At 63.5% G+C, this 56,162-nt stretch carries 54 protein-coding genes (1 of these 54 cut by a window edge); 27 read left to right on the plus strand and 27 right to left on the minus strand.

The features are described 5' to 3' along the window. Positions 1–38: 38 nt before the first annotated feature. The 3 genes from Q7V31_RS07070 (at position 39) to Q7V31_RS07080 (ending at position 2,018) form a co-directional block, all read left to right on the plus strand. Positions 39–1,004, plus strand: coding sequence for a nitronate monooxygenase family protein (locus tag Q7V31_RS07070; RefSeq protein ID WP_304733325.1), 966 nt, complete (start codon positions 39–41; stop codon positions 1,002–1,004). 101 nt (positions 1,005–1,105) lie between these two features. Then, complete coding sequence (locus Q7V31_RS07075) at positions 1,106–1,510, plus strand: TIGR02301 family protein (protein ID WP_304733326.1); 405 nt, start codon at positions 1,106–1,108, stop codon at positions 1,508–1,510. Between the two features lie 211 nt (positions 1,511–1,721). After that, positions 1,722–2,018 carry a hypothetical protein gene (locus Q7V31_RS07080; protein WP_304733327.1) on the plus strand — a complete coding sequence of 99 codons (297 nt, stop codon included), beginning with the start codon at positions 1,722–1,724 and terminating at the stop codon, positions 2,016–2,018. Between the two features lie 70 nt (positions 2,019–2,088). Here the strand turns inward: Q7V31_RS07080 and Q7V31_RS07085 are convergent, their stop codons facing one another. From Q7V31_RS07085 to Q7V31_RS07100, 4 genes are read right to left on the minus strand one after another with little or no spacing between them, the layout of a single operon-like run. Then, the gene (locus Q7V31_RS07085; protein WP_304733328.1) at positions 2,089–3,633 is read right to left on the minus strand and encodes an acetolactate synthase large subunit; all 1,545 of its coding nucleotides are present in this window, start codon (positions 3,631–3,633) and stop codon (positions 2,089–2,091) included. A gap of 40 nt (positions 3,634–3,673) precedes the next feature. Beyond that, on the minus strand, positions 3,674–4,339 hold the full coding sequence (locus Q7V31_RS07090) for a LysE family translocator (protein WP_304733329.1): 666 nt from the start codon (positions 4,337–4,339) through the stop codon (positions 3,674–3,676). 21 nt (positions 4,340–4,360) lie between these two features. Further along, positions 4,361–6,220: an AMP-binding protein gene (locus tag Q7V31_RS07095; protein WP_304733330.1), complete on the minus strand. Its 1,860-nt coding sequence runs from the start codon at positions 6,218–6,220 to the stop codon at positions 4,361–4,363. A gap of 23 nt (positions 6,221–6,243) precedes the next feature. After that, positions 6,244–7,236: an MDR family oxidoreductase gene (locus Q7V31_RS07100; protein WP_304733331.1), complete on the minus strand. Its 993-nt coding sequence runs from the start codon at positions 7,234–7,236 to the stop codon at positions 6,244–6,246. Positions 7,237–7,498: 262 nt separating this feature from the next. On the opposite strand from Q7V31_RS07100, the gene Q7V31_RS07105 reads away from it, so the two are divergent. Continuing rightward, positions 7,499–7,771: an usg protein gene (locus tag Q7V31_RS07105; protein WP_304733333.1), complete on the plus strand. Its 273-nt coding sequence runs from the start codon at positions 7,499–7,501 to the stop codon at positions 7,769–7,771. Between the two features lie 67 nt (positions 7,772–7,838). Here the strand turns inward: Q7V31_RS07105 and Q7V31_RS07110 are convergent, their stop codons facing one another. Further along, positions 7,839–9,533: an ATP-dependent endonuclease gene (locus tag Q7V31_RS07110; RefSeq protein ID WP_304733334.1), complete on the minus strand. Its 1,695-nt coding sequence runs from the start codon at positions 9,531–9,533 to the stop codon at positions 7,839–7,841. Between the two features lie 129 nt (positions 9,534–9,662). Beyond that, the gene (locus Q7V31_RS07115; RefSeq protein ID WP_304733335.1) at positions 9,663–11,000 is read right to left on the minus strand and encodes a dihydroorotase; all 1,338 of its coding nucleotides are present in this window, start codon (positions 10,998–11,000) and stop codon (positions 9,663–9,665) included. Positions 11,001–11,161: 161 nt separating this feature from the next. Here Q7V31_RS07115 and Q7V31_RS07120 point away from each other — a divergent pair, with 161 nt between their 5' ends. The 3 genes from Q7V31_RS07120 (at position 11,162) to Q7V31_RS07130 (ending at position 13,371) form a co-directional block, all read left to right on the plus strand. Beyond that, a complete protein-coding gene (locus tag Q7V31_RS07120) occupies positions 11,162–12,037 on the plus strand; it encodes a folate-binding protein YgfZ (protein ID WP_304733336.1) in 876 nt (291 codons plus the stop codon). Then, on the plus strand, positions 12,027–12,623 hold the full coding sequence (locus tag Q7V31_RS07125; RefSeq protein WP_304733338.1) for a DNA-3-methyladenine glycosylase I: 597 nt from the start codon (positions 12,027–12,029) through the stop codon (positions 12,621–12,623). Before Q7V31_RS07120 ends, Q7V31_RS07125 begins: the two co-directional genes overlap by 11 nt. 292 nt (positions 12,624–12,915) lie before the next feature. Beyond that, positions 12,916–13,371, plus strand: coding sequence for a polymer-forming cytoskeletal protein (locus tag Q7V31_RS07130; RefSeq protein WP_304733339.1), 456 nt, complete (start codon positions 12,916–12,918; stop codon positions 13,369–13,371). A 6-nt stretch (positions 13,372–13,377) separates the two neighbouring features. Here Q7V31_RS07130 and Q7V31_RS07135 read toward each other — a convergent pair whose 3' ends face one another. Then, the gene (locus tag Q7V31_RS07135) at positions 13,378–14,031 is read right to left on the minus strand and encodes a pyridoxamine 5'-phosphate oxidase family protein (RefSeq protein WP_304733340.1); all 654 of its coding nucleotides are present in this window, start codon (positions 14,029–14,031) and stop codon (positions 13,378–13,380) included. A gap of 181 nt (positions 14,032–14,212) precedes the next feature. Between Q7V31_RS07135 and Q7V31_RS07140 the strand changes: the two genes are divergently transcribed. Next, entirely contained in the window at positions 14,213–15,337 is a 1,125-nt protein-coding gene (locus Q7V31_RS07140) for a beta-ketoacyl-ACP synthase III (protein ID WP_304733341.1), read from the plus strand. Positions 15,338–15,346: 9 nt separating this feature from the next. Here Q7V31_RS07140 and Q7V31_RS07145 read toward each other — a convergent pair whose 3' ends face one another. The 4 genes from Q7V31_RS07145 to Q7V31_RS07160 are packed head-to-tail and all read right to left on the minus strand — an operon-like array spanning position 15,347 to position 20,008. Next, positions 15,347–15,718, minus strand: a complete 372-nt coding sequence (locus Q7V31_RS07145; protein WP_304733342.1) for a hypothetical protein — start codon at positions 15,716–15,718, stop codon at positions 15,347–15,349. A gap of 40 nt (positions 15,719–15,758) precedes the next feature. Further along, complete coding sequence (locus tag Q7V31_RS07150; protein WP_304733343.1) at positions 15,759–16,619, minus strand: universal stress protein; 861 nt, start codon at positions 16,617–16,619, stop codon at positions 15,759–15,761. 3 nt (positions 16,620–16,622) lie between these two features. After that, positions 16,623–17,489, minus strand: coding sequence for a hypothetical protein (locus Q7V31_RS07155; protein ID WP_304733344.1), 867 nt, complete (start codon positions 17,487–17,489; stop codon positions 16,623–16,625). Then, positions 17,486–20,008, minus strand: coding sequence for a Lon protease family protein (locus Q7V31_RS07160; protein WP_304733345.1), 2,523 nt, complete (start codon positions 20,006–20,008; stop codon positions 17,486–17,488). Before Q7V31_RS07160 ends, Q7V31_RS07155 begins: the two co-directional genes overlap by 4 nt. Before the next feature lie 216 nt (positions 20,009–20,224). Between Q7V31_RS07160 and Q7V31_RS07165 the strand changes: the two genes are divergently transcribed. From Q7V31_RS07165 to Q7V31_RS07195, 7 genes are all read left to right on the plus strand, one after another. After that, positions 20,225–20,848 carry an HD family hydrolase gene (locus tag Q7V31_RS07165; protein ID WP_304733346.1) on the plus strand — a complete coding sequence of 208 codons (624 nt, stop codon included), beginning with the start codon at positions 20,225–20,227 and terminating at the stop codon, positions 20,846–20,848. 108 nt (positions 20,849–20,956) lie between these two features. Then, the gene (locus Q7V31_RS07170; RefSeq protein ID WP_304733347.1) at positions 20,957–21,475 is read left to right on the plus strand and encodes a tyrosine phosphatase family protein; all 519 of its coding nucleotides are present in this window, start codon (positions 20,957–20,959) and stop codon (positions 21,473–21,475) included. A 59-nt stretch (positions 21,476–21,534) separates the two neighbouring features. Further along, positions 21,535–22,539, plus strand: a complete 1,005-nt coding sequence (locus tag Q7V31_RS07175; RefSeq protein WP_304733954.1) for an NAD regulator — start codon at positions 21,535–21,537, stop codon at positions 22,537–22,539. 233 nt (positions 22,540–22,772) lie between these two features. Next, on the plus strand, positions 22,773–23,843 hold the full coding sequence (gene nadA / locus Q7V31_RS07180; protein WP_370690635.1) for a quinolinate synthase NadA: 1,071 nt from the start codon (positions 22,773–22,775) through the stop codon (positions 23,841–23,843). Between the two features lie 18 nt (positions 23,844–23,861). After that, positions 23,862–25,475 (plus strand): L-aspartate oxidase, encoded by a 1,614-nt coding sequence (locus tag Q7V31_RS07185; RefSeq protein ID WP_304733348.1) that lies wholly within the window; start codon positions 23,862–23,864, stop codon positions 25,473–25,475. Further along, entirely contained in the window at positions 25,472–26,341 is an 870-nt protein-coding gene (nadC, locus tag Q7V31_RS07190; protein WP_304733349.1) for a carboxylating nicotinate-nucleotide diphosphorylase, read from the plus strand. The genes Q7V31_RS07185 and nadC overlap by 4 nt, the downstream gene beginning before the upstream one ends. 80 nt (positions 26,342–26,421) lie before the next feature. After that, positions 26,422–27,243 (plus strand): SDR family oxidoreductase, encoded by an 822-nt coding sequence (locus Q7V31_RS07195; protein ID WP_304733351.1) that lies wholly within the window; start codon positions 26,422–26,424, stop codon positions 27,241–27,243. 3 nt (positions 27,244–27,246) lie between these two features. Here Q7V31_RS07195 and Q7V31_RS07200 read toward each other — a convergent pair whose 3' ends face one another. The 8 genes from Q7V31_RS07200 to Q7V31_RS07235 form a co-directional block, all read right to left on the minus strand. Next, positions 27,247–27,984, minus strand: coding sequence for a cell wall hydrolase (locus tag Q7V31_RS07200; RefSeq protein ID WP_304733352.1), 738 nt, complete (start codon positions 27,982–27,984; stop codon positions 27,247–27,249). A 450-nt stretch (positions 27,985–28,434) separates the two neighbouring features. Then, positions 28,435–31,134 carry a pyruvate, phosphate dikinase gene (gene ppdK / locus Q7V31_RS07205; protein ID WP_304733353.1) on the minus strand — a complete coding sequence of 900 codons (2,700 nt, stop codon included), beginning with the start codon at positions 31,132–31,134 and terminating at the stop codon, positions 28,435–28,437. Positions 31,135–31,168: 34 nt separating this feature from the next. Then, positions 31,169–33,208: a glycine--tRNA ligase subunit beta gene (gene glyS, locus Q7V31_RS07210; protein ID WP_304733354.1), complete on the minus strand. Its 2,040-nt coding sequence runs from the start codon at positions 33,206–33,208 to the stop codon at positions 31,169–31,171. Beyond that, complete coding sequence (locus Q7V31_RS07215) at positions 33,205–34,098, minus strand: glycine--tRNA ligase subunit alpha (protein WP_304733355.1); 894 nt, start codon at positions 34,096–34,098, stop codon at positions 33,205–33,207. The genes glyS and Q7V31_RS07215 overlap by 4 nt, the downstream gene beginning before the upstream one ends. Before the next feature lie 159 nt (positions 34,099–34,257). Further along, complete coding sequence (locus Q7V31_RS07220) at positions 34,258–34,458, minus strand: hypothetical protein (protein ID WP_304733356.1); 201 nt, start codon at positions 34,456–34,458, stop codon at positions 34,258–34,260. 48 nt (positions 34,459–34,506) lie between these two features. Next, positions 34,507–35,418, minus strand: a complete 912-nt coding sequence (locus tag Q7V31_RS07225; protein WP_304733357.1) for a S49 family peptidase — start codon at positions 35,416–35,418, stop codon at positions 34,507–34,509. A gap of 49 nt (positions 35,419–35,467) precedes the next feature. Continuing rightward, complete coding sequence (locus tag Q7V31_RS07230; RefSeq protein ID WP_304733358.1) at positions 35,468–36,259, minus strand: tRNA1(Val) (adenine(37)-N6)-methyltransferase; 792 nt, start codon at positions 36,257–36,259, stop codon at positions 35,468–35,470. Further along, on the minus strand, positions 36,256–36,456 hold the full coding sequence (locus tag Q7V31_RS07235; protein ID WP_304733359.1) for a DUF2007 domain-containing protein: 201 nt from the start codon (positions 36,454–36,456) through the stop codon (positions 36,256–36,258). Before Q7V31_RS07235 ends, Q7V31_RS07230 begins: the two co-directional genes overlap by 4 nt. 126 nt (positions 36,457–36,582) lie before the next feature. On the opposite strand from Q7V31_RS07235, the gene Q7V31_RS07240 reads away from it, so the two are divergent. Next, positions 36,583–37,626 carry a polyprenyl synthetase family protein gene (locus tag Q7V31_RS07240; RefSeq protein WP_370690636.1) on the plus strand — a complete coding sequence of 348 codons (1,044 nt, stop codon included), beginning with the start codon at positions 36,583–36,585 and terminating at the stop codon, positions 37,624–37,626. On the opposite strand, the gene Q7V31_RS07245 is transcribed toward Q7V31_RS07240, so the two are convergent. The 3 genes from Q7V31_RS07245 to Q7V31_RS07255 all read right to left on the minus strand — a co-directional run bounded on the left by Q7V31_RS07245 (position 37,610) and on the right by Q7V31_RS07255 (position 42,052). Then, positions 37,610–38,500, minus strand: a complete 891-nt coding sequence (locus tag Q7V31_RS07245) for a 4-(cytidine 5'-diphospho)-2-C-methyl-D-erythritol kinase (RefSeq protein ID WP_304733360.1) — start codon at positions 38,498–38,500, stop codon at positions 37,610–37,612. The genes Q7V31_RS07240 and Q7V31_RS07245 overlap by 17 nt on opposite strands. A 4-nt stretch (positions 38,501–38,504) precedes the next feature. Continuing rightward, on the minus strand, positions 38,505–40,277 hold the full coding sequence (locus tag Q7V31_RS07250) for a tetratricopeptide repeat protein (RefSeq protein WP_304733361.1): 1,773 nt from the start codon (positions 40,275–40,277) through the stop codon (positions 38,505–38,507). A 107-nt stretch (positions 40,278–40,384) separates the two neighbouring features. After that, a complete protein-coding gene (locus tag Q7V31_RS07255) occupies positions 40,385–42,052 on the minus strand; it encodes an electron transfer flavoprotein-ubiquinone oxidoreductase (RefSeq protein ID WP_304733362.1) in 1,668 nt (555 codons plus the stop codon). Positions 42,053–42,275: 223 nt separating this feature from the next. Here Q7V31_RS07255 and Q7V31_RS07260 point away from each other — a divergent pair, with 223 nt between their 5' ends. From Q7V31_RS07260 to mscL, 4 genes are all read left to right on the plus strand, one after another. Next, positions 42,276–43,151 carry a uracil-DNA glycosylase family protein gene (locus tag Q7V31_RS07260; RefSeq protein WP_304733363.1) on the plus strand — a complete coding sequence of 292 codons (876 nt, stop codon included), beginning with the start codon at positions 42,276–42,278 and terminating at the stop codon, positions 43,149–43,151. A gap of 105 nt (positions 43,152–43,256) precedes the next feature. Then, positions 43,257–45,056, plus strand: coding sequence for a lytic transglycosylase domain-containing protein (locus tag Q7V31_RS07265; protein WP_304733364.1), 1,800 nt, complete (start codon positions 43,257–43,259; stop codon positions 45,054–45,056). Positions 45,057–45,123: 67 nt separating this feature from the next. Then, a complete protein-coding gene (gene moaB / locus Q7V31_RS07270; RefSeq protein ID WP_304733365.1) occupies positions 45,124–45,666 on the plus strand; it encodes a molybdenum cofactor biosynthesis protein B in 543 nt (180 codons plus the stop codon). Positions 45,667–45,758: 92 nt separating this feature from the next. Continuing rightward, a complete protein-coding gene (gene mscL, locus Q7V31_RS07275; RefSeq protein WP_304733366.1) occupies positions 45,759–46,187 on the plus strand; it encodes a large conductance mechanosensitive channel protein MscL in 429 nt (142 codons plus the stop codon). A 276-nt stretch (positions 46,188–46,463) separates the two neighbouring features. On the opposite strand, the gene Q7V31_RS07280 is transcribed toward mscL, so the two are convergent. From Q7V31_RS07280 to Q7V31_RS07295, 4 genes are all read right to left on the minus strand, one after another. Then, positions 46,464–46,709 carry a type II toxin-antitoxin system ParD family antitoxin gene (locus tag Q7V31_RS07280; protein WP_304733367.1) on the minus strand — a complete coding sequence of 82 codons (246 nt, stop codon included), beginning with the start codon at positions 46,707–46,709 and terminating at the stop codon, positions 46,464–46,466. A gap of 75 nt (positions 46,710–46,784) precedes the next feature. Continuing rightward, positions 46,785–47,543 (minus strand): class I SAM-dependent methyltransferase, encoded by a 759-nt coding sequence (locus tag Q7V31_RS07285; protein ID WP_304733368.1) that lies wholly within the window; start codon positions 47,541–47,543, stop codon positions 46,785–46,787. Further along, positions 47,540–48,142, minus strand: coding sequence for a TIGR04282 family arsenosugar biosynthesis glycosyltransferase (locus tag Q7V31_RS07290; RefSeq protein ID WP_304733369.1), 603 nt, complete (start codon positions 48,140–48,142; stop codon positions 47,540–47,542). The genes Q7V31_RS07285 and Q7V31_RS07290 overlap by 4 nt, the downstream gene beginning before the upstream one ends. Positions 48,143–48,383: 241 nt before the next feature. Then, positions 48,384–49,091 carry a TIGR04283 family arsenosugar biosynthesis glycosyltransferase gene (locus Q7V31_RS07295; protein WP_304733370.1) on the minus strand — a complete coding sequence of 236 codons (708 nt, stop codon included), beginning with the start codon at positions 49,089–49,091 and terminating at the stop codon, positions 48,384–48,386. 252 nt (positions 49,092–49,343) lie between these two features. Between Q7V31_RS07295 and Q7V31_RS07300 the strand changes: the two genes are divergently transcribed. From Q7V31_RS07300 to Q7V31_RS07320, 5 genes are all read left to right on the plus strand, one after another. Then, positions 49,344–50,564, plus strand: a complete 1,221-nt coding sequence (locus Q7V31_RS07300) for a PA0069 family radical SAM protein (protein WP_370690637.1) — start codon at positions 49,344–49,346, stop codon at positions 50,562–50,564. A 260-nt stretch (positions 50,565–50,824) separates the two neighbouring features. Next, complete coding sequence (locus Q7V31_RS07305; RefSeq protein WP_304733371.1) at positions 50,825–51,265, plus strand: GxxExxY protein; 441 nt, start codon at positions 50,825–50,827, stop codon at positions 51,263–51,265. Between the two features lie 60 nt (positions 51,266–51,325). Continuing rightward, a complete protein-coding gene (locus tag Q7V31_RS07310) occupies positions 51,326–51,727 on the plus strand; it encodes a VOC family protein (protein WP_304733959.1) in 402 nt (133 codons plus the stop codon). Positions 51,728–51,786: 59 nt separating this feature from the next. After that, the gene (locus Q7V31_RS07315) at positions 51,787–52,407 is read left to right on the plus strand and encodes a ribonuclease HII (RefSeq protein WP_304733373.1); all 621 of its coding nucleotides are present in this window, start codon (positions 51,787–51,789) and stop codon (positions 52,405–52,407) included. A gap of 137 nt (positions 52,408–52,544) precedes the next feature. Continuing rightward, positions 52,545–53,645, plus strand: coding sequence for a site-specific DNA-methyltransferase (locus tag Q7V31_RS07320; RefSeq protein WP_304733374.1), 1,101 nt, complete (start codon positions 52,545–52,547; stop codon positions 53,643–53,645). 77 nt (positions 53,646–53,722) lie between these two features. Here Q7V31_RS07320 and mutY read toward each other — a convergent pair whose 3' ends face one another. After that, a complete protein-coding gene (gene mutY, locus Q7V31_RS07325; protein ID WP_304733376.1) occupies positions 53,723–54,859 on the minus strand; it encodes an A/G-specific adenine glycosylase in 1,137 nt (378 codons plus the stop codon). A 72-nt stretch (positions 54,860–54,931) separates the two neighbouring features. Between mutY and Q7V31_RS07330 the strand changes: the two genes are divergently transcribed. Both Q7V31_RS07330 and Q7V31_RS07335 read left to right on the plus strand, forming a co-directional pair. Beyond that, entirely contained in the window at positions 54,932–55,462 is a 531-nt protein-coding gene (locus tag Q7V31_RS07330) for a DUF721 domain-containing protein (protein WP_304733377.1), read from the plus strand. Between the two features lie 104 nt (positions 55,463–55,566). Further along, positions 55,567–56,162 carry the 5' portion of a DsbA family protein gene (locus tag Q7V31_RS07335; protein WP_304733378.1) on the plus strand. The gene runs 130 nt beyond the window's last position, so 596 of the gene's 726 nt are visible here — the first part of the coding sequence; the start codon lies at positions 55,567–55,569; its stop codon lies off the right edge, out of view.

Consider the following 56,162-nt stretch of genomic DNA (forward strand, 5'->3'; position numbering starts at 1 on the left):
TTCCGTTTCCTGGCGGCCGCGCCACAGGGAGAGACCCCATGTCCATCCGTACGCCGCTTTGCGACCTTCTCGGCATCAAATATCCGATCATGCTGGCCGGCATGGGCGGGGTTTCCTATGCCGAACTTGTCGCCGCCGTTTCGAATGCCGGCGGCTTCGGCACGCTGGGGATGGCCGGGCGACAGCCGGAGCAGATCCGCGAAGAGATGAAGAAGGTCAAGGACCTGACCGACAAGCCGTTCGGCGTCGACCTTCTGGCGGCGGTGCCGGAATCGCTGGAACGCACCGCCGACATCATGATCGAGGAAGGCGCCACCGCCTTCATTTCCGGTCTCGGCGTGCCGACCAACATTCTCGAAAAGCTGCATGGCGCGGGCATGAAGGTGATGAATGTCTGCGGCACGGTCAAACATGCGGTGGCCGGCGAAAAGGCCGGTCTCGACGGCGTGATCGCGCAAGGCACCGAAGGCGGCGGCCATACGGGCAAGGTTGCCGGTATGGCGCTGATCCCGCAGATCGTCGATGCGGTGAAGAGCATTCCGGTGATCGCGGCCGGTTCGATCATCGACGGGCGCGGGCTGGCGGCGGCGCTGGCCTTCGGCGCGCAGGGCGTTTGGATGGGCACGCGCTTCATCGCAGCGAAGGAAAGCCATGCGGGCGACATGTACCGGCAGGTGATTGTGGACGCGAAGGACACCGACACGATCGTCACGCGCTGCTATTCGGGCAAGACGATGCGCGTCTTCAACAATCCCTACGTGCAGGACTGGGAGAGCCGTCCGGCCGAGATCCAGCCCTTCCCGCAACAGGCGATCCTGTCGCATCAGAACAATGTGATGGGCGGCATTGGCGGGCAGATCGAAGGGCTTGAGCGCGACCGCTCCTGCTTTGCGATGGGCCAGGGTGCCGGCGGCATTCACGAGGTGCTGAGCGCGGCCGAAATCGTCGAGAAGACGATGGCGGAAGCGGAGGCCGTGCTCGAGCGGCTGAAGAAATACGCCTGAGCAAACGCCCTGTTTTTCAGGCCCGCTTCCTGCAGCGAATCCGGCGGACCCGCCCGAAAGGCGGGGCCAGGCGCTAATTCCGGCGCGGAACGGGACGTTGCATGTCCAGATTTGGGACAAATCCGACGGCTGAATGGAAGTGCCGGGCCGGCGCGGTGCTGATGGCTGCGCTGTTGGCGCTGCCGCCCCTGCCCGCCGCCGCGCAGACCGTGCCGGCCGAAATGTTCCGGCTGGCCGAGGTGCTGGGCGCCGTTCACCATCTGCGGACCGTTTGCGGTACCCGCGAGGGGCAGCTCTGGCGCAACAAGATGATCGAGATGCTGGGCGCGGTCGGCCCGGGCGACGAAGACCGGCAGAAGCTGATCGCGCGCTTCAATGAGGCCTTTCACAGCACGCGCAGCCGCCATGCGGCCTGCTCGCGCGGCGCGGCGGCACAATCGGACAAGCTGTTCGAGGAAGGGCAGCGCATCGCCCGGGAACTGGCCGTCAAAGGCTATGGCCGGTAGGCCGCCAGCCGCCGCAGACGACAAATCCGGCAACGCGGCAACAGGTCCCGTTGCTAGGCAGGCGTTTCATTCCGCCAGCCATTGTTAACCTGTCTTTCACGAATGGGGAGACATTCGGCGCGGGTGTGTTACAAATGCCCCCGTGTATTCCAACCACGTGAGGCCTGTTTCCGGCGGCAAAAAGCCCCGAAAACAGCCGGATCGAGGACATATGGCCGAAGATTTTCCTGGCGACGCGACCTTCCGTTCTCTCGATGAAGACGGACACGACGTTTCGCCGCTTTCCGAAACCGAGCAGCGCCGGGTCGCGCTCCAGAACATTCTGGACGCGTGGGACGAGGCGCTGGGCGAAGGCGTCGACGCCGATATTCTGGCGACGACGGCGATATTCGCCGCGCTCTCCGACATGGTCGAAGCCTATGGCGAGGAAGCCGTGGCCGACATGGCCGACGGTCTCTCCGACCGTGTGCGGCAAGGCGAATTCACGCTCAACCGGACGATGAATTGAATTATCGCGATGGCGATACGAAAAGGCGGGCCCGAAAGCCCGCCTTTTTTATTGCCGGGCCAATGCCGCCTTACAGCATCACTTCAATCAGGCGCGGGCCCTTCTGCTTCATTGCCGACGCAAAGGCCTCGGCAAATTCCTCCGCCGTTTCGACGCGGACGGATTCCACGCCCATGCCCTGCCCCAGTTGCACCCAGTTCAGTTCCGGATTGTGCAGATCGAGCATCGAGAGCGCCTTCGGTCCCGGATTTTCGGCGCCGACGCGCATCAGCTCGATGTTGAGGATCGCATAGGAGCGGTTGGCGAAAATCACATTGGTCACATCGAGTTTCTCGCGCGCCTGTGTCCAGAGTGCCTGCAGCGTGTACATCGCGCCGCCGTCGCCATGGAGACAAACAACCTTGCGATCGGGACAGGCAACCGCGGCGCCGGTGGCGAGCGGCAGGCCCTGACCGATGGCGCCGCCGGTCAGCGAGAGATGATCGTGCGGCGCAGCGGTTGCCGTCGCGATCGCCGAACCGATGCCCGAGGTTGCCGCTTCGTCGGAGACGATCGCATTGTCGGGCATGTAGTGCGCGATAATGGCGCCGGCCGTGAACTGATCGAGATTGCCTTTTGGCAGATCGGGCTTCTGGAGCGGCGCGACATTGGCCGGGTCCTTCGGCGCACCGATGGCGGAGGCGACCGCTTCAAGCGCGGCGACGCCGTCTTCATGCGGATGCGCCAGATAGAGAATGTCGGCGCTGTCCGGCGTGCACCAGCTCGGCTTGCCCGGATAGGCGAAGAAGGAGACCGGCGGCTTCGAGCCGACGAGAATCAATTGCTCGACGTTCGCCAGCGTCTCGACCATCTGTTCGGCAAAATAGGGAATGCGCTCGATGACGACGCGGCCCGCACCGCGCTGGAGGCGCGGTGTGAAGGTGTCGCACATGATACGCGCGCCGGACGCGGCGGCGATGCGACCGGCGGCGACGAGGCCCTGTTCCTTCAACGCCGCACCGCGCACGAGAATTGCTGTCTTCTTGCCGTTCTTCAGCGCCTTCGCGGCGGCATCGACGGCGGCGGACGAGACCGTGGCCGGCGCCGTCTGGGGCAGCTTCGGCGCGGGATGTTCGGCGTCGAGCCAGGCGGTGTCGGCGGGCAGGATCAGCGTCGCGATCTGACCGGGCGGCTGCATGGCGGCGTGGACGGCGCGGGCGCCATCGGCGGCGACCGTTTTCGGACTGGTGGACGAATGCACCCAGCCGGAGACGGGGCGCGCAAAGCCGACAATGTCGGAGGCCAGCGGCGCGTCATATTGCGCGTGATAGGTGGCATGGTCGCCGACAATGTTGACGATCGGCGTCGAGGCGCGGCGCGCATTGTGGAGATTGGCCAGGCCATTGGCGAGGCCCGGTCCGAGATGCAGGAGCGTGGCGGCCGGCTTCTCGGCCATGCGGCCGTAACCGTCGGCCATGCCGGTGACCGCGCCTTCGAAGAGACCCAGGATCGCGCGCATGCCGTCGACCTTGTCGAGCGCGGCAACGAAGTGCATTTCCGAGGTGCCGGGATTGGAGAAACAGACCTCGACGCCCGATCCCACCAGCGTTCGCACCAGACTTTCCGCACCGTTCATTTGCACTCTCCCTGTATTCGTTTTCCTGCAATCTAGACCATCAGAAGAGATGCGTCACCGCCACGCGGATCAGCACCACGGCGCCAAAGACAACGATCAGCCCGCCCGAGACGCGATTGACCAGCGCGAGCAAGCGGTCGGTCATGCGGTGACGGAACAGGCTGACGAAACCCGAGACACTGGCCCACCAGAGCAGCGAGCCGACGGCAACGGCAACGACGACCGTCGCCGCATGGACATAGTCGTCGCCCGCCGAAGCAAGACCCGCAACGCCGCCAAAAATGGCGAGAAAGCCCAGCATGGTCGCCGGGTTGGTGACCGTCAGCACGAAGGTCGTGGCAAAGACCTTCGCCGTTGCCGCCGCCATGGCCGCCGAGACGTTCGCATTCTCGTTCTCATTGGAGCCTACAGCCGCATGCGGACGCGCAAACCATGTGCGCAAGCCGAGGCCGAGGAGAAAGCAACCGCCGACGATCTGCAGCAGGGTTTCAATCCGGAAAACAAAATCGATCGCCTGGGTGATGCCGAATGCCGCGATGACGGCAAACAATGCGTCGCCGGCCGCCGCCCCGCAACCGGACAGGAAACCATTGATCTGGCCGTAGCGCAGCGTGCGGCGAATGACGATCAGATTGACCGGTCCGATGGGCGCGGCGACCGCCAGTCCGATCGCCACGCCATTTACCACCAGACCGAGATCGATCATTCCAGGTTCCGTTCTCGTTGCTCAGGCAACGACAATGTCGTTGCCCGGCGGATCAGCATAGAGTTTTTCGACCAGCGCGGCGCGGCGGCCGAGCGCCACGGCCTGATTGATATAACCCTTGTCGGTGAGTTCGCCGGCATCGACGCTTGGCGGCTCGGTCATCAGCAACGCGCGGACAACGCGCGTGCTCGATCCGGGGTTGCCCTTGTTGTGGGCGCGCAACCCTTCGGCCAGACGTTCCAGCACCGCCGGATGATGCACAATGTCCTCGACCGCCAGCGCCTGATCGCCGGCAATGTTGCGGCAGGCCGGAATGTTCGGGAAGCCGAGCAGACCGATATATTCGCGATCGAGGCCGGCAACCAGCGCATCGGCCAGCACGCCGTTCGAGGCCGCGACCGCGTCGACGCGCAGCTTGCCGGCGCTGACCCAGGTGCCGGTCGAGAGTTTGAAGTCCTCGGCCACACGGCCATCGAACACAAGCCCTTCCAGCGGATTGTCGGGATTGACGAAGCGGGCGCCGTCGCCGAGGCAATAGAAGCCTTCCGCGTCATAGGCTTCGGCCGTCTTTTCCGGGTTCTTGTAGTAGCCGGGCGTGATGCAGGCACCGCGCACGCGCACTTCCATTTTCTGGCCGACGGGCGCGAGCTTCAATTCAATGCCGGGAAGCGGCAGGCCAAGGAGGCCCATGCGCTCGGTCGGCCAGTGGACGTTGCAGATGGTGGGTGCGGTTTCGGTGGCGCCATAGCCCGACGAAAAGACGATACGCTCGCCGACGGTGCGTATCGCCACACGCTGGACGCGCTCATAGAGATCCTGGCTCAGCGCCGCGCCGCCATAGGCCAGCGAGCGAAGACGCGAGAAAAAGTTTTCCGCCAGGGCCGCGTCGCGTTCCAGTTCGTCGGCCAGCATGGTGTAGGCGGCCGGCACATTGGAATAGGCGGTCGGCGCGATTTCGCGCAGATTGGCCACGGTTTCGGCAAAGCCGCCGGGAACCGGACGGCCGCCGTCGATATAGAGCGTGCCGCCGGCGACCAGCAGGTTGTTGAGGATCGCGTTGCCGCCGAAGCAGTGGTTCCAGGGCAGCCAGTTCAGCAGCACCGGCGGCTCTTCGCCGTCCTGATCGACGGTGACGCTTTTCGGCATCACCGAATTGACGCACATCATCTGCTGCGTCGTGATGACGGCCTTCGGCATGCCGGTGGAGCCGGAGGTGAAGAGATATTTGGCGACCATCTCACCCGACAGCCGCGCATAGCTTTCCTCGACGGCGGCGCCCGGCGCCGTGTCCGTGAGGTCGGCGAATGATGTGCCGCGCGAACCGTCGACCGTCACCAGTTCGACGGTTTCATTGAAATCGGGATTGGCGAGAGCGAGCGCCGCGAGACCGCGGGCGAAAGGCGCGCTCTCCTGCATGAAGATCAGCTTCGGCTGGATGAGATCGACGACGTAACGCAGCTTGTCGAAATCGGAGCTCATGGTGCTGTAGGAGGGCGAAACCGGGGCAACGGGAACGCCGGCCAGGATGGCGCCATAGGTCATCAGCGCGTGTTCGATCGAATTGCCGGAGAGGATCATCACCGGCGTCTGCTGCGTGAAACCGCGATCGAGCAGCGCCTGCGCGATGGCGTTGACCTTGCGGTTCGCATCCGCGTAGGTCAGCAGTTCCCAGCTGCCGAGGCCTTCATTGACGACACGCCGCTTGCCGAGCCAGACGCGGTCTGGCGCTTCGGCCGCCCATTTGCGGATCGGTTCGATCAGATTGGCAGGCGTGGGCCGCAGCGGATGCGGATTGCGCAGGACGATCGAGCCGTCGGCGCGGCGCTCGACCTCGACTTTCGGTTCGACATAGTTGGCGTCGCGAAAGGGCGGGAGATTCATGTCCAAGGCTCTCGCGCTCCCGCTCAGGCGTTGACGTCGATGATGGCGCGGCCCCGTACTTTGCCGGCGATGATTTCTTCGGCAAGACGCGGCACATCGTCGAGCTTCGCGCGGAAGCTCATCGCCTCAAGCTTCTTCATGTCGAGATCCGTGGCGAGGCGTTTGTAAGCCTCGATGCGAATGGCGCGCGGCGCCATGACGCTGTCGATGCCGGCCAGCGTGACGCCGCGCAGGATGAACGGGGCGACGGAGGCCGGCAGGTCCATGCCCTGCGCCAGCCCGCACGCGGCAACCGTGCCGCCATATTTCGTCATCGAAAGCGCATTGGCCAGGGTGTGACTGCCGACAGCATCCACCACGCCCGCCCAGCGCTCCTTGCCGATCGGCTTGCCGGGCGCGGAAAGCTCATTGCGATCGATGATTTCGGCGGCGCCGAGACCTTTCAGGTAATCGGCTTCCGAGGCGCGGCCGGTGGACGCGATGACGCGGTAGCCGAGCTTCGACAGCAGGGCGACGGCGACCGAACCGACGCCGCCGGCGGCACCCGTCACCAGCACGTCACCCTTGGCGGGCGTCACGCCGTTTTTTTCCAGCGCCAGCACGCAGAGCATGGCGGTGTAGCCGGCGGTGCCGATGGCCATGGCCTGTTCGTTGGAAATTGCGTCGGGCAGCTTCACCAGCCAGTCGCCCTTGACGCGGGCCTTCTGCGCATAGCCGCCATTGTGGCCTTCGCCGACGCCGAAGCCGTTGAGCACGACGCGGTCGCCGAGCTTGAATTCGGCATGGGAGGATTTCTCGACCGTGCCGGAAAAGTCGATGCCGGGGATCAGCGGCCAGTTGCGGACGATGGGCGCCTTGCCGGTCAGCGCCAGGCCGTCCTTGTAATTGACCGTCGAATAGTCGACCGCGACCGTGACATCGCCGTCCATCAGATCGGCTTCGGTGAGGGTCACGAATTCGGCCTTCGGACCCGCCTCGGTCTTGGACACGCGGAGGGCGCGGAACTTGTCGGTCATGTGGAGATATCCTTCCCTGAGAACCTGGCAGCTTCTTGCGGGCCGGTTTTGCCGATTTCCAGCCTCTTGCGGCGACAAACGAACCCAAATCGGAGGCCGGGTCAAGCCGCCGCCACGGCGCTGGCACTCACCTGGCATCGCGAGTGACAAGCATATGATTTTATTGAACGAATCGGTTTGTAGGGGATTTGTCAATATCGACGGGTGGAAAATTGCCGCCTAGGATTCTGATGTGATTTGCGTCGTTATCCGGAGGTGTCGCGTGAGACAGGTTTCCGAATTCAAGAAGTTGCTCGACGGCTACCGGCTGGTGACAGCCGAAATTCTCTACCGGATGCCCGACCATCCGAAGCTGCTGCAGAGCTATATCTGGCAGGATCTGGACATGGCGCCGAAATATCCGGTGCTCGGAAAGTTCCTCGATTTCTGGAACCGCGAGCTCGACGGGCCGATCCATTCAGTCACGGTCGGGACAAGGCGGGTGATCCATCCGAGCGAGTTCATCCGGGCGGATTTCGTGGCGACGATTCACTGAGGCTTCGGGCCCGGGTCCACCTAGGATCAATTCACATTGCAATTTATATTCTGAAGGAATGGCTAGGTTAAACACCCAGTCGAGATTCCAACTCTTCAGTCAGCGCAACTATCGGACCAGAACGATGGGCGTTGATCGCCATTCCCGGATTTGCCGCCACCAGCTTCGAAATCTTTTGTTTAACTGAAGATGCCGTTGCGTCGTCCCATCTTCTGCCTTGTTTCTTAAACGCCAACTCCATCCGAGCAGACCACTTACCTTTACCTTTAAAACTAGCCCCCTCCAGAGAGGGTCCAAAATCCGTCTTGATCATCTCAGCGTAAAAGTCGACATCGAAAAGATCCTCAAGCTCGCTCTCCGGCTTACCGAGAGCTGTTGCAAAAATGATATCCGCTACACTTAATATTCCCGACTTAATTGCAACATCAGCTCCCCGTCGCCCCGCTGCATCATCATCCATAAACGCGAGCACATTGCACAGTGCGCTCACATGTAATGATGCGAAATAGGACAGATTAGTACCTCCCCCCAAGTGCTCGACAACCAAAGCACCCGACGCCAAAGCACCCCGACATTTTTGTGATTTACTTCTCAAGATAGCAGTAAGCGACACTTTGTCATCCGATCCCTCCACAAGCAAAACCAGCTCTGCATTTCTCAAATTATCGGAGGCTCGCACGCCAAGAATCTCGCGCAACTGCTCTACGGAGGTTGCGGTCTGCGCCTGATTGTCGGCAACAATAATGTTGCGACTAATATCCGTTCTATCCACAAATAGCGGATTGTGGGTGGTGATAATCACTTGATGAAGCCTTGCAAGGTCGGAAACTACATCTCGAATTTCGTGCATCGCTCCGGGGTGCAAATGCGATTCCGGTTCCTCAATAGCGATTATCAAGTTTCTGCCACTCGAACTTCCATCCGATGCATGTCGCATCAATGCCAATGCCGCGAGACTTTGCACACCATCACCCTTTTGCTCCAAAGGCGTGGCCAAGCCATCATCGACGATAATTTCACAACCTCGGCGAAAGGATCGATTTCCAAAATCGCTCGGTATCTCAACAGATACTGACGTGACGTTCGGAAGAAATTTGACCAACGTGTCTTTGATACTGTCGGAAAGATCTTGCAAAACGGGCTGATGCAGAGCTTCGACCACAGCCATTGCTTGTTTGTAGTCGTCCCTCTCCTGCAATGCGGCCAGTTCGCGTGCTACGAGAGTTTCAACTATATTTTTTGCACTGCTTGCGGTTCTAATTGCTGGAATATGCTCAAAGTTCAATCGATTTGATACGAAGAGAGCGATTGTATCTGACTTTGCAGTTAACGCTTTTCCACCTTTCCCCTTCTTTCTCACCTTGATATCGAATTTATTGTTGCTATCGAGATAAACCGTAAGCGGAAGTGTCTCGTTTAGGTTGCTCCTAACCTCCCTTTTAAAGTCCACAATTTCTTCTGGCGACAAATTGAATTCCAGAGTGATTTCAGTTTTCCCGCTTGGGGAACGCTGCTGTAGATCGACCGGAAAATCTCTTTCCCAATCATACGACGCGAGATTTGATCTAAGAGTTCTTGACCTACTCACCCGGGACACATAGCGAAAGTCTGACAAAATACGCATTCCGGCGGCGAGAGCATTCAGCAAATTAGACTTGCCCTCGTTGTTGGGGCCCACTATTACCGCCTTTTGACCCAAGCTAATTTTGCGAGCATTTTTGATGCTGCGATACGACTTAACCGTAAATGAAACGAGCCTCATACCGCACCCCCAATAGCGTCACACCATGCTTGCCACTCTTACACTTTATTGTGGATCATCAAGAAAAATCCGTCTGCTGATAGAAACAACGAAGACGCTCTTAACAGTCATCCAATAAATACTACACCTTCAGTGATGCGGCAGGTTCTCGACGAAGAGGATCGGCTCGCCGGTGGCCGCGCCCTGCAGCTCATCGTCCCACATGACGCGGCGGCCGCGCACGACGGTGCCGATGGGCCAGCCTTTCACCTTCATGCCGTTATAAGGCGTCCAGCCGCATTTCGAGGCGATCCACTTGTCCTCGATGGTACGCGTCGCGCGCATGTCGACCACGGTGATGTCGGCGTCGTAGCCGACCGCAAGGCGGCCCTTGCGCGCCATGCCAAAAATGCGTTGCGGGCCGGCGGATGTCAGGTCGACGAAACGCTGCAGGCTCAGGCGGCCTTCATTGACGTGATTGAGCATAATGGGCACCAGCGTCTGCACGCCGGGCATGCCGGAAGGCGATTTCGGATAGGTCAGTTCCTTTTCCTCGATGGTATGCGGGGCGTGGTCGGAGCCCAGCACGTCGACGACGCCCGAGGCGATGCCCGCCCATAATCCGTCGCGATGTTCGTGGCCGCGGATCGGCGGGTTCATCTGCGCCAGCGTGCCAAGCGCCTCGTAGCATTCGGGGGCGGCAAGCGTCAGATGCTGCGGCGTCACCTCGACGGTGGCGATGTCCTTGGCGGCCGCAAGGATCGGGATTTCGTCGGCGGTCGAGACATGCAGCACATGGATGCGCTTGCCGGCGTCACGCGCGAGGCGCAGCAGGCGCGTCGTGCAGAGAACGGCGGCCTCGGCGTCGCGCCAGACATGATGCGTGTCGACATGGCCGAGCAGCGCCAGCTCGCGGCGCTCGCGCAGGCGGAACTCGTCTTCGGAATGAACGGCGGCGCGGCGGCGGATCGCCTTCAGCACGCGCAACACGTCCTCGTCCTTCTCGACCAGCAGGTTGCCGGTGGAGGAGCCCATGAAAATCTTGATGCCGCAGCAGCCCGGCTCGCGCTCGATGTCGGCCAGGATGTCGACATTCTCGGTCGTGGCGCCGCCGTAAAAGGCGAAATCGCAATACATGCGGTGGCGGGCGCGGGCGACCTTGTCGGCGAGTGCATCCGGGCTCGTCGTCGGCGGTTTCGTGTTCGGCATTTCGAAGACGGCGGTGACGCCGCCCAGCGCCGCGGCCCGGCCGCCCGATTCGAGGTCTTCCTTGTGTTCGTTGCCGGGCTCGCGCAGATGAACCTGGCTGTCGACGACACCGGGCAGCAGGTGCAGGCCCCGCACATCGACCGTTTCGGCGGCAATGGCGCGGGAGAGGTCGCCAATGGCGGCGATGCGGCCATCCTTGATGGCCAGATCGGCCGTGCCCATGCCATCCTGATTGACGACGGTGCCGCCGCGGAAAACGAGATCGTAGGTCTGGCTCACAGCGGGCTCCTCTCAGGTCTGGGAGCGGCAATGCCGCCACGTGCGGCCGTTCGCGTCTCCTGCGGGTTATAAGTGGCGGGGTGACCGAAGCCAAGCCGGGCGCTTGCGGGCGCGGGCCGGCGGGCCTACATCTTGGGCACCATGAAACGGGGCAAGACGCCATGAATGCGGTGAAGGCCTGTGCGCTGCCAGAACGCGGGGTGCTGAGGGTCCGGGGACCCGAGGCGCGGAGCTTCCTGCAGGGGCTCATCACCAACAATGTCGATCTCGCCCGCGGGAGCCAAGCCGTCTATGCGGCGCTGCTGACGCCGCAGGGCAAGTTCCTGTTCGATTTCTTCCTCTCGGCCGATCCCGACGACAGCGAGGCGTTGTGGCTCGATTGCGACGGCACGCGCGCCGCCGATCTCGTCAAGCGCCTCGGCATGTACAAGCTCCGCGCGAAGGTCGAGATCGAGGATCTGAGCCCGACGCATGGCGTCGCCGTCTATTGGCGCAACGACGGTGCGCCGGTGGCGGCGGAGGGCGCGCGTCTTGCCGACCCGCGTCTTGCCGCAATGGGCGCCCGCGCCATACTGCCCGAAGCCGCGCTTGCGGCGCTCGATGGCAAGGCGGAAGACTGGCATCGTCACCGGATCGGCCTCGGCGTCGGCGATGCCGCCGAAGATTTCGAACCCGACCGTACCTTTCCGCTGGAGGTCAATCTCGATGCCCTTCAGGGCATCGACTTCCACAAGGGCTGCTTTGTGGGACAGGAAGTGACGTCGCGCACCAAGCGGCGCGGCAGCGTGCGCAAACGGCTTCTGCCCTGCAATGTCGAGGGCGACCTGCCGGCATCCGGCACGCCGGTGAAGGCGATCATGCGCGAAGTCGGCACAGTACTTTCCGGCGACGCCGAGACGGCGCGCGTGCTGGCGCTGCTCCGGCTCGACCTCATAAGAGACGCGACGCTCGAAGCGGGTCCGTCGGGCCTTGTGCCCGATATCCCGGACTGGCTGCGGGCCGAGGTCGAAACGGAAGGAGAAGGTAATGGCGAATAAGGCGGAGCGCTGCCCGTGGCCCGGCGAAGATCCGTTTTATGTCGCCTATCACGACGAAGAATGGGGCGTGCCCGAATATGACGACCGGGCGCTCTTTGAAAAGCTGGTGCTGGACGGGTTTCAGGCCGGGCTCTCCTGGATCACGATCCTCAGGAAGCGGGAGAGCTTTCGCGAGGCCTTTGACGGCTTCGCACCCGAACGCATCGTCCGCTACAAACCTGCGAAGATCGAGAAACTTCTCCAGAACCCCGGCATCATCCGCCATCGCGGCAAGATCGAAGCGACGATCGGTAATGCGCGCGCCTGGCTCGACATCATGGAGGAGGATGGCGGTTTCTCGGGCTTCCTGTGGGAGATCGCCGGCGGCGTGCCGAAACAGAACAAATGGAAGCGCATCGGCGATGTGCCGGCCGAAACGCCGATGAGCATCGCCATGTCGAAGGCGCTGAAGGCACGCGGCTTCAAATTCTGCGGACCGACGATCGTCTATGCCTTCGCGCAAGCGGTGGGCATGGTCAACGATCATCTCGTCGGCTGCCCGCGCCACGCCGATTGTTCCGCATTGGCGCACGCTCGAAAGCCGTAATCGATCGTTGCGACGGGCGTTTTTTAGTTTCGACGCCAACATTCTTCCGCCACAATGTCGGCACATGCGGGCCACGTTGCACGAATAGGTTTTCCGCCTTCTCGATCAGCGGAGGGAACTCAACATGTTCAAACGCCCCAAAGGGGTCTCGGAGTCCGATCAGCCGGCGGCGCCCGGCGATCAAAGACACGCGGCGCCATCGCCGAACGCAGGTAGCGAAACAACAGATGACGGCGGCGGCGAAGCCGGAACCCGCGTCTTCACCCCGTCCTATCAAGCGAGGAAACCGACCGTGCGCACGCTCAACACACATGCCGGGCAGCAGCCCACGACACCAGCCGTCCCGGTCGCCAATCTGCATGTCGGCCGCGGTCTCAAGCTCGAGGGCAAGATTCAGTCCTGCGACTCGCTCGTTATCGAGGGCGATGTGCAGGCAACCATCGAGAGTGGAACGCTGACGATCACCGAAACCGGCGAAGTGCGCGGCGACGCGACGGTGGACGAAGCCGAAGTCAATGGCCGGTTCGACGGCTCGCTGGTGGTGCGCAAGTGCCTGACCATCAACGCGACCGGGCGCGTGACCGGCACGGTTCGCTATGGCGAACTCCGCATCGAGCAAGGCGGGCAGATCAGCGGCGAGATTCAGGCCGAAGACGCCAAGCCGGCGTCGCGACCGGCGGTCAAGGCGCCGGAGAGTATCGAGACCCGGGACCTGACCGGCAGCGAACGCGCCGCTTCGATCCGCTGAAGCCGGTCAGGGCACCAGCCACTCCATGGCCGCCACATCCGCCGGCCAACGGATGCGTGCGCGGCGATGGCCGCTGCGACTGAGCACCACCATGTCGGCCTCATCGAAACCGAAACGCAGCAATGCAAAATTGGCGCGCCCTTCTTCCAGCTTGTCGACCGAAGGGATGAGGCCCTCGACTTCGGCGGGCAGGCCGGAGGTCGGTGCCGGACTGATTGAGCCCGGCGCCGTGACGGCCAGATAGGCACGGCGGCTTGGCAGGCCCGCCGCCGCCCATGCATCTTCGGCGGCGGCGCCGGTGAGCGGCACGGCCTGCCCCGCCAGCCGCAGCTGCACATCGCGCCGCGGGTCGTAGAAAAGCATCGACGCACGGGGCTCGCGTTCCAGCTCCGCCACCTTGGCCGAACGGGCATCGGTGAAGAGCTCGAGAATGCGGCCCGGCCGGTCGAAATTACGCAGAATCACTGTTCTGACCGCCGGCGCGCCAGAGGCCGAAACGGTCGCCAGCACCGGTTTACGCAGGGGCGAGCTTGCATCCCCCGCCCCTTCCGCCAAAAGGACAAAGGCCAGCGCAGCCATGTCCTCAAGGGTCAGCCGCCGCAGCGCCTCGCCCTCAAAGGGTGCCGGCACGGCGCGCCCGGACATCGTCTCGTTAGCCATATCCCGTTCCAATCAATCTATTCGGCCGCACAGCAGTGGAAACGTCCGCTGGCCTGCTCTAATTTAGCCCGGCGGTTGGGGGAGAGCCGCATGCTTCTTCGGGGATATCGCCCCCGGGAGGCACACGACAAGGAATATCCGGACTTACCGGCAAAGCAGATCAAGAAGAATCGGGTGGACATTGACCAAAGTCGTCATCAGCGGGACAGGTGTTTTCACACCCTCCCAATCCGTCAGCAACGCTGAACTCGTCGAAACATTCAATACTTATGTGCGCCGTCATAACGAGGCAAACGCCGCCGCCATCGCGCGCGGCGAGATGGAGCCGCTGGCGGAGTCGAGTGTCGAGTTCATCGTCAAGGCATCGGGTATCGAGTCGCGCTATGTGATGGACAAGTCGGGCATCGTCGATCCGGAGGTCATGGCACCGCGGCTCAGGCAGCGTTCCAACGACGAACCGTCGATCCTTGCCGAAATGGCGGTCGATGCGGCGCACAAAGCGATGAAGCGCGCCAACAAGACTGCCGCTGACATCGATGCGGTGATCGTCGCCTGCTCGAATCTCGAACGCCCCTACCCGGCCATTGCCGTCGAGGTTCAGGAACTGCTGGGCGTCGAAGGCTTCGGTTTCGACATGAATGTCGCCTGTTCATCGGCGACCTTCGGCATCCAGGCCGCCTACGACATGCTGCGTTCCGGCTCTGTCGGTTGCGTGCTGATCGTCGATCCCGAAATCTGTTCGGGGCATCTCAATTTCCGCGACCGCGATAGCCACTTCATCTTCGGCGATGTCTGCACCGCGATCATCCTCGAGCGCGAGGAAACCTGCACAGCCAAAGGTGCCTGGGAAGTTCTCGGGACCCGGCTGCTGACGAAATTCTCCAACAATATCCGCAACAATTTCGGCTTCCTCAATCGCGCGACGCCTGAAGGCATCGGGGCGAAGGACAAGCTCTTCGTGCAGGAAGGCCGCAAGGTCTTCAAGGAAGTCGTGCCGATGGTTTCGGCGCTGATCCTCGAACACATGGCGGATGCGGGGCTCGACCCGAAAGACCTGAAGCGGATGTGGCTGCATCAGGCCAACAAGAGCATGAACGACATGATCGGCCGGAAGGTGTTGGGCCGCGATCCGGAACCCGGCGAGCAGCCCAACATCCTGCAGGAATATGCCAATACAAGTTCCGCCGGCTCGATCATCGCCTTCAGCAAGTACAGCGAGGACCTGAAGCCCGGCGATCTCGGCCTGATCTGCAGCTTCGGCGCCGGCTATTCGGCCGGCAACGTGCTTGTGCGCAAGCGCGCCTGAGCCTGAGCCTCAGCCTTTCAATGGCTCCACCGTGACGATGCGGAACGTCTGCATCTCGCCGTCCCGTTCCGCAACGGAGAGATATTCGCCCGACTTGAATTCGTGACGGTCGAGCTTGAAAAAAGGCTCATCGGCTTCCGGCGTCGACAGATCGTAGTCGATCGCCCAGCCGCGGCCGATATGCCGCAGCAGGCCCTTTTCATCAGGCTCGCCCTGCCAGAAGCGGCGCACGACGCATTCCTTGGCATGCTCCTTCCACGCCACAGGATCGAGTTTCATCGACGCATCGAGCGGCACGACGAGGTCGTAGCCATGTGCGGGCGAGCCATTGGGATGGTCTTCGTTGCGGGCGAGTGTCATGTGGACGCGATAAAGTGTCATGGGACTTCCGTTTTTCTTTCTTGCGATTCCGCGGGGATATCTAGTGTGCCATCAGCACCGGGATGGTGGCGTGAGACCTGATGTGCTGCGTCACGCCGCCGATGATGAATTCAAGCAGACGGCTGTGACTATAGCCACCCATGACGAGAAGATCGGCTTTCGATTTCTCGGCCGTTTCGAGCAGCACCTCGCCGGCCGCACGGCCCTGCGCATCGATCAGATGCACATCGGCAACGACACCATGCAGCGCCAGATAGTCGGCGAGCGTCGAGCCGGGGCCGGGATCGAGCTCCTTGTTGCCGATGCAGAGGACGGTGACCTTTCGCGCTTTTTCGAGGAAGGGAATGGCCGCCGTGACGGCGCGCGCGGCTTCCGCGCTCTCGTCCCATCCGATGGCGACCGAGCCGCCGACCGGCGCCCAGGCTTTTTTCGGTGCGATCAGCACCGGACGACCGGCGCTCATCATTGCCGCTTCGAGCGCGGTTCCGCCGGCGATGCCGGTCGCACTTTCGCCGAAGACGATCAGATCGGAGAGGCGGCTATGGGCGGCGACCACCTCATCGCGGCGGCCGGTCACATCGAGGAAGCGAACGGAGGGCAAAGGCGGTTCGGCGCCCTTGCCGACCAGCGGAAGGCCCGCTTTCGCTGCCGCATCCTTCAGCGTCTTGAGGACACGGGCCGAGGCCTCATCGGCGCCTTCGCGCGCCGCCTGCAGCAAATCCTCGATGACCTGACCCGAGACACCGTCGCCAAGATAGGGCAAGGCTTCGGTTGGATCGGGCCGCGCGAACAGCGCCACGATCTGCGCACCGAAATCTCCCGCGATGGAAAGCGCCGTGCCAAGCACCTCGTTGTCCGACGGGCGGCCGGCAAGCGGCACCAGAATTTTTTTCACGGACATGGATCAGTCTCCCTTTTCCGCGGGTGAAGATACCGGGCGCGGTTCGCGCTCGGCACCGAGAAGAAGTATTGGACATCCGGCGGCGGCCGAAAGACGCGCGGCATCCTCGTCGTCGCCGAACCATCCCGCATTGACGATCAGCAAACCCACGCCGGCCGCCCTTGCTGCGGTGGCGATGTCGGCCGGGCTGCGGCCACGGGCGTCAAGGCGACGAAACGGCATACCGATGCGGGCGGCAAGCGTTTCGGCAAAGGCGGTGCAGCTCTCCGCCATGCTCGACCCTTCGTCCACCGACGCGACGCCGCGGCCGGCCATGCCCATCGGCGCAGCAGCAGTTCCAAAGGCGCTTTTCAGACCGACGCCGCGTGCCACCAGCAAGACGTCGGCATGTGCATCCAACGTTGCCGCGCGTACCGTGCGCCCGACCTCGTGCGCAGAAGCTGACGCCGAGCGGATGACCAAAGTGTCGTCGGCATTCGCGCTGGCCGCGATCGAAGATAGCGGGCGGCCGCGCTTCACATCGAAACTCCAGTCGACATGCGCATCGGCAGCGACACGGGCCAGCACGCGGCGCGCGCTTTCGGCCTGGGCGCGCATCGCGCGAAGCATGCGCTCGGGATCCAGTTCGCGCACCTGCCCGGAAAAAGAAACCTCGCACGCAAAGGGGAGACCTGAAAGCGCCAGCAGATTCTCGTCCTCGACGAAAATGCCTTTAAGACGCGCATCCATGGAAGCCGCCAGCCGCGCCGCCATCGACAAAGCTTCACGCGTCAGGAATGAGGTATCGAGCCCGATGACGATTCGCGTGACGTCGGCGTCTTCCGTTTGCGCCGTCGCGTGAGATTGCCGATCGTCGCGGGTGGCCATCATGCCCCCTTCCTGCCGTTGTCGTCGGAACGCTGGGCGAAGCGCCGCTGATTGTCTGCAAAGGCCGCAAGCCGGTCTTCGGTGCGGGCATAGATTGTGCCCGACGGAAAGTTTCCGTCGGGACCGCGCACCCCTGCAGGCGCGCCCATCAGAAGCTCGACGCCTTCCTCGACATGCTCGATAGGATAGATCGCAAACATGCCGCGTTCCACCGCGTCGACGACGTCCTGACGCACCATCAGATGTTTCACATTTGCGGCCGGGATCAGAACGCCCTGGTCGCCGGTCAGGCCACGGCGCATGCAGATGTCAAAAAAGCCTTCAATCTTGTCGTTGACACCGCCGATCGCCTGCACTTCTCCCAACTGGTTGACCGAGCCGGTGACGGCGATGCCTTGGGTAATCGGCGCCTCGGCCAATGCGGAGATCAGCGCATAAAGCTCGGCGGAAGAGGCGCTGTCGCCATCGATGCCGCCATAGGATTGTTCGAAAACGATACTGGCACTCATTGACAGCGGTATTTCCGGCAGAAACTGGCCGGACAGGTAACCCGACAGGATCAGCACACCCTTGGTGTGGATGGGGCCGCCCAGCGCGACCTCGCGCTCGATATCCATGACACGGGCACTACCGAGGCCCATGCGCACGCGCGCCGTGATACGGCTCGGCCGCCCGAAGGAAACGCTGCCCATCGACAACACCGACAGGCCGTTGACCTGGCCGATGCGTTCGCCCTCGGTATCGATCATCACGATGTCACGTGTGATCATTTCAAGGCTGCGTTCGCGCATACGGTCGGCGCGCCCGATTTGCGCATCGATAGCGCTGTCAATGTGGCCGGCGGAGATCGCAATCGCGCCTTCGCTTCGGGCGATATGATCGGCCTCGCGCAAAAGATCGACGATAGGCCGCAGGACGGTGGTGAGCTTTTCTGCATCCTCGGCCATACGCGACGAGCGTTCGATGACCCGGCCGACGCCAGAGCGGTCGAGCGGCAACAGGTTTTCCTCGCGACAGAAACCTGCCAGCAACCGCGCATAAAGCAATTCATTGTCCGGCTCGCGGTCGATCTCATCTTCGAAATCGGCGGCAACCTTGAACAGTTCGCCGAAATCCGGATCGAGCTCACTCAGCATGTAGTAGAGATAGCGATCGCCGAGCAGGACGATCTTGATATCGAGCGGGATTGGATCGGGTTCCAGCGTCACGGTACTGATAAGGCTCAGATATTCGCCGGCGCTTTCAATCACGACCTTGCGGCGGCGCATGGCACGCTTCAAAGCCTCCCAGGCCAGCGGCTCGCGCAACAGCTTCAAGGCATCGATCAACAGGTAGCCGCCATTCGCGCGGTGCAACGAGCCGGATTTGATCAGCATGAAGTCGGTGACCAGCGCGCCCATTTGCGGCATGTGCTCGACGCGGCCGAGCAGATTGGCCATGGTCGGGTGATCTTCATAGAGGATCGGTGCGCCGCCGCCAATATAGCCGCCGGCGTCGGCAAGATCCTGTGCCTTGAGCGACGCCGAACCGTGCTGACGGGCGACCTCGCTGTTTTCGACGACGATGTTGACGTCGTAGCGGCGGAACATGTCTGCCGACGAGAAACCTGCTCCCTGACCCTGCGCCATAGCCTGCATGGCGAGCATCGCCTGCGGCGGCTGGGCCGACGCGTCGGTCCCCGCGAAAAGACCGATGTTCTCGATCAGGTCGCCCTTCACCGCGTCGAGCCAGGTCTTGGCCGGTATTACGCCATCGAAAAAGACACGTAGCTCGCGCATGACGCGCTCCACTTCGCGTTCGGCGACCTCGCGATTGAGCGACTGGATGCGCTGGCGGTGCTCCTTCTGCCAGCCGGGAATATGTTCGATGGTGTCGGCGAGTTCTCTTTGCAGGCCCTGTATGATGTTTTCGATGCGCTTGCGTTCGTCTTCGGGTAGCTTGTTGAATTCCTCGGGTTTCAGCACATTTCCTTCATGCAACGGCGCCAACGCGAAGCCCGCTGGCGTGCGCAACAGCGCAATGCTTTCCGCCTCGGCATGGGTGCGCAGTTCCTCGAAGGCCTGTTCCTGTTTTTCCTGATATTCCTCGTCGATCGACTGACGACGGTTCTGATATTCCTCGCTTTCGATGATCGCCGGCATCGTCGCCTTCAGATCGTCGACCAGTCGGGCCATGCCCTCTTTCAGCGTGTGGCCCGTGCCGGCGCCGAGTTCCAGAGCGACCGGCTTGTGGGGTGTCTCGAAATTGTTGACATAGACCCAATCGGACGGCACGCGCTGGCTCAGCGCCACGCCCGACAGAAAACGGAGCACCGCCTCGTGTTTGCCGGCGCCGTCGGGGCCCAGCACAAAGAGGTTGTAGCCTTGATGGCGGATGCTCGCGCCGAAGCTCAATGCCTCCAGCACCCGCTCCTGACCGACAAGGCCGCCGTGATCCTCCAGCCCGGCCGTGGTCGCAAAGTCAAATTGTGCCAAGTCGCAAGCGCGATAGAGAAGGTCCGCCGGAACGGGATCTACTGCCATACTTCTGTGCTTTTCCCTCACCGCGTCATTTGGTGCCGCCGCGCGGTCATTCCGGAGCATATCCGCACTTGGATCATGGACAAAGCCCCGAGCCGCACAACCGGGCATCGCTGCACGGGGGTGCGGCAGATGCGCCCGGCCCCTACACTCGCCCTTGTCGACAAGGGGAATGGCGCGCCCTAAGTTTCGCCTCCCCTCTCATGACGGCAAGATCGCATGGCCACCTCCCGACACAGGCATGAAAACGACCGGACCGGTGCCGCATCGCGTGCGTGGCAGCGGATGTTGAGCGGCCGCCGGCTCGATCTGCTCGATCCCTCTCCGCTCGACATCGAGATCGAGGACATTGCGCATGGATTGGCGCGTGTTGCGCGGTGGAACGGGCAGACGGACGGCGATCATGCCTTCACCGTCGCCGAGCATTGTGTGCTGGTCGATGACATCTGTGCCCGCTTCCGGCCCGGCTGGCCGGCGAAGTGGCGGCTGGCGGCACTGCTGCACGACGCGCCCGAATATGTGATCGGCGACATGATCAGCCCGTTCAAGGCGGCACTCGGCATCGACTACAAGGCATTCGAACATCGTCTCGCTGCCGCTATTCATATCCGTTTCGGTTTGCCAAAGGACCTGCCACAGAGCGTCGAAGAGCTGATCAAACGCGCCGACAAGGCGTCCGCCTTCCTCGAGGCAACGCAGATCGCCGGCTTTTCCGATGAGGAGGCGGCGCGGATATTCGGGCGGCCGCGCGGCCTCACGCCGATCCCGATTGAGCCCCTGTCGACGAAGAAGGCGCAAGCGCGCTTCCTCGCTCGTTTCCGTCTGCTGACCGACGACAACTGACGGCCTAAACACCCGCGGCGCTTCAATTTAAGCCCGAGTTTGCACAAATCTGTGTTATTCAGTTCCTATGATCGATTCAGGCCGATTTCGTCACGTGGCGAGCTACCGATGATCTATGTCAGTCCCCTCAGCGCCGTCGAAGATGCGATCCAGACGCTGAAGCCGTCGCACCTTGTCAGCTTGCTCGATCCCGAAACCATGATCGGAACACCGCAAGGCATTGCGCCGACGCGACACCTCCGGCTCGCCGTCAACGATATTGCCGAACCACTTCACGATCTCGTGCCGCCGGGCGCGGCGCATGTATCGGCGTTGATCGATTTCGTGCGCGGTTGGGACCAGCAAAGCCCATTGCTGGTTCACTGCTGGGCCGGGATCAGCCGGTCGTCGGCGGCCGCCTTCATCGCGCTCTGCACGCTCAACGAGGGGCATCCCGAGGCCGAACTTGCGCGGCTGATCCGTGCGCGCGGCGCCCATGCGCATCCCAACCGGCTGATGGTGCGTATCGCCGACGAGTTGCTGGCACGGCAAGGCCGCATGTCGGCGGCGGTTGATGCCCTTGGACCGGGCCGCGCCGTCTGGGAAGGCGAGATTTTCTCGGTACCCCTCCGGCCAGGTGCGGATTGACGGCCTCGCATATGGCGAAAACACCGGGCAAAAGCACCACCCAACAAGCCGAAGCAACCATGCACGCCGACAAGGCGGTGGTGATCGGCCTCAATGCGGCCATCGTCACGGTGTCGGACGACCAACCGAAAATCCTTGTGGTGCCGCATGAAGAGACCGACGGCGCCAGCGGCTGGGACGCGCTGCCTTTCGGTCCCTTCAATCCGGTGCGGCACCGGACGCTCGAAATCGGCCTGCGCTCATGGGTGCAGGAACAGACGCAGCTCGAACTCGGTTACGTCGAACAGCTTTATACCTTCGGTGACCGCGGGCGGCATTCGCTTGAAACCGACGCGCCGGGCGAACATGTCGTCTCGGTCGGTTATCTCGCCCTGACACGCGGATATGACGAAACGCTGAAAGGGGCGGCGTGGTGTGACTGGTACCGCTATTTTCCGTGGGAGGACTGGCGCGAGGGCAAGCCGCCGATCATCGACCAGGCGATTGTGCCGCTGTTGCGCGAATGGGCCGGGCGGCAATCGGAGGCGCCGCCCGAAGAACTTGCTCGCGGCAAGCGGCGCGATCGGATGCGGCTCTGCTTCGGCGTCGATGACGTCGCATGGGACGATGAAAAGGCGCTGGAGCGCTATGAACTTCTCTACAGTGCCGGTTTGCTGCTGGAAGCGGCGCGAGACGGCCGCCCCAACGCGCGCGGCCTTACCGGCAAGCATGCGCCCAATCTCGGGCGGCCGATGCAGTTCGACCATCGGCGCATCCTGGCGACCGCCATGAGTCGATTGCGCGCCAAAATAAAATACCGCCCGGTCGCCTTCGAGTTGATGCCACCCAGCTTCACACTGTACGAACTGCAGAAGACGGTTGAAGCATTGCTCGGGCTTCACGTTCACAAACAGAATTTCCGCCGCCTGGTCGAGAATGCCGGGCTGGTGGAACGCACCGGCCGCATGTCAACGCGGACCGGCGGCCGGCCCGCCGAACAGTTTCGCTTCCGCCGCGAGGTACTGAACGAACGTCCCGCGCCCGGGCTCAAACTGGCGCCCTCGCGCAGCCGCGCCAACAGCTGACGGCACGTCTCCGACGCGAGGCGGCCATAAACCTCCCTCTTTCTGCCGAATTTTCGTGCCTCGACGCCGCTCCGAAAGCTGTTGACGTGCCTAATGCTCAGTTGTAGCATAAGTTCAATTGAGAGCCCGGCTTCCTTTCCGGTCCGTTCGCGACATGAAAATGGATGCCGGTGTTTTTGGTACCTTATATATACTCATTATGAGTATATATAAGCAGCAAGATGGAGGCCGACATGGCCCTTGCAGGCGAGATGCAGAAGACAGGCGCGGCGCAACCGGCAGGGCGCGCGTTCAAGCCGCTTGAGATGCCCGAGCTTGAATATACGCCGGGCCTGGCGAAGGAAATGGCGCCACTTTACGAGAAAGTGAAGAAGGTCATTCCGTCGATCGAGTGGCCCTTCTTCGCGCCCTATATCCATGCGATCAACCGCCTCAAGAAAGAGCGCAATGCGGTTGTGCTCGCGCATAACTACCAGACGCCGGAAATCTTCCACGGCGTCGCCGACATCGCCGGCGACAGCCTGCAGCTTGCCAAGGAAGCGGCCAAGGTCGACGCCGATGTGATCGTGCAGTGCGGCGTCCATTTCATGGCCGAGACGTCGAAGCTCCTGAACCCGCACAAAACCGTACTCATTCCGGATGTGAAAGCCGGCTGCTCGCTGGCCGACTCGATCACTGGTGCCGATGTGCGCCTGCTGCGCGAGACCTATCCGGGCGTTCCGGTCGTCACTTACGTCAACACTTCGGCCGAAGTGAAGGCCGAGAGCGACATCTGCTGCACCTCGTCCAACGCGCTGCAGATCGTCGAGAGCTTCGGCACGGACCGCGTGCTCTGCATTCCTGACGAGTTCCTCGCCAAGAACATCGCCAAGCAGACGAAGGTGAAAATCCTCACCTGGAAAGGCCATTGCGAGGTACATGAGCGCTTTACGGCGGAGGAGTTGCGCCAGTATCGCCGCGACGATCCCAACATCGTCATCATCGCGCATCCCGAATGCCCGCCCGAAGTTGTGGCCGAAGCCGACTTCTCCGGCTCGACCTCCGGCATGATCAAGTGGGTGAAGGACAATCAGCCCAAGCGTGTCGTCATGGTGACGGAATGTTCGATGAGCGACAATGTGGCGGTCGAGAACCCCAATGTCGAGTTTGTGCGTCCCTGCAATCTCTGCCCGCACATGAAGCGCATCTCGCTGAAGAACATTCTCGAAAGCCTCGTCTATATGCGTGAAGAAGTGACGGTCGATCCGGCGATTGCGGCGCGGGCGCGCCTTGCGGTCGAGCGGATGATCAATCTCGGCAACTGATCCTTTCGGGAGAGCCAAATGGCTCACGGCAATATTGTCGATGCCGGCGACGTTCTGATCGTCGGCGCGGGGCTTGCGGGCCTCTTCACGGCGCTGAAGCTCGCGCCCCGTCCGGTTACCGTGCTGGCAAGCGCCCCGATCGGCGATGGCGCTTCGAGCGCCTGGGCGCAGGGCGGGATCGCAGCCGCCATCGAGCCGGGCGACACACCGGAGTCCCATGCCGCTGACACGATCGCGGCCGGCGCGGGCACCGTCGACGAAGAGGCCGCTCTTTCGATTGCGCGCGAGGCCGCCATTCGCATCGAGGACCTGCTCAGGCTCGGCGTGCCTTTTGACCGCAATATCGAAGGCAAGCTGGCGGTCGGACGCGAGGCCGCGCACAGCCAGCGCCGCATCGTCCATGTGAAGGGCGACCAGGCGGGCAAGGCGATCATGCAGGCGCTTGTCGCCGCCGTGCGTGCGACGCCCTCGATCCGCGTGATGGAAGGCCTGTCGGCTTATGAGCTCGCCATCGAGGACGGGCGCGCTGTCGGTATTTTCGCGCGGCCGGCCCATGCCGCGACCGCGCCCGTGCCGCTCCTCATCAAGGCGCGGGCGCTGGTGCTGGCGAGCGGCGGGGTCGGCCAGCTTTTCGCCGTGACCACCAATCCGCTGCAGGCGCGGGGCGAAGGCGTTGCCATGGCGGCGCGCGCCGGTGCGCTGATCGCCGATCCCGAATTCGTGCAGTTCCACCCGACCGCGATTGCCGGACAACACGACCCGGCGCCGCTGGTCACAGAGGCGTTGCGCGGCGAAGGCGCGATCCTTGTCGATAGCGCCGGCCGGCGCTTCATGCCCGCAATCCATCATGACGCCGAACTCGGGCCCCGTGACATCGTGGCGCGCGCCATCTTCCGCGAGATCGAGGCGGGGCGCGGCGCCTTTCTCGATACGCGCGTGGCGCTGGGGACACGGTTCCCGGAAGCGTTCCCCACCGTCTACAAGAGTTGTCTCGCGCTTGGCATCGATCCTGTACATCAGCCGATCCCCGTGGCGCCGGCGGCGCATTATCACATGGGCGGCATTCATGTGGATATGCGCGGCCGCAGTAGCATCGAAGGCTTGTGGGCCTGTGGCGAGGTCGCGTGCACGGGCATGCATGGCGCCAACCGGCTTGCCAGCAATTCGCTGCTTGAGGCCATCGTCTTCGGCGCACGGATCGCGACCGATATCGACGGCTCCGTGCCAGGCGCGCGGGCGGGCCGCGAAGTCGCGCCGCCCGTGCTTGCCTCCGCATATGCGCTCGATGCACCGATGGTGGCGCAATTGCGCCAGATCATGACGGCACATGTCGGTGTCGAACGCGACGCGAACGGCCTTGCTTTCGCGCTTGGCGAAATCGCGCGCCTCGAACGCGCAGCGGGCCCTGCCAGCCTTTTCGGCAATATTGCAACCACTGCAAAGCTGATTGCGGCGGCGGCCTTCGCACGCGAGGAAAGCCGCGGCGGGCACTACCGCAGCGACTTCACGCGCACCCGTGCGCCGTGGCGTCACCGGACTTTCATCACGCTGAAGGAGGCCTCGCGCATCGCGGATGCCGCCATTGCCGAAGCGCCTGCCACCGGCGAGATTGCCGCGCAGGCCGGCGCATGAGCCTGCCTCTCGAGCCCCTGTCGGCGCTTCTGATCGAACCGGCGGTGCGCGCGGCACTGGCCGAAGATCTCGGCCGTGCCGGCGATATCACCACCTTGGCAACGGTGCCGGCGGCAGCAAAAGCGCGCGTGCTTCTCAACGCGCGGCAGTCCGGCCGCATCGCGGGGCTCGATTGCGCGCGCATGGCGTTCCGGCTCGTCGAACCGGCACTGAAGGTCGCGGTTTTGAAAGGCGACGGCTCGGATGTCGAGCCGGGCGATAGCATTGCTGCCATCGAGGGGCCGGCGCGCGGTATTCTCACCGCCGAGCGCGTCGCATTGAATTTCCTCGGCCACATGTCGGGCATCGCGACGGCGACGCGCGAGATCGCGCAGGCCATCGAAGGCACGCGTGCGCATGTCTGTTGCACGCGCAAGACGACGCCAGGCCTGCGGATTTTCGAGAAGTACGCCGTGCGCGCCGGCGGCGGCATGAACCATCGCTTCGGGCTCGACGATGCCGTGCTGATCAAGGACAACCATATCGCCATGTCAGGCGGCATCGCCGCCGCGATCCGGCGCGCCAAGGCCGCCAGCGGCCACATGGTCAAGATCGAGATTGAGGTCGATACGCTCGACCAGCTTGATGAGGCGCTGGCGGAGGGCGTCGACGCGGTGCTGCTCGACAACATGATGCCGGCGATGCTTGCCGATGCCGTGCGCCGCATCGGCGGGCGGGCCATCGCCGAAGCATCCGGCCGAATCACCGCCGAAACGGCAGCCGCTATCGCCGCCTCAGGTGTCGATCTGATCTCCTGCGGCTGGATCACCCATTCCGCACCCTGCCTCGATATCGGCCTCGACTTCGATTCCCTTACGGCATCGTAAGCGCTCAACGATCGTCCTTCCCCGCACGCTGAGACTGGACTACGGTCCATAAAATCAGAACAGCATCAGCGGGAAGCATCATGGGACAGGCGAACGGGCGGCAGAGCATTTTCATCACCGGCGCAGCTTCGGGCATGGGGCTCGAAACGGCGCGACTTTTCCATTCGAAAGGCTGGTTCGTCGGCGGCTATGACGTCAACGGCGTCGGCCTCGTTGCCCTCGAAAAGGAACTCAGGCCGGAGAACTGCATCGTCCGCAAACTCGATGTCACCGACAAGGCGGCCTATGACGATGCCGTCGCCGCGTTCGGCGACGTCACCGGCGGCCATATGGACATCCTTTTCAACAATGCCGGCATCGGCAAGGGCGGGTTGTTCGAACAGATGCCGTTCGAGGACATCATGGCCGTCGTGCAGGTCAATTTTGTCGGCGTGCTGAACGGCATTCACACGGCGCTGCCGCTCTTGAAGGCGACGAAGAATTCGCTCTGCTTCACGACCTCGTCCTCCTCCGCCACCTACGGCATGCCGGGCATTGCCGTCTACTCGGCAACCAAACATGCGGTGAAGGGGCTGACCGAAGCGCTCTCGATCGAGTTCCGGCTGATCGGCGTGCGTGCCGCGGATGTGCTGCCGGGACTGATCGACACGCCGATCCTGCCTGAAGGCACGGCCGCGAATGCGCCCAAGGAAGGCATGTTCCGCGCCATACCGCCGGTCGAGGTCGCCAAAGTGGTGTGGGAGGCCTATGGCTCGGACAAGCTGCACTGGTATGTGCCGCCGGAGCTTGTGGAACTCGACAAGATGGCCGGCAATGCACCCGAGCTGGTGCGCGATCAGATTGCCAATTCGGGGCCGCTGGCGCCGCTCCTCAAGGCGATGGAAGAAGCAGCGAAGGGCTGAGCCTTACGAGCGCTTTTCGCGGTTGGGCTTGCTGTAGAAGATGTGACGGCCGATCTTCGCCACTTCGACCATGCTCGACGCCCAATAGGGCTGCACATAGTCGGCGTGGTAGAACATCGCCGGGCCAACATCCGCCTCGTCGAGACGGCCCATCGTCACAAATTCCGCCGTGCGCATCGATTTGGCCCAGGCGCGGCGCTCATTCGGCACCTTGCTGAGCGAACGGTCGCAGGTAAACGAGAACTGGCAGCCCGTGCTGCGGCTGGCGCCCTGATAGACGACGCCGCAAATCGTATCCGGGTAGTTTTTCGAACCGACGCGATTGAGGATCACGCGCGCCACGGCTTGCTGGCCGCGCGCGCTCTCGCCGCGTGCTTCGAAATAGATGCCGACGGCAAGACAACGACGCTCCTCTTCGAGCATGCGCGCTTTCACCTGCAGCAACGGCGTATCGACATCCATCGGACGGCCGTTCGCCGGCAGGATCAGGCTCGCCTGCTGGAACTCGGCATCGAAGAAAAGCGTATCGTCGCTGAAGGCGCCGGCAAGGTCGCGGCCATGAACCGGCGCGAAAGCCAGCATCGGCGCGTCATCGGCACGCGCCTCGATCACGGGCGTGGGGGTCGCCATTGCGTTCAGCACAGTCGCCGAGACGGCGCCAAGGCACACAATACCGAATGCCGAATAGGCAGCCCCGGAAAAGATGTGGCCCAGATCGAGCCAATCGAAGAGTTTACGCATCGTTCTCTAAACCGTCTGCTTTGTTGTTCATTCAGATCCTGGGACTGCGCCCCTCTGATCGGGGGCTTCGATCCGGTTCCTTTTCGGGAACCTTGCAAGATCCACGGACAGCACCGCTATACGTGCCAGAGCCCGATGCCGCTTCGACACCTGGGCAATTTCCTAACGCATTCATCAGCTGACGGGAGGTAACATGCTGATTCAGGGGTCACAATGTCATAGTTGCCACATCGTTAGTGGAAACGCCTATGTCATTGGCTGCAAAAGAGTTTTCAGGTGCGACAAATCGCACCGCAGCATGATTTCCGGTCAGCGTGATTCCATAATCGCGGTAAAGACAGACATTCCACCGCGACTCAATGCTTAACAAAACTGTCGCAATTTCGACACAGTTGTTAATCGTCTGTACACGCTTGAATCCCAAAACGGGATCGTCCGTTTACGGAATTCTCAGGCCGTGCTGCCTTCGCTCCCGGCAGCGGAACCGACATGCAGGGCCGCCTGAGCGGCGGCGAGACGGGCGATCGGCACCCTGTAGGGCGAGCAGGAGACGTAAGTGAGGCCCACTTCCTCGCAAAACCCGATCGAGGCGGGGTCGCCGCCATGCTCGCCGCAAATACCGAGCTTGATGTCGGGGCGGGCAGCCCGCCCCCGCTCGGCGGCGATGCGGACAAGCTCGCCGACGCCATCCCGGTCCAGCGAAACGAAGGGGTCCTGCATCAGGATTTTCTTGCCCAGATAGTCGTTCATGAACTGGGCGGCATCGTCGCGGCTGATGCCATAGGTCGTCTGCGTCAGATCGTTGGTGCCGAAAGAGAAAAATTCGGCGGACTCGGCAATCTCGCGCGCCATCAGCGCCGCGCGCGGCAGCTCGATCATGGTGCCGACATGATAGCGCAGGCTGACGCCCTGCTCCTTCTCGACGTCGGCGGCGACGGCGACGATGCGTGCTTTCAGGAAGTCGAGTTCGGTCTTCATGGCGACCAGCGGCACCATGATTTCGGGGATGACGGCGGCGCCGGTTTCCTTCGCGGCCAGCAACGCGCCTTCGAAGATGGCGCGGGCCTGCATCTCGTAAATCTCCGGATAGGAAATGCCGAGGCGGCAGCCGCGATGGCCGAGCATCGGATTGGCTTCGGCAAGTTCGGCGAGGCGGCGCACCAGCTTGTCGGCGGACATGCCGGTGTCGGCGGCGACCTGCGCGATTTCGGCCTCGCCTTTCGGCAGGAATTCGTGCAGCGGCGGATCGAGCAGGCGGATCGTCACCGGCAGCCCCTGCATGATCTCGAACAATTGCCGGAAGTCGTCGCGCTGCATCGGCAGTATCTTGTCGAGCGGCGCGCGGCGGCCCTTGGCATCGTCGGCCAGAATCATCTGACGCACGGCGACAATGCGGTCCTCGTCGAAGAACATGTGCTCGGTGCGGCACAGACCGATGCCCTCGGCGCCGAATTTGCGCGCCGTCTCGGCATCATGCGGCGTTTCGGCGTTGGTGCGCACTTCCATGCGGCGATATTTGTCGGCCCATCCCATCAGTGTCGCGAAGTCGCCGGAAAGTTCGGGCTGCAGCGTCGGGATCTGGCCCTTGAGTATCTGCCCGGTCGAGCCGTCGACCGTGATGACGTCGCCCTTCTTCACGGTGACGCCCGAGGCGGTGAAGGTTTCGGTCTTGTAGTCGATGCGGATCGTGCCCGCGCCCGAGACGCAAGGCCGGCCCATGCCGCGCGCCACCACAGCCGCGTGGCTCGTCATGCCGCCCCGCGTCGTCAGGATCGCCACGGCCGAGTGCATGCCGTTGATGTCTTCGGGGCTGGTTTCGATACGCACCAGCACCACGCTCTTGCCGATCTGGCGCAGCGACGCCGCCTCCTCCGAGTTGAACACGACCTCGCCCGAGGCCGCGCCGGGCGAAGCCGGCAGCCCGGTCGCCAACACATCGCGCGGCGCATCGGGATCGAGCGTCGGGTGCAGCAGCTGGTCGAGCGATGCCGGGTCGACACGGGCGATCGCTGTCTTCTCGTCGATCAGACCTTCCGCCACCATTTCGACGGCAATCTTCAACGCCGCTTTCGCCGTGCGCTTGCCGGCGCGGGTCTGCAGCATCCAGAGCTTGCCATCCTGCACCGTGAACTCGACATCCTGCATGTCGGTATAGTGATTTTCGAGACGATCGAAGACGGCGGCAAGCTCGACAAAGGCCTTCGGCATCGCCTCTTCCATCGACGGTTTCTTGTCCTTCGCCGCTGCGCGCGCCTCTTTCGTCAGGCTTTGCGGCGTGCGGATACCGGCCACCACATCCTCACCCTGCGCATTGACCAGGAACTCGCCGTAATAGTCCTTTTCACCTGTCGAAGGATTGCGCGTGAAGGCAACGCCTGTCGCCGACGTCTCGCCCATATTGCCAAAGACCATCGCCTGGATGTTGACCGCCGTGCCCCAGCTCTCGGGAATGCTGTGCAAGCGTCGATAGGTTTCGGCGCGGCGATTGCGCCATGAGCCGAAGACCGCCGAGATCGCCCCCCAGAGCTGTTCGTCAACGTCCTGCGGGAAGGGCTTGCCGAGCGCTTCTTTCACGCGCGCCTTGTAGAGCGTGACGATGCCCTTCCAGTCTTCGGCCGAAAGCTCCGTATCGAGACTGAATTCCTGCTCTTCCTTGAAATATTCGAGAATCTCCTCGAAATTGTGATGCTCGACGCCGAGCACGACATCGGAATACATGGCGATGAAGCGGCGATAGCTGTCATAGGCGAAGCGTTCGTCGCCGGACCGCGCGGCAAGACCGGCCGCCGTCTCGTCGTTGAGGCCGAGATTGAGCACCGTGTCCATCATGCCGGGCATCGAGGCGCGCGCGCCCGATCGCACCGAGACCAGCAGCGGGTTTTTCGCGTCGCCGAAGGTTGCGGCCATGACGCGACCGATTTCGGCAACGGCCGTCTCGACCTGTTCCTTCAGGCCGGCCGGAAAGGCGCGGTCGTTTTCATAGAAGGCGGTGCAGACTTCGGTGGTGATGGTGAAACCCGGCGGAACGGGAAGACCGATGTTGGACATTTCGGCCAGATTGGCGCCCTTTCCGCCCAGCAGGTCGCGCAAGTTCGCCCCACCTTCCGCCTTGCCGTCGCCGAAGGAATAGACCCACTTTTTCTCTGTCATCGCACTTGCCTTTGTTGAGGCCTTCGATGAGGGGCTAGCCCTCGACCTTCGAAAAATCCGCGACCTCGTGCAAGGCCGCGCGAATCTGTGCCAGGAGCTTCAGGCGGTTGGCGCGAAGCTTCGAATCGTCCGCATTCACTGTCACGTGTTCGAAAAAGGCATCGACCGGCACACGCAATTTCGCCAGCGCCGACATGGCGGCGGCAAAGTCCTCACGGGCAATCGCATGGCTCGCCTCGGCACGCGCCTCTTCGATACGGTCGAACAGCGCGCGCTCCTCGTCTTGCGCAAAGCACGCCGGATCGGGCAGACCGCCATAAGTCGCCTTGTCCTTCTTTTCCTCGATATTGAGGATGTTGTTGGCGCGCTTGTAGCCCGCCAGAAGGTTCTTGCCGTCCTCAGTGCCGAGAAAATCCGACAGCGCCTCGACGCGCTTGACGATCAGGACGAGATCGTCCTGAACCTGCCCCATCTCATTGAGCGCAAAAACCGCATCGACCAGGTCGTGGCGCGCGCCGCGATCGCGCAGATGGACTTTCATGCGGTCGGCAAAGAAGGAGAGAAGATCCTTTCCCTTTCCTTCGACCAGAGTCAGCAGATTGATGCGGATGCCGCTCTCGAGAATAATCCGGATGACGCCCAGCGCTGCACGACGCAGCGCAAAGGGATCCTTCGAGCCGGTCGGCTTTTCATCGATGGCCCAGAAGCCCCACAGCGTGTCGATCTTGTCTGCAAGTGCGACGACCCTACCCAGCGGCGACGACGGGACATCATCGGAGGGCCCGAGCGGCGCGTAATGTTCAGCAATCGCCTGCGCGATGTCGTCGCCGAGGCCGTCGTTTCGCGCGTAATAGGCGCCCATCAGGCCCTGCAGCTCGGGAAACTCGCCGACCATGCCCGAAGTGAGATCGGCTTTGGCGAGCCGGCCGGCCAGTTCAGCCTTGTTCGGATCGACACCCGGCACCAGCGCCGCCATTTCGCGTGCGAGGTCCGCAATCCGCTCGGCCTTCTGGCGCACGGTACCAAGCTTTGCGTGAAAGACGACGTCTTCGAGTTTCGGCAGACGGCTTTCGAGCGTTGCCTTGCAATCCTGATCCCACAGAAATCGTGCATCGGCGAAGCGGGCACGCAGCACGCGTTCATTGCCGTTGACGATGGCCTTGCCGCCGTCTTCCGCTTCGAGATTGGCGATCACGATGAAGCGGTTGCTGAGCTTGCCCGCCTTGTCGTGGAGCGCGAAATATTTCTGGTTGGCGCGCATGGTCGAGGTCAGCACTTCCTGCGGCACCGACATGAAATCGTCGTCGATACGGCCGATCAGCGGCACCGGCCATTCGACAAGCCCGGCCACTTCATGCAGCAGCGCTTCATCTTCCTTGAGCACCAGCCCTTCGGCTTCCGCCAGCGCTTTCGCGCCGTCATGAATGAAATGTGCGCGCTTGCTCGCGTCGAGAACGACCTTCGCGTCGAGCAGTTTCATCTCGTAATCGGCGAAGTCCTTCACCGCGAATGTGGCCGGGGCCATGAAGCGGTGGCCGCGCGTCATGTTGCCGGAATTGATGCCGTCCACTTCGAACAAAACCGTCTTTCCGCCGAAAATGCAGAGCAGGGAATGCAGCGGCCGCACCCAGCGCAGGCTGCCTGCGCCCCAACGCATCGATTTCGGCCAGGGGAAGGCGCGGATGCCGGCGGGCACAATTTCGGCGATCAACGCGCCCGTGTCGCGGCCCTTTTTTTCGGTGACGGCAACATAGAAAGCGCCCTTCTTGTCTTCCTGTACCGTCGCCTGATCGATCGAGGAGAGACCGGCGGCACGCAAAAAGCCGTCGATTGCCTGTTGTGGCGCACCCACCTTCGGGCCCTTGCGCTCTTCCTTCACGTCGGGCGTCTTGTCCGGCAGCCCATCGATGACGAGCGTCAGACGGCGCGGCGTCGCATAGGCGCGCGCGTTTTTGCCCTCGACACCCGCCTCCTTCAGCGCGTCGGTCACAAGACGCACAAGGTCCTCGCCCGCGCGCTTCTGCATCCGCGCCGGGATTTCCTCGGAGAAGAGTTCGAGAAGCAACTCGCTCATGCCGCGCCCCCGGCCGGCGTTTTCAGCCAGGCTTCGGCGCAGGCTTTCGACAACGCGCGCACGCGGCCGATATAGGCCTGACGTTCGGTGACGGAAATCACGCCGCGCGCATCGAGCAGATTGAAATTGTGGCTGGCCTTGATGACCTGGTCATAGGCCGGCAGCGGCAGCGGCTTGTCGCGTTCCAGCAGCGCCTGACACTCCTTCTCGGCATCCTCGAAATGGCGGAACAGCATTTCGGTGTTTGCCGCTTCGAAGTTGTGCGCCGAGAACTCGACTTCGGCCTGATGGAAGACATCGCCATAGGTGACACGGTCGGCGCCCTTGGCACCGTTGAAGTCGAGTTCGTAGCCGTTGTCGACGCCTTGAATATACATCGCCAGGCGTTCAAGGCCGTAGGTCAGCTCGCCCGAGACCGGATTGCAGTCGAAGCCGCCGACCTGCTGGAAATAGGTGAACTGCGAAACCTCCATGCCGTCGCACCAGACTTCCCAGCCGAGCCCCCAGGCGCCCAGCGTCGGGCTCTCCCAATCGTCCTCGACGAAGCGGATGTCGTGGTTCTTCGCGTCGATGCCGAGCTCCGCCAGGCTTTCGAGATAAAGCTCCTGCAGATTGTCGGGGTTCGGCTTCAGGATTACCTGAAACTGATAATAGTGCTGGAAGCGGTTGGGATTCTCGCCATAGCGGCCGTCGGTCGGGCGGCGCGAGGGTTGCACATAAGCCGCCTTCCAAGGCTTCGGCCCCAGCGCGCGCAGCGTGGTCGCCGGGTGAAACGTGCCCGCGCCCATCGACATGTCATAGGGCTGCAGAATGACGCAGCCCTGACGCGCCCAGAAGGACTGGAGCTTCAGGATCAGGGACTGGAAGGACTGGTCGGGCTTCGCCGTCATTTTGGCCTGTCGCGTGTCGCGCTTTTCGCCCCTTGCGGGCGGCGCGCTCCGCCGCTCAAAGGCGCGCGCAAGTTAGCCGCGCGCCCCCGGAGGGTCAAGCAAACGGACGGGTGCCGCCAGTATGCGACCGGCGGTCAAGTTCCGGGAATCACTCGAAAATCAGATGTCGCGGCGGCTGTGGTCGGGCACATAGGTGCCATCGCCCCGGTCGCGCAGCGTGCCGAGATCGCGCGGTTCGACGCGCGTGCGCGATTGCGTGCGCGCAAAGGCTGCCCGCTGGCGCTCGACCGAGCGCTGCAGCGCCTTGTAGGCAGCGTAGAAGGCCAGAATGAAAACGGCCGCGAAGACGATCTTGGTCATGGGCGAGACCCTCTCGAATCCACCGGGAAACGGCCCCGGCTTTCTGCATTAAAGGCCAAAACGACTCCAAAGGGAACGCTTCTCGGCCGCGGCAATCAGTCCGTCGACCAGCCCCGCCCCCATTTCGGCGGCAAATCCGCCCCCAATGGCGGGAAACGAGGCCCCGAACCGGCTCGCCATGCCGCCGCCGGGACGCCACCAAGGGGCCCGTGAGGCGACCAGGCGCAACTTCACCGTGTCACCATAGAGGCCGCGCATATGGGAGCGCAAATCGGCCAGACCGTCGATCAGGCCGCGCGCCTGCGCGCCCTCACCGGCCCAGAACGCACCGGAGAAAATTTCCGGATCGTCGGTTTTCAGCCGCGCGCCGCGCGCCTTCGTGACCAGCGATTTGAAATTCTCGTGCACTTCTTCCTGCAGCGCCTTGAGGCGCGCCACGTCATCCGGCTTTTCGGGCTGGAAAGGATCGAGCATGGCCTTGCTCTCGCCCGATGTGTGCACACGGCGTTCGACGCCCAGCTTTTCGATCAGCCCGGTAAAGCCGAAGCCGGCCGAGACGACGCCGATCGAACCGATCACGGAGCTTTCATCCGCATATATCTCGTCGGCCGCGCAGGCGATCATGTAGCCGCCCGACGCCGCCACATCCTCGGCGAAGGCATAGACCGGCAGGCTTTTCTCTTTCGCCAGTGCGCGGATGCGCTTGTAGATCAACGAGGATTGCACCGGCGAGCCGCCCGGCGAATTGACGATCAGGGCCACGGCCTTGACGTGTTTCATCGTGAAGGCCGCTTCGAGCGCCGGCGCAACGGCGGCGAGGTTCAGCCCGCCACGAATGGGCTGGGTCGGGCCAATGATGCCGGCAAGCCGCACCACGGCAACGACCGGCTTCGGTGTCCAGTCGGGCGCAACATGCTTGCGAAGAGGCGCGGGGAGAAAAGGCGCAATGAGGTTTTTCATGAAATTCCAGATAGGAACACTTTGCGGCGACAGCAAGGCATGGCGCGGCCTATCCCGGCTGGTCGAGCAGCAATGCCTCGCCGCTGCGCAGGATCGTTTCGGCGCGCTCGGTAAACCGGCCGTCGCGGCCATGCAGCACCAGACCCGGACGGATAACAAGCGGCGCCTTCGAATCGCGCTGGCCACGGATGATGATCCGCGAGGCCGGCTTGCCGGTGGCCGGCCAGAGCGGGAATACCTCGATACCGCCAAGATGCCCTGTCATCGCCGCCAGAAGCTCGGCCAGCGCATCGGCGCGGTGGATGAAGGTGACGGTACCTTTGGGCCGCGCCATGGTGCAGCAGAAGCGCACCCAGTCGTCCAGATCGGAGCCAAGCGTCAGATGCGCCTGCGCCTTGCCTGCATCGGGCGGTGCGGGGCTGTTCACAGGATCGTGATAGGGCGGATTGGCAAAGACATGGTGCCAGCCATTGGGCTCGAGACCCAGCGCCGCAAGGTCGCGCGGTGTGAAACCGATATTGCCTTCGAGAATCGAAACGCGCCCGGCCATGCCGTTGCGCTCGATATTGCGCTCGGCAAGGGCGACAAGTTCGGGCTGCAATTCGAGTCCCGCGACTTCAAGACCCGGCACGCGCGCGGCAAGGCAAAGGCTAGCCGCGCCGACGCCGGCGCCCGCATCCAGCGCCCGTTCACCGTCGCGCGCCGGCACCGAAGCTGCCAGCAGCACCGCGTCGAGCCCGGCGCGGTAACCTTTTTCCGGCTGCAGCAGTTTCAGCCGGTTGCCGAGAAAACCGTCATCCGTGGTGTTCTGTGGAATGTCGTCTGCCGTGCTGCCGCTCATCCTTCCCGCCTCACCTCGTCGAGAATCCGCTGCGCCGCGCCATAGTCCTCGTCGACCACCATGATACGCTGCGGCAGGATGCCGAGCGAGTTTTGCATATGGGCATCCATGCCGAAGCTTTCGATGCCGGCCTCGGAAAGCCGGTATGTCAGATAGGAGATAAAGACCCGGTCTCCCGTTCTGATCAGCTCTTTCATGCCACCTCCGTTGCATGCCGGTCGCGTTGCGACAAATGGCCCCCGGCACTTGCCGCTCTGCGGCTGCCAACCTATGCTCCCTCCTGCGACAGCATATCACATGCAGGCCTTGGAGATTCAGCCTGCATGTCGAATTTTGAGGAGTGGATATTGGGCGTTGTTGTTCCCCTTGAGGAAGAGCGCGGGCGCGATCAGAACGCGGTCAAGCAACTTCAGGCGCTGGTGGCCCGGGACATGGAGGCCGTCAACGAATTCATCCGTGAACGGATGGCATCCGACGTGCCGATGGTGCCCGAACTTGCCAGCCACCTCATCAATTCGGGTGGCAAGCGTCTGCGGCCCATGCTCACCATCGCCGCCTCCCGGATGTGCGGTTACAACGGTGACGACCACATCAAGCTCGCCGCGACCGTCGAATTCATGCACACAGCCACGCTGCTTCACGACGATGTGGTCGACGAGAGCGACATGCGCCGCGGCACCAAGACGGCGCGAATGCTCTGGGGCAACCAGGCGAGCGTTCTCGTCGGCGACTTCCTGCTCGGCCGCGCCTTCAAGCTGATGGTCGAAACAAAGTCGCTCCGGGCCCTTGAAATCCTGTCCAATGCCGCTTCTGTCATCGCCGAGGGTGAGGTCATGCAGCTGGCCGCGGCCAAGGATACCGGCACCACGGAAGATGCCTATCTGCGGGTGATCCAGGCAAAAACAGCTGCGCTTTTTTCGGCCGCCACAGAGGTCGGTGCCGTTATTGCCGGCCGGAACGGCACCGAGGCTGCGGCGCTCGAATCCTACGGGCGCAATCTCGGCATCGCCTTCCAGCTCGTCGACGACGCGCTCGATTATGGCGGCCGCGCGGCATCGCTCGGCAAGAATGTCGGCGACGATTTCCGCGAAGGCAAGATCACGCTGCCTGTCGTGCTCGCCTTCCGGCGCGGGTCGGCGGACGAGCGCGCTTTCTGGCAACGCACGCTGCAGGAGGGCGAGCGGAGCGAGAGCGATCTCGAAAAAGCGATCGATATGATGCAGAAGCACGATGCGCTGGCCGATACGATCCTCCGGGCACGCCATTACGGCGCCATCGCTATCGATGCGCTGGCGATCTTTCCCGAGAGCGACTACCGGCAAGCCCTCACCGATCTGGTCGAGTTCTGCATCAACCGCAATCACTGACGCCGCAGGCAACCACCCACCAGCCCGAATGTGCCCGCGCAACAGCGGCGGCCGCGCTGCGTGCCGCGGCCTCCTGCTCATAGATACCGAAACAGGTTGCGCCTGAGCCCGACATGCGGGCCAGCCGGCAATCCTTGCTGTCGGCGAGCGCGGCCTGTGCCGCGCCGATTTCCGGTGCGAGGCGCGTTGCAGGTGCCTGGAGGTCGTTCGTCTCGCCGGCAAGCCAGCTGGTGAGATCGTCGAGCGAGTCGAACACCGGAACGTCCGGCGCCGCTGGCTCGGTTTCCAGTGCCGGCGCGGCGAGCGCCCGGAACACATCGCCGGTCGGCAGCGCCAGGCCGGGATTGACCAACACCAGATGGAAGTGCGGCAGTGCCGCGAGCCGGGCCAGTTTCGCGCCTGTGCCCCACATCAGGGCCGGACGCGCATCGAGACAGACCGGCACATCGGCGCCGAGCGATGCAGCCATCTCGGTCAGCGCCGCCCGGCCGGGATCGACATCCCAGAGCTGCGTCAACGCGCGCAAGGTCGCCGCAGCATCGGCCGAACCGCCACCGATGCCGGAGGCGACCGGCAGGTTCTTTTCCAGCGTCAGGCGGGCGCCGGCCGTCACGCCGGTCCGTTCCCGCAACAGACGCGCGGCGCGCAACACCAGATTGTCGGGATCGCCGGCCAGCGCCGCTGCAAAGGAACCACGTGTTTCCAGCGTCAGATCGTCAGCCGCTTCGGCGACAATCCGATCGCCGGCTTGTGCAAAGACGACGAGGCTCCGCAATTCGTGGTAGCCGTCGGCGCGGCGTCCGATGATCCGCAGGCTCAGATTGATCTTGGCGGACGCTTTTTCGACGATCTGACGGCTCTCCGCGCCCGGCACCGCGTCAGGATCCCGCAGCGCCCGCGCTGGATTCCTCACGCTCGGCGCTTTCGGCCGCTTCGAGGCCAAGGTCGAGCTTGGTCCGCAGCAACTTGATCCGCTTTTCCTCGGGATTCATCGCCAGAGCGTGATTCCACTGGAAGCGCGCCTCGATTTTTCGACCGACCTTCCAGAAGGCGTCGCCCAGATGTTCGTTGATGGTCGGATCGTCGGGCTGCAACTCAACCGCGCGTTCGAGATATTTGACCGCAAGGTCGTATTCGCCGAGCCGGTAACGCGCCCAGCCGAGGCTGTCGACAATGAAGCCGTCATTCGGACGCCGTTCCACCGCCTTCTCGATCATCGCCAGCGCCTCATCAAGGCGGTGATGCTGTTCGATCCAGGAATAGCCAAGATAGTTCAGCACCAGCGGATGATCGTCGGAGAGTTTCAGCGCCAGCTTCAGGTCCTTTTCGGCCTTCTCCCATTCGCCAAGACGCTCGAAGCAGATGCCGCGCGCATAATAGAGCGTCCAGTCGCGCTCCGACGGCGCACCCGAAAGCGCAATGGCGCGCTCATAAAAGACGACGGCTTCGGCATAGTTTTCCTTGGCGCGGTAAATGTCGCCAATGGCAACCACCGGATCGATGCTGTCGGGCTTCTCGCGTGCGAGACGCTTCAACACCGTGATCGCTTCGGCCTCGCGCTCAAGCCGGTTGAGCGCCATCGCGGTCTGGATCCGTGCGTTCATGTAGAGCGACGACTTGCGGTCGATCTTGCTGTAGGCGTCGATGGCATCTTGCCAGCGCTTGCGGTTCTCATAGGTGCCGGCCAGCAGCGAACGGGCAATATCGAAATCGGGACGCAGGTAAAGCGCCAGATAAAGATAGACATCCGACAGGTCGCTCGACGTGTCCTGCATCAAGGCGCTTCCGAGTCCGTAAAGCGCCTCGGCTGCACCGTCGGCGGCATTGCGCACATGGACCGGCAGCGCCTCGCCGCGCGACAGGCGCGCCAGATGATCGCGCACGAGCGGGTGATCGGGTGCAAAAGCGAGGAAACCTTCCAGTGCCGCGCGTGCCTCATCGGTGCGGCCCTCGCGCTGCAGGAACGTCGCATAGGCCTCGACGACGCGCACGCTGCTGCCGCCGCTGGCGCTCATTGCCTCGGCGAAGGCCGCGTCGGCGCCGGCGGTGTCGCCCAGCAGGTCGAGCATCAAGCCCTGATGATAGGAGCGGAAGAGCGCAAAAGCCGTGCGTCCTTCGAAGGCGCCGATCTTTTCGAGCATCAATTCCTTGTTGCGTTCGCCGGTCGCCGCCCAGGCGGATGTCAGCGTGCCGACAAGGGCCGTGAAGGGTCCCGGCGCCGAGGCCGCGATTTCTTCGCGCGCACCGGCAAAATCGCCGCTCTTCATGTCCGCCAGCGCCAGCGTCAGCCGCGCCATGCGCTGGCCGGGTTCGATCGCGGTCAGGCGCTCGGCCAGCCGGACAGCGCGGTCGACATCGCCGGCCGACAAGGCGGCCATGAAGGCCCGGTCGAGTACCAGCGCATCGTTCGGTTCACCGCGCAGGGCCGCATCGTAATACTCGGCGGCCTTCCGGGGGTCGTTGACCGAGGCCGCATAACGGCCGGCCAGATAGGCGCCATAGGGCGTCTCGCCGCGCTTTGCACCTGTGTTGGCGAACGATCCAAGCGACGCACAGCCGCCCAGCAGCGCCAGCGCCGCGATCAACGCGACGCGCTTCAATGCAGACGGGAGGATCGTTTCGCCGTTCGGCGCGATAGCTGTAACGGCCATAGGGGCCCTGCCTCCGGGAGTGACATGGTCGGCCGCCGCTGCGGCGCCGCCGCCGCCAAGCCTACAGGAGCAGACGCGCCGGATACAGGCGTGTTGGCGGCGCGCGCTCACATATTCGGGTAATTCGGCCCGCCCGCGCCTTCCGGCACGGTCCAGTTGATGTTCTGCGCCGGATCCTTGATGTCGCAGGTTTTGCAGTGGACGCAATTCTGCGCATTGATCTGGAAGCGCGGATTGGCGCCATCGGCGTCGCGGATCACCTCATAGACGCCGGCCGGGCAATAACGCTGCGCCGGTTCGTCGTAATTCGGCAAATTGTAGGCGATCGGAATGGCCGGGTCCTTCAGCTTCAGGTGGACCGGCTGGTCTTCCTCGTGATTGGTCGCCGAGATGAAGACCGAGGAAAGCTTGTCGAAGGAAATCCTGCCGTCAGGCTTCGGATAGACGATCGGCTTGCAGGCGCTCGCCTTCTTCAGCGTCGCGTGGTCGGGCTTCTTGTGCTTCAGCGTGAAGGGCAGGCCGAGACCGAGATTGTTCATCCACATGTCGACCGCACCCAGGCCGATGCCGAAGAAGGTGCCGAGCCGCGACCAGAGCGGCTTGACGTTACGCACGCGCTTCAGGTCCTTGTAGACCGCGCTCGTCTCATAGGCTTGCGTATAGGCCACGAGTTCGTCGGCCTGGCGCCCGTCCTTCACCGCCTCGAAGGCGGCTTCGGCGGCCATGATGCCGGTCAGCATCGCATTGTGGCTGCCCTTGATGCGCGGCACGTTGACGAAACCGGCCGAGCAGCCGATCAGCGCGCCGCCGGGGAAGGTCAGCTTGGGCACCGACTGGAAACCGCCCTCGGTGATGGCGCGCGCGCCATAAGCGATGCGCTTGCCGCCCTCGAAGGTCTCGACGATCGAGGGATGATGCTTGAAGCGCTGGAACTCGTCGAAGGGCGAGAGATAGGGGTTGCTGTAGTTCAGGTGAACCACGAAGCCGACCGAAACGAGATTGTCGCCGAAGTGGTAGAGGAACGAACCGCCGCCGGTCGAATTGTCGAGCGGCCAGCCCATCGTGTGCTGCACCAGGCCCTTGCGGTGTTTCGCCGGATCGATCTGCCAGAGCTCCTTGAGGCCGATGCCGTATTTCTGCGGCTCCCGGCCCTCGTCGAGCTTGAACTTGCGGATCAGCTCCTTCGACAGCGAACCGCGCACGCCTTCGGCAAAGAAGGTGTACTTGCCGCGCAGCTCCATGCCGGGCGTGTAGCTGTCCTTGTGGCTGCCGTCCTTCGCCACACCCATGTCGCCGGTGACGACGCCGCGCACCGCGCCGTCCTCGCCGTAAAGCACCTCGGCGCCGGCGAAGCCCGGATAGATCTCGACGCCAAGCCCTTCGGCCTGTTCGGCGAGCCAGCGGCAGACATTGCCGAGGCTGGCAATGTAGTTGCCGTGATTGTTCATCAGCGGCGGAAAGAGGAAATTCGGCACGCGCAAACCGCCCGCCGGCCCCAGATAGATGAAATGATCGGCCGTCACTTCGGTGTCGATCGGCGCGCCCATGTCGCGCCAGTCCGGCAGCAGCGTGTCGAGGCCGATCGGATCGATCACCGCGCCCGAGAGAATATGCGCGCCGACCTCGGAACCTTTTTCGATCACGCAGACCGAGAGGTCGAAATCTTCCGAGGCCGCGAGCTGGCGCAGCCGGATCGCCGCCGACAGCCCGGCCGGGCCGCCGCCGACGACCACAACGTCATATTCCATATATTCGCGTTCGCCCTGCTCGCTCATTCAGCCTCTCCTCGTCCGGCCGCCCGGCGCTGCCTCCCGCGCCGCGGCCCTCGCAAAATCGGGGTCCGTTATGGTGCGTATGGCCCCGTTGGTCAATATATCGGGCCGGTGGTCCACGGCGGCGTGAATTGCATGTTACTCTCGACCCGGCCGCCGCCGCGATTGAGTGTAGGTGGCCGCCCAACCGCGTCAAACCCGAGACCCGTCTCCCGCAAGGCGACCCATGAACCGATCCGGCCCCGCCGCAGAACCCCTGACGCCCGACGAAGCGGCGGCGCTGCTCGCCTTTTACCTCGAGGCCGGCGTCACCGAGGCGCTTTGCGAGGCGCCGGTCGACCGCTACATGCTGGACGAGGCGGGCGCGCCGGTTGTGACAGCGCCGCCTGCCGGCAACGAACCGCGCCACACACCCCGCGCCGATCCGCGCGGCGCGCCTGCGCCCGCCCCACCCCGCGCCACGCCGCCCGCCGCCCTGCCGCTCGACGATGCGCGCGCGGCCGAAGGGGCGCGCGCGATCGCCGCGGCCTGCAAGACACTTGATGAATTGCGCGCCGCGCTCGAAAGTTTCGAAGGCTGTCCCTTGCGCTACACGGCGAAGAACCTGGTCTTTGCCGACGGCAATCCGAAAGCCCGGCTGATGCTGATCGGCGAAGCGCCGGGCCGCGACGAGGATCTGCAGGGCCTGCCATTCGTCGGCCGCGCCGGACAATTGCTCGACCGCATGCTGGCATCGATCGGCCTCGACCGCACATCGGTCTACATCGTCAACACGCTGCCCTGGCGGCCGCCCGGCAACCGCACGCCGACACCGGCCGAACATGCGGTCTGCATGCCCTTTGTCGAGCGCCATATCGAACTGGTGGCGCCGGAGGTGCTGCTGCTGCTCGGCGGTGTCTCGGCCAAGCAGCTTCTGCACACCGATACCGGCATCACCCGGCTGCGGGGCAAATGGTCGACATATAGTGTCGGCGGCCGCGACATTCCGGCCCTGCCGACCCTTCATCCGGCCTATCTGCTGCGCCAGCCGGCGCAGAAACGGCTGGCCTGGCGGGACCTTCAGTCGCTGAAGGCGCGGCTTGAGGCGGGGCCCGCCGGTTAACCATTGATGTTTTTAACCGTTGTTCCTGTTCCATTCCGGCACGGCGCGCTTGCCGGACCGGACCTGCCCGCTAAGATGCGGGCACCAGCAACCGGGGGCAAGCCGATGAGAACCGCAGCCATGCGGCAGGGACAGCTTTTGCGGCCGGCGGCGCTGGCCGGCCTCGCACTGCTGATGCTGTCCGCCCTGCTCGCCCCGATCTCGACGGCCCATGCCGGGACGTCGGCCGTGCCGGCGGCGCGGATCTGGAGCCCCGAAATCCTGACCGGCGCCGACCGCGAACTCTACCGCCAGATCTTCGCCGCCACCGAGCGCGGCAATTTCAAGGAAGCCGACAAGCTCACCGCGCAGCTCAAGGACCGGCGCCTGACGGGCCATGTGCTCTACGTCAAATATATGGGCCGGCACTACACGACACACTATGCCGAACTGCGCGACTGGATGGCCGCTTATGGCGATCATCCGGGCGCGGCCGATATTCACAAGCTGGCGCTGCGCAAGCGCCCGGCCTCGGCCGCGCTGCCCGCCCGGCCGGTGGCCCGGCAATGGCGGCAGGCCGCCCATGCGGTCTATGCGGTCGATGACGGCGAGACCGATATCCGCTCGCCGCGCTTTCGCGAAATCGACAATCAGGTGCGCCGCATGGTGCGCGAGGGCAAGGCCGAAAGCGCCCATGCCTGGCTGAAGCGCGGCAATGCGCGCGCCGCGCTCAGGCCGGTCGAATATGACCGCGTCATGGAGCGCGTCGTTGCCTCCTATTTCCTCGAAGGCGAAAACGACAAGGCCTATGTGCTGGCCAGTGAAATCCTGCGCCATCATGCCCGTGAGGTGCCGCGCGCCGACTGGTATGCCGGGCTTGCCGCCTGGCGGATGGAGAACTACGGCGCCGCGGCGCGGCATTTCGAACGGCTGGCGCGTTCGACCGCCGCCAATCCCTGGACACGCGCCGCCGGCGGCTTCTGGGCGGCGCGCGCCTTCCTGGCCGAGAAACAGCCCGAACATGTGGCGCCGATGCTGGAACTGGCGGCCGATACGGGTGCGACCTTCTACGGCTTGCTGGCAACGCGCCAGCTCGGCCGCGATCTCAGCATCGACTGGCAGGAAGCGCGTCTCGACGCCGCCTCCTTCCGCGCACTGACCGCCAACCAACAGGTGGCGCGCGCCGTCGCATTGTTCCAGATCGGCAAGCGCGAGCTCGCCGGCGAGGAACTCATCCGCGCTCATGCCCATGTCGACCCGGCGCTCGATCAGGCGCTGATCGCGCTTGCCAGCGATTTCAAACTGCCGGCCGTCGAGTTGCAGGTCGCCAATGCGGCGCATCTGCCGCCATCGGCCCGCAAGGGCGGCCGCATCGCACTCAATGCCGGCCTCTTCCCGGTGCCCGACTACAAGCCTTCGAACGGCTACAAGGTCGACCGCGCACTGCTGCTGGCCTTCATGCGGCAGGAAAGCGCCTTCCGCTCCGACGCCATGTCGCATGCCGGCGCGCGCGGGCTGATGCAGATCATGCCGGCAACGGCGAGCCACATCACGCAGGACCGCTCGCTGGCCGCCGGCAATCGCGACAAGCTGCTCGACCCAACTTTCAATGTCACGCTCGGACAGGAATATCTGGCCGAGCTGATGAGCGCCGGCGAGCCCTACGGCAATCTCTTCATGCTGACGACGGCCTATAATGGCGGGCCCGGCAATCTCAACCGCTGGCTGGCCAGCATCGACTTCAAGGGCGATCCCTTCCTCTTCATCGAGTCGATCCCGGCCGCCGAAACGCGCGGCTATATCGAGCGCGTCGTCACCAATTACTGGATCTACAGCGAACGCCTCGGCACGCCGGTCGGTTCGCTGGATGCGTCTGCCGCCGGCACCTGGCCGGTCTATGAGCAGGCAACGGCGAGCATCCGCTAACATTGCGACTCTCCGGTCTTTTTCCGCTATAGGAGGCGCTCAGACGCTTCCCGCGAAAGGCCGCCCCATGCCCGGCATCGACGAGACCCGCGACTTCATCGCCCTCAACATCGCCCTGCTGACGGTGTCGGACAGCCGTACGCCCGAGACCGACACATCGGGCGATGTGCTGGCCGAACGGATCGAAAAGGCCGGCCACAAGGTGGCGGCGCGCCGGATCGTGCCCGACGACACGGTGCATATTCGCGGCCAGCTCAAAACCTGGATTGCCGATGAGCGGATCGACGTCGTCATCTCGACCGGCGGCACCGGCCTCACCGGCCGCGACGTGACGCCCGAGGCCTTCAAGTCGGTCTATGACAAGGAGATCGACGGCTTCTCGGCGCTGTTCCACCGCGTCAGCTACGACAAGATCGGCACCTCGACGATCCAGTCGCGGGCCACCGCCGGTGTTGCCGGCGGCACCTTCCTCTTTGCCCTGCCGGGCTCGCCAGGCGCCTGCAAGGATGGCTGGGACGAGATCCTCGTCCACCAGCTCGACCATCGCTACCGGCCCTGCAATTTCGTCGAGATCATGCCCCGGCTCGAGGAACACAAGCGGCGCAAGTAAGCGCCCGGTTTTTGCCGATTGTCTGGGCGCGGCTGCCGCGTCACGCTGGTCCTCGCGGCGCGAATCGTCCGCGTCATTTGCGAGGGGACCCCATGTTCAAGGAATTTCGCGATTTCGCCCTCAAGGGCAATGTGCTCGACATGGCCGTCGGCATCATCATCGGCGCGGCCTTCACCACCATCGTCAAATCGCTGGTCGACGACATCATGATGCCGCCGATCGGCGCCTTGATGGGCGGCGTCGATTTCAGCGACTATTTCATCGCGCTGACGCTGGCCGAGAACGGCCCGGCGACCGTCGATGCGGCGAAAGAGGCCGGTGTGCCGGTTATCGCCTATGGCAAGTTCATCAATGCGCTGCTGCAATTCTCGATCGTCGCCTTCGCGCTCTTCCTGGTCATCAAGCAGATGAACGCGCTGAAAGCCCGCATCGCGCGTGGCGAGGCGCCGGCACCTTCCGCGCCGCCGCGCCAGGAAGTGCTGCTGGAGGAAATCCGCGACGCGATCCGGGGGAAGGGTTAGGGCTCGCGATCTTTTTTGACGCAGCGATTCAACTTTTTCGTCATGGCCCGCTTTATGCCACTGCTGTCCGGTTTAATTTTCGAATCCAAATTTAATCGTCATGACCCGGCTTGTCCGGGTCATCCACGTCTTTCTTTTCCTCTTTCACTTGCCGCCAAGACGTGGATGGCCCGCATAAAGCGGGCCATGACGAAAAAGGGGGAAGGCAAAGTGTCAGAGGCGGTTTGGATAAAAACCTGCCCCTCTAACCGGTAGCGGGCGAGAAAATATAGGCGCTCATGTCGATCGCGGCTGTCGTTTCTCGCGCAGGAAACCGTCGAAATCGAAAGACGAGGACGGACCGCTTTCTTCACCGGCGATCAGGGCGGCGCGCAGGGCCTCGACTTTCGTTTCATGTTCTTCGAGCAGGCGCAGGCCGGCGCGCACGACCTCGCTCGCCGAACCGTAGCGGCCATGCGCCACCCGGCTCTCGACAAAGTCGCTGAAGTGGTCCCCAAGGGAAATGGACGTGTTCTTTGCCATGGCAATCTCCGTTTCAATACCAATATATAATATTTATTGGTATTTTCAACCGGACTGACACCGCGCGCATCGGCTTCAATCCAACCGCCTCAACACATAAAACACATAGGAATACTGCCCGGGATTGCGCTCGAAGAGTCCGATCTCGGCCTCGACCTCGTCGAGCACCTCCTTCGCCGCCGCGCCATATGTCGCGCGCATCGTCGCGATCCGGGCCCGCATCGGCGTGTAATATTCCCTCCACCAGTCTTCGGGCGGCAGCGTGAAGGTGCCGACGACTTCATAGCCGGCGCGTTCCGCCGCCGCGCAATTTTCGGCCGCCGTTCCCATCCCCGGATAGGCAGCGCCCCAGAAGGCCTTCGTCTCCGCCGAGGGCTCATCCGTCAGCCATGTGCATTCGGTGACGGCCATATAGCCACCGGGCTTCACGAAGCGCCGCCAGAGCTTCAGCCCGCGCGCAAAACCGAGCAGGTAGATCGCGCCTTCCGACCAGACGAGATCGAATTCGCCGTCATGAAACGGCAGCGCCGCCATGTCGCCGCGCTTCATCGTCAGACGGTCCTCACTCCAACGTTCGCGTTCGGCGCGGGCCGACATATTTTCGAGAAAAGGCTCGTAGAGATCGACCGCCGTGACATGACCTTTCGTCAGCTGCAGGAGATCGAATGTCGAGGCGCCCTGCCCGCAGCCGATGTCGAGAATGCGCGGCGCCTCGGGCAAGCCTGGCAGCATCGCCAGGGCGCGCGCGGTCGAGGCCGCACTTCCCGGCCCGTTGCGCGGCAGGGCAAGCTGCACGTCGAGAAAGACCTTGAAAGGGTCGAGATCGTCGGTCATGCACGCCTCCGCCAGCGCGCATGATCGGCGCCGGTGTCGATATCGGCGAGGCTTTCGAGCCGCGCCAGGTTCAGTCCCGCCGCGCGGATGTTCCGCTCCGTGTCTTCCAGCGTATGCACGCTCGACCAGCGCACGCCGTTGAAAATATCGGCGATGCGCGGCCGCCGCTTCAGGCCGACCAGCCAGTAGCCGCCATCTTCGGCCGGACCGAGCACCGCGTCGTGACGCCCGAGCGCCGCAAAAGCGGCTGCCACATGGGCGGCCTCGATCGCCGGAATATCGGCGCCGACGATTACCACCGGCCCCGGCGGCAGATCGCGGAACAAGCGCCCCATGCGGGCGCCGAGATCGCCGGAACCTTGCGCGACGCGCGGCAGGCCGTCCGGCCAGATGCCCGGTTCATGCACCGCGCGGTCGGGCGTCAGCGCCAGCACCGTCTGCCAGCGCGGATCGCGCGCCAGGCGCCGGATCAGCCCCGCCGACGCCGTCCGGAAAAATCGCACCGCCTCGACGCCACCGATATCGCGCGCCAGCCGCGTCTTGACGCGGCCGATCAGCGGCGTCTTCGCCATGATCACGAGCTGCGGATCGAGGGACATGCGTGTACGGACTTTTCCGATGAATTTATTTCTTTCCACCCGCCCCTGGGGGGCGGGTCAAACGGCGCGGCTTTGGCTTTGCCAAAGACGTGACGTTTGGGGCGGGGGCGCGGCGGAAATCCAGAATGCAATCGACAGCGGCTTCGCTCGGGAGAGTCAGAGCCCCCGCCCCGAACGACCTGCGGCCGTTCGACCCTCCCCCCAGGGGAGGGTGGCGATGAACGAAGCGTCAACACGCCCCTCACCCGTACAACCGCGCAATCACCCTTGGCGGCACGCGCAGATAGTAAAGTGCGAGGCAGCCGAGATTGCGGAACGAGCGGGCAATGAAGCCTTCTTTCAGATAGCGCGCCGGCGATGTCACCGCCAGCGAACGCAACATGACGAGCCGCCGCCGGCCGATGCGGCGCACAAGGTCGACATCTTCCATCAGCGGCAGATCGCGATAACCGCCGATCCGGTCGTAGAGCCGGCGGTTGATCAGCAGCCCCTGGTCGCCATAGGGCAGGCGCAGCAGCGCGCAACGCAAGGCGACCATCCATTCGAGAAAACGCGCCCAGCCCGAAAAATCGTCGAGCGCAAATTTGAACGCCGCCGCCATCTCGTGGTCGCGGAAACGGCCTTCCTCGACCTGCTCGAACAGCTTCTCGACCTCGGCAATCCATGAGGCATCGAGCACCGTGTCGGCATGCAGAAACAGCAGCCAGTTGCCGCGCGCCGCCGCCGCGCCGGCCGCCAGCTGCGTGCCGCGTCCGCGCGGCGCCTTGACCAGTTTCGCGCCGGCCGCCTCGACGATCTCCAGCGTCTCGTCCACCGAGCCGCCATCGGCGACGATCACTTCCTGCACCAGCCCGCGCACCGCCGCCGTCACCAGCGGCGACAGCGTCCGGGTCAGGGTCTTCTCGGCATTGAGGGTCGGGATCACCACGCTCAGCATGGGCGGCAACATAGCGGGCGGGTCTTCTTTCGCAAAACGGGGCGCCCCCTCACCCTTCCGCGGGCTGACGCCCGCTCCCTCCCTCTCCCCGCTGGGGAGAGGGATCAGAATGGAATTTGCCTGTGCACTTTAAATTCCCCTCTCCCCTCCGGGGAGAGGGAAGGGGCCCATCGTCGCGCAGCGACGGTGGGAAGGGTGAGGGGGAGCCACACACCATATCGAAAATGTTCTTGTTATGTTCTCGCCATCTGCTATCTTCCTCGCATGTCTTCGAGTCACGAATCAGTGCGCTCCGGCCGCCCCGCCCCTGCCCCCGCCAATTCCCCGATTGGCCCCGTGGCGGCAAGCGGCCCGGATGCACGGACCCGGTCCCCGTCCCCCGCGGGGCCCCCCTCGTACCCCCCGAGGGTCCGTGCCACCCCTCTGCCCGAGAACGGCCGCCGCGGCCGGGGCGCATTGACGAATACCAGCGGCCGCTTCGAGCCACAGGCCCGCGAGCCGCTCGACGACGGCTGGGGCGGGCTCGATGCGCCGCCGCCGCTGAAAACCCATGTCACCTCGGAAACGGCGCGCGCGGTGCTGACGCGCAATTCCTCGCCCGATCTTCCCTTCGACCGTTCGATCAATCCCTATCGCGGCTGTGAGCATGGCTGCATCTACTGCTTCGCGCGGCCGACCCATGCCTATATGGGCCTCTCGCCCGGTCTCGATTTCGAGAGCCGGTTGTTTGCCAAGCCCAATGCCGCCGCGCTGCTGGAGAAGGAACTGGCGCGGGCGAATTACGACCCGGCGCCGATCGCGCTCGGCACCAATACCGATCCCTATCAGCCGATCGAACAGCGCTACCGCATCACGCGCAGCCTTCTCGAAGTCATGTCGGCCTATAACCACCCCGTCACCATCGTTACCAAATCGGCGCGCGTCACCCGCGATCTCGACATTCTCTCGTCGATGGCGGAACGCAATCTCGTCAAGGTCTATCTCTCGGTGACGACGCTCGATGCGAAGCTTGCCCGCATGCTGGAGCCGCGCGCCTCGACGCCGGCGCGCCGCATGGAGGCGATCTCGATGCTGGCGCAAGCCGGCGTGCCCACCGGCGTCATGGTCGCGCCGGTGATTCCGGCGCTGACCGACAGCGAGATGGAAAAAATCCTGACCGGTGCGGCCTATGCCGGCGCGAAGGAAGCCGGTTTCATCCTGCTGCGCCTGCCGCTCGAAATCAAAGACCTGTTCCGCGAATGGCTGGAGGAAAACAAGCCCGACGCCGCCGCCCATGTGATGTCGCTGATCCGCCAGATGCGCGGCGGCAAGGATTACGATGCGGAATGGGGCAAACGCATGCGCGGCGACGGCCCCTATGCCTGGCAACTCGCGCGGCGCTTCGAACTCGCCACAAAGAAACTCGGCATCGCCAAAAAATCCGGCACCCTCGACTGCACCCGCTTCCTCGTCCCCGGCCGCGGCAAACAACTGGCCCTGCTTTAAGGAAGAAAAGGTTTTTGCACGCGGAGACGCGGAGGCGCGGAGAAGAGGAAGCAGCAGGTGCCGATATATGGGTGGCCATGACCGGATATTGATGGCGGCTTCGCCGCCGAAGGTTTCTTCGCGCCAAAGGCGCAACAATTGAATTTGTTATGACGCCGCATGGAGAACGAAAGCCCTCGTAACTTCCATATCTCTTCTCCGCGCCTCCGCGTCTCCGCGTGCCAAAAACGACCCTGACCCAGGATTCAGGTATTAAAGATATGGCAGTCCAGATCAGAGAACTCGATGAAGTGACCGGCGAAATCGTCGACGCAGCTTACAAGCTGCACAAAGGTCTTGGCCCCGGTCTGCTGGAATCTGTCTATGAAGCGGTACTCGAAAAAGACCTTCGGCGTCGCGGTTTGCTCGTGGAGCGGCAGAAGGCCGTGTCATTTGAATATGACGGCATGCGTTTCACCGATGGTTTCCGGATCGACCTGCTGGTGGACACTCGGGTCGTGGTTGAGATTAAATCCGTGGAAGTGCTGCTACCGGTTCATTCAAAGCAGGTCTTGACCTATCTGCGACTTCTGTATCTTCCGGTCGGATTGTTGATCAACTTTGGCGCGCCCACGTTGAAAGAGGGTGTGCGACGGATCGTCAGCGATCTCTCGCCATCCGCCTCGTCGCAACTCCGCGTGAACCGGAACAAGGTTTCCTGACTCATCGTTTGTTTCACAGCGCGCTTTGTCCTGTACCGACAACCCGAGGAGGTTTTCATGATGGAGTTTCGTTGCGGGCGGCTGATCGATCATCTGCATCTGGTGGTGCGCGATCTTGAGGCCAGCAAGCGTTTCTACAAGGCGGTGCTCGGCGTTGTCGGCGTGCCCTTCGGCATGGAGACCGATGATTTCTTCGAGGCCGACGAGCTTTTCGTCAGCCACGGCGAGGCGCTTTCGCATGTTCATCTCGCTTTCCAGACCAGGGACCGGGCCATGGTCGATGCCTTCCACAAGGCGGCGCTGGCCGCCGGCGGGCGCGACAATGGCGCGCCGGGCGAGCGGCAATATCATCCGGGCTACTACGCCGCCTTCGTCCTCGACCCCGACGGCAACAATATCGAGGCGGTCTTTCACGGGGCCTCGACGCGCAGCGCCGACGCCGTCGTGGTGACGCCGGCCTGAGCGCCGCGCACTGGCATCGCCTCCCCTTTCGCGGCACACTCCGGCCCATGCCGCGCGCCTTGAAAAACCCGCTTCCCGATTTTCGCTTCGAGCTTGAGGCCGGGCATCCGCGCCTCATCGTCTGCGGCGTCGACGAGGCGGGACGCGGGCCCTGGGCGGGGCCGGTGGTCGCCGCCGCCGTCATTCTCGATGCGGCCCGCATTCCACCCGGCCTCAACGATTCCAAGAAACTCGATGCGGCGCGGCGCGAAGATCTTTTCGCGCAGCTTCAAAAATCCGCCGCCATCGGCATCGGCGAGGCCAGCGTCGCCGAAATCGACCGCCTCAACATCCTCAAGGCGACCATGCTCGCCATGTCCCGCGCCGTCGCCGCGCTCGGCACCGCGCCCCACTTCGCCCTGATCGACGGCAACCGCCTGCCCGATCTCGCCTGCCCGGCGCGGGCGATCGTCAAGGGCGACGCGCTGTCGCTGTCGGTCGCCGCCGCCTCGATCGCGGCCAAGACCGTCCGTGACCGGACGATGTGCGATCTCGCCCGCGCCCATCCCGGCTACGGCTTCGAGCGCCACAAGGGTTACGGCACGGCTGCGCACCAGGCAGCGCTTTCCAGCCTCGGGCCCTGCGCGGCGCACCGTTCGAGCTTTGCCCCTATACGCAAGATGTTGAGTCCGGCTGCCTGAGAGGGACTCGATCTTGTGTCCCGCGAATCCATTAACCTATTGATTCAAAAAGCTTATTGACCACGATTCCGCGCCGACTCATCATGCCCCCCAATCCGGCGCAGGACCGGAAGCGACGTCAGTAACAGGGGTGTTCAGTGGGGCGCGTCACAGCGAAGGCCAATCCGGCCGAGACCATCATTCAGGGCGACTGCATCGAGGCGATGAACGCGCTTCCGGAAAAGTCGGTCGATCTCGTCTTTGCCGATCCGCCCTATAATCTGCAGCTCGGCGGCGAGCTGACGCGGCCCGACCAGTCGAAGGTCGATGCGGTCGATGACGACTGGGACAAGTTCGCCAGCTTCCAGGCCTATGACGAATTCACCCGCAACTGGATGAAGGCGGCGCGGCGCGTCTTGAAGGACACGGGCGCTATCTGGGTCATCGGCTCCTATCACAACATCTTCCGCGTCGGCGCGACGATGCAGGATCTCGGCTTCTGGCTGATGAACGACGTCGTCTGGCGCAAATCCAATCCGATGCCGAATTTCCGCGGCACGCGCTTCACCAATGCGCATGAAACGCTGATCTGGGCGACGCGCGATGCAGATCAGAAGAAATACACTTTCAACTACGATGCGATGAAGGCCCTCAACGACGATCTGCAGATGCGCTCCGACTGGCTCTTGCCGCTCTGCACAGGCGGCGAGCGCCTGAAGGACGTCGATGGCGGCAAGGCGCATCCGACGCAGAAGCCCGAAGCGCTGCTGCACCGCGTGCTGCTGGCGACGACCAATGCCGGCGACACCGTGCTCGATCCCTTCTTCGGCACCGGCACCACCGGCGCCGTCGCCAAGAAGCTCGGCCGCAACTTCATCGGCATCGAGCGCGAGGCGCGCTACATCAAGGTCGCGCGCGAACGCCTGCGCCTGATCAGGACGGGTGCCGCCGACGATCTGAAAGTCACGACGTCGAAGAAAGCCGAACTGCGCATTCCCTTCGGCACGCTGGTCGAACGCGGTCTGCTCGAACCCGGCGACGTGCTCACCGATCCCGGCCGCCGCCACGCCGCCCGCGTCCGCGCCGACGGCTCGATCGTCTGCCGCGACGCCTCAGGTTCGATCCACAAGATCGGCGCCCATGTGCAGGGGCTCGACGCCTGCAACGGCTGGACCTTCTGGCACTTCAAGACCGACGGCAAACTGAAACCCATCGACATATTGCGCCAGAAAGTGCGCGCGGAGATCGGCGAAGGGTGAGAGGCGGTTCGCGCCGCGAACGAAAAGGCCCGGCGGACCTTTTCGAGCCGCGAACGCCCTGAGCCACGAACCAAACTTCACCGCTTCGCGAACAGCGCCCCCGCCTCCGGCATCGCATGCATAGCCACCTTGCGCATCACGGTCGGCAGCGCCTCGCCATGCAGTTCGTCGAGCGGAACCCAGCGCCCGTCACCCCCGGGGACAAGTTTTTTTCGCGTCGCGGCGGCCAGCACGACCAGTTCGAGATCGAAATGGGTGAAGCTGTGGGTCACCAGACCGGGGATAAGTCGCCATTCGGCGGCCACCGGCGCCCGGGGATAAAGTGCCTCCAGATCCTTTTGTGACAGTTTTTTGACAGTTTTGTGACAGAGGGGGGTTTTCCAGTCTGTGCCCGGTGCCTCCATCATGCCGCCGAGCAGGCCCTTTTCGGGCCGGCGGCGCAGCCAGACATGGCCGTTCCGGGTCAGCCAGAAGCAGGCGCCGGTCCGTGTCGGCTTCGCTTTTTTCGGTGCCCGGCCGGGCCGCAAGGCTTCCGTCCCGCGCGCCCGCGCATCGCATAAGCCATTGATCGGACAGCGATTACAGGCCGGATTGCGCGGCGTGCAGAGGGTCGCGCCGAGATCCATCATGGCTTGCGCGAAGTCGCCGGCGCGCTTCTCGGGCGTCAGTGTTTCGGCGTATTCGCGGATCTCGGACTTCGCTTTCGGCAGCGGCGTTTCGATGTCGAAGAGGCGCGCCACGACGCGTTCGACATTGCCGTCGACCACTGTCGCGCGGCGGCCGAAAGCGATGGCGGCGATCGCGGCGGCCGTATAGGGGCCGATCCCCGGGAGGCCGATAAGTCCTTCTGCGGTATCGGGAAATTTTCCTCCGTGTTCGGAGGATACTGCGCGGGCGCAGGCATGCATGTTGCGCGCGCGGGCATAGTAGCCGAGCCCTGCCCAGGCCTTCATCACCTCTTCCTGCGGTGCTTTCGCCAGCGCGTCCACCGTCGGCCAACGCTTCAAAAAGCCCGTAAAATAAGGCCCAACCGTCACCACGGTCGTTTGCTGCAGCATGATTTCCGACAGCCACACCGCATAGGGATCGGCGCGTTCGCCCTTCCGCGCGCGCCAGGGCAGCACGCGCGCATGCCTGTCGTACCAGGCCAGCAGCTTGCGCGCTGCGGCTGACTTTTCCTTTGTTTCCGGGGCTTTCTTCGCGTTTCGGACCATCCCTCACTCATCGCGCGAAAGGGCATCGCGCGTCAATTCGCATGACGCGCCGTTTCGAGTCACAATGCCTCGATGAACGGCATTCTCGGAAATCGCGTCGCCTCGCGGCGCTACAGTCCGGCACCCGTCGGCGCGCGGATCAGTGCGGTGGCGCGCGCCGCCTTCGCCAAGCGCGGCTTCACCGAAGCGCATGTGCTGGCGCAGTGGCCGGAGATCGCGGGGGCCCAGCTGGCCGAATATTCGTCGCCTGAAAAGCTAATCTTTCCAAGGACTTCCGGTGAGGAAACGGGGCGCGGCCGGCGTGGCGGCGCGACGCTGGTCGTCCGCGTCGACGGCCCCATCGCCGTCGAGATCCGGCATCTCGAGCCGCAGATCATCGAGCGCATCAACACCTGGTACGGGCACAGCGCCGTCGCGCGGCTGAAGCTGGTGCAGGGTCCGTTGCCGGCAAAGCGCCGGCCGCGTCTGCGGCGGCTGCGGCCGCTGACCGCCGGGGAGCGCGCGGCGCTGGCGCAAGAGCTTGAAAAGATTGAGGAACCAGCGCTGAAAGAGGCGCTGCGGAAGCTCGGCGAACGTGTCGTCGGGGCGCGCGCGGCCCGGTAAGCCCTCCGAGTCGCGATTCTCGCCTCGAGGCAACAGAAAGGATTGGTTGAGGGCGCAGGCGCCCGCAGCCATAATGACCCAACATCTAGTGGGGACCAGTCATCGTGAATCAAAATAGAGCCATTCTGGCCGGCGCCGTCGCACTTATCCTCGTGCTGGCAATTGGCGGTTATTATCTCTTCGGCGCCTCGAACGGCAACGGCACGGGCGGGTCTGTCGACCGTTCGGCTTTCGAGCAGGAGTTGCTGGTGCCGGGTCCGCTCGGCGACATGACGATGGGCGACCCCAACGCGCCGGTCACCATCATCGACTATGCCTCGCTGACCTGCGCGCATTGCGCCAGCTTCGAAGTCAACACGATGCCGCTCCTCAAGGAGAACTACATCGAAACCGGAAAAGTATATTACATCCTGCGCGACTTCCCCTTCGATCCGATCGCAACCGCCGCCTTCATGCTGGCGCATTGCGCGGGGCCGGAGCGCTACTTCGGATTTGTCGGCGTGTTGTTTCGCCAGCAATCGCGATGGGCCTTCACGCAGACGCCGATGGACGACCTGAAGGCGCTGGCGCGGCAGGGCGGCTTTTCCGACGAGAGCTTCGACGCCTGCATGAAGGACCAGAAGATTTTCGACCATGTGAAGGAGGTCGCGCTGCGCGGCGCCAAGACATTCAACGTCCGCTCGACGCCGACATTCTTCAT

The organism is Parvibaculum sp. (assembly GCF_030651915.1).
GTDB lineage: Bacteria > Pseudomonadota > Alphaproteobacteria > Parvibaculales > Parvibaculaceae > Parvibaculum.

Excerpts from the sequence above, each read along its gene's own strand:
- Q7V31_RS07200 (WP_304733352.1), bottom strand. The coding sequence starts at position 27,984 with ATGCGTAAACTCTTCGATTGGCTCGATCTGGGCCACATCTTTTCCGGG.
- Q7V31_RS07330 (WP_304733377.1), top strand. The coding sequence starts at position 54,932 with ATGAACGGCATTCTCGGAAATCGCGTCGCCTCGCGGCGCTACAGTCCG.
- Q7V31_RS07120 (WP_304733336.1), top strand. The coding sequence starts at position 11,162 with ATGAATGCGGTGAAGGCCTGTGCGCTGCCAGAACGCGGGGTGCTGAGG.
- Q7V31_RS07280 (WP_304733367.1), bottom strand. The coding sequence starts at position 46,709 with ATGGCAAAGAACACGTCCATTTCCCTTGGGGACCACTTCAGCGACTTT.
- Q7V31_RS07170 (WP_304733347.1), top strand. The coding sequence starts at position 20,957 with ATGATCTATGTCAGTCCCCTCAGCGCCGTCGAAGATGCGATCCAGACG.
- Q7V31_RS07110 (WP_304733334.1), bottom strand. The coding sequence starts at position 9,533 with ATGAGGCTCGTTTCATTTACGGTTAAGTCGTATCGCAGCATCAAAAAT.
- Q7V31_RS07145 (WP_304733342.1), bottom strand. The coding sequence starts at position 15,718 with ATGACACTTTATCGCGTCCACATGACACTCGCCCGCAACGAAGACCAT.
- Q7V31_RS07220 (WP_304733356.1), bottom strand. The coding sequence starts at position 34,458 with ATGACCAAGATCGTCTTCGCGGCCGTTTTCATTCTGGCCTTCTACGCT.
- Q7V31_RS07240 (WP_370690636.1), top strand. The coding sequence starts at position 36,583 with ATGTCGAATTTTGAGGAGTGGATATTGGGCGTTGTTGTTCCCCTTGAG.
- Q7V31_RS07260 (WP_304733363.1), top strand. The coding sequence starts at position 42,276 with ATGAACCGATCCGGCCCCGCCGCAGAACCCCTGACGCCCGACGAAGCG.
- Q7V31_RS07265 (WP_304733364.1), top strand. The coding sequence starts at position 43,257 with ATGAGAACCGCAGCCATGCGGCAGGGACAGCTTTTGCGGCCGGCGGCG.
- Q7V31_RS07135 (WP_304733340.1), bottom strand. The coding sequence starts at position 14,031 with ATGGCTAACGAGACGATGTCCGGGCGCGCCGTGCCGGCACCCTTTGAG.
- Q7V31_RS07310 (WP_304733959.1), top strand. The coding sequence starts at position 51,326 with ATGGAGTTTCGTTGCGGGCGGCTGATCGATCATCTGCATCTGGTGGTG.
- Q7V31_RS07295 (WP_304733370.1), bottom strand. The coding sequence starts at position 49,091 with ATGTTGCCGCCCATGCTGAGCGTGGTGATCCCGACCCTCAATGCCGAG.
- Q7V31_RS07075 (WP_304733326.1), top strand. The coding sequence starts at position 1,106 with ATGTCCAGATTTGGGACAAATCCGACGGCTGAATGGAAGTGCCGGGCC.
- Q7V31_RS07285 (WP_304733368.1), bottom strand. The coding sequence starts at position 47,543 with ATGACCGACGATCTCGACCCTTTCAAGGTCTTTCTCGACGTGCAGCTT.
- Q7V31_RS07160 (WP_304733345.1), bottom strand. The coding sequence starts at position 20,008 with ATGGCAGTAGATCCCGTTCCGGCGGACCTTCTCTATCGCGCTTGCGAC.
- Q7V31_RS07150 (WP_304733343.1), bottom strand. The coding sequence starts at position 16,619 with ATGTCCGTGAAAAAAATTCTGGTGCCGCTTGCCGGCCGCCCGTCGGAC.
- nadA (WP_370690635.1), top strand. The coding sequence starts at position 22,773 with ATGGCCCTTGCAGGCGAGATGCAGAAGACAGGCGCGGCGCAACCGGCA.
- glyS (WP_304733354.1), bottom strand. The coding sequence starts at position 33,208 with ATGAGCGAGTTGCTTCTCGAACTCTTCTCCGAGGAAATCCCGGCGCGG.
- Q7V31_RS07255 (WP_304733362.1), bottom strand. The coding sequence starts at position 42,052 with ATGAGCGAGCAGGGCGAACGCGAATATATGGAATATGACGTTGTGGTC.
- mutY (WP_304733376.1), bottom strand. The coding sequence starts at position 54,859 with ATGGTCCGAAACGCGAAGAAAGCCCCGGAAACAAAGGAAAAGTCAGCC.
- Q7V31_RS07300 (WP_370690637.1), top strand. The coding sequence starts at position 49,344 with ATGTCTTCGAGTCACGAATCAGTGCGCTCCGGCCGCCCCGCCCCTGCC.
- moaB (WP_304733365.1), top strand. The coding sequence starts at position 45,124 with ATGCCCGGCATCGACGAGACCCGCGACTTCATCGCCCTCAACATCGCC.
- Q7V31_RS07095 (WP_304733330.1), bottom strand. The coding sequence starts at position 6,220 with ATGAATCTCCCGCCCTTTCGCGACGCCAACTATGTCGAACCGAAAGTC.
- Q7V31_RS07165 (WP_304733346.1), top strand. The coding sequence starts at position 20,225 with ATGGCCACCTCCCGACACAGGCATGAAAACGACCGGACCGGTGCCGCA.
- Q7V31_RS07125 (WP_304733338.1), top strand. The coding sequence starts at position 12,027 with ATGGCGAATAAGGCGGAGCGCTGCCCGTGGCCCGGCGAAGATCCGTTT.
- Q7V31_RS07195 (WP_304733351.1), top strand. The coding sequence starts at position 26,422 with ATGGGACAGGCGAACGGGCGGCAGAGCATTTTCATCACCGGCGCAGCT.
- Q7V31_RS07070 (WP_304733325.1), top strand. The coding sequence starts at position 39 with ATGTCCATCCGTACGCCGCTTTGCGACCTTCTCGGCATCAAATATCCG.
- Q7V31_RS07090 (WP_304733329.1), bottom strand. The coding sequence starts at position 4,339 with ATGATCGATCTCGGTCTGGTGGTAAATGGCGTGGCGATCGGACTGGCG.
- Q7V31_RS07250 (WP_304733361.1), bottom strand. The coding sequence starts at position 40,277 with ATGGCCGTTACAGCTATCGCGCCGAACGGCGAAACGATCCTCCCGTCT.
- Q7V31_RS07185 (WP_304733348.1), top strand. The coding sequence starts at position 23,862 with ATGGCTCACGGCAATATTGTCGATGCCGGCGACGTTCTGATCGTCGGC.
- Q7V31_RS07100 (WP_304733331.1), bottom strand. The coding sequence starts at position 7,236 with ATGACCGACAAGTTCCGCGCCCTCCGCGTGTCCAAGACCGAGGCGGGT.
- Q7V31_RS07290 (WP_304733369.1), bottom strand. The coding sequence starts at position 48,142 with ATGTCCCTCGATCCGCAGCTCGTGATCATGGCGAAGACGCCGCTGATC.
- Q7V31_RS07235 (WP_304733359.1), bottom strand. The coding sequence starts at position 36,456 with ATGAAAGAGCTGATCAGAACGGGAGACCGGGTCTTTATCTCCTATCTG.
- Q7V31_RS07230 (WP_304733358.1), bottom strand. The coding sequence starts at position 36,259 with ATGAGCGGCAGCACGGCAGACGACATTCCACAGAACACCACGGATGAC.
- Q7V31_RS07215 (WP_304733355.1), bottom strand. The coding sequence starts at position 34,098 with ATGACGGCGAAGCCCGACCAGTCCTTCCAGTCCCTGATCCTGAAGCTC.
- ppdK (WP_304733353.1), bottom strand. The coding sequence starts at position 31,134 with ATGACAGAGAAAAAGTGGGTCTATTCCTTCGGCGACGGCAAGGCGGAA.
- Q7V31_RS07225 (WP_304733357.1), bottom strand. The coding sequence starts at position 35,418 with ATGAAAAACCTCATTGCGCCTTTTCTCCCCGCGCCTCTTCGCAAGCAT.
- Q7V31_RS07080 (WP_304733327.1), top strand. The coding sequence starts at position 1,722 with ATGGCCGAAGATTTTCCTGGCGACGCGACCTTCCGTTCTCTCGATGAA.
- nadC (WP_304733349.1), top strand. The coding sequence starts at position 25,472 with ATGAGCCTGCCTCTCGAGCCCCTGTCGGCGCTTCTGATCGAACCGGCG.
- Q7V31_RS07155 (WP_304733344.1), bottom strand. The coding sequence starts at position 17,489 with ATGATGGCCACCCGCGACGATCGGCAATCTCACGCGACGGCGCAAACG.
- Q7V31_RS07085 (WP_304733328.1), bottom strand. The coding sequence starts at position 3,633 with ATGAACGGTGCGGAAAGTCTGGTGCGAACGCTGGTGGGATCGGGCGTC.
- Q7V31_RS07305 (WP_304733371.1), top strand. The coding sequence starts at position 50,825 with ATGGCAGTCCAGATCAGAGAACTCGATGAAGTGACCGGCGAAATCGTC.
- Q7V31_RS07175 (WP_304733954.1), top strand. The coding sequence starts at position 21,535 with ATGCACGCCGACAAGGCGGTGGTGATCGGCCTCAATGCGGCCATCGTC.
- mscL (WP_304733366.1), top strand. The coding sequence starts at position 45,759 with ATGTTCAAGGAATTTCGCGATTTCGCCCTCAAGGGCAATGTGCTCGAC.